We start from the raw sequence: 41,690 nt of genomic DNA on the forward strand, positions 1-41,690 counted from the left end.
TATATTACAAAATATTTAAAAGCAATAAAAATTAAAAATCTAATTAGCTTTCAATAAGCTGATGTACAAATTATTTTTATAATGGAGGAAACTTTAATGGATGAAACTTTATTAATGCTTCCGGGTCCAACAACAGTGCACCCTAGAGTGCTTGCTGCAATGTCTAACGCTGTTGTTAACCATAGAGGAGCCAAATATGGAGAAATTTTAACAGAAACAAATAAATTAATGTCTGATGTTTTCCAAACCTCTAATGACTCATACTTAGTAACAGGATCTGGAACTGCAGTAATGGAAGCGGGCGTAAGCAATACTGTTGCTTCCGGTGAAAAAATACTCAATGTTGTAGGGGGAAAATTCGGTGAACGTTTCATGAAAATAGCCAACACTCATGGAATCGACACTAAAGAGTTAGCAGTAGAGTGGGGAACCGCTGTAACTCCTGAAGCTATTAAAGAAGCTTTGGATGCTGATGAAGATATTAAAGCAGTAACTGTAGTTCACAATGAAACCTCTACCGGAGTAGCTGCACCTATTGAGGAAATTGGTAAAGTAATGAAAAATTATGATGCGCTATATATCGTAGATACAGTATCTTCCCTTGGCGGAGATTATGTTGATGTGGAAAAGTTCGGAATCGACGTTTGCGTAACCGGTTCTCAGAAATGTATTGCAGCACCGCCGGGAATGGGCGCAATTACTTTAAGCGACGATGCATGGGCTGCTGCAGATAAAATCGACTCACCTACTTTCTACCTTGATATGAAAGCTGCAAGAAAAAGTGGAGATAAAGTGCCGCCTCAAACTCCTTATACTCCTTCAGTATCCTTAACTTATGCAATGAACGAAGCTTTGAAAATGATTGTTGAAGAAGGTCTTGAAGCAAGAGTTGCACGCCACCACAAAGCTGCTGAAGCAAGTGTGGCTGCTGTTAAAGCATTAGGTTTAGATTTATTTGCTGATGAGGCCGTCTCCTCTGCAACCGTAACTGCCGTTAAAATTCCAGAAGGAATTACCGACAGCGAATTTAGAGGAACTGTTCGTGACAAGTACGGTGTTGAATTGGCCGGAGGACAGGACCACCTGAAAGGAAATGTTTTCAGAATCGGACACATGGGAAATATTTCATACAAAGAGCTGACCCAGACTTTTGCAGCTATCGGTATGACTTTAAAAGGTTTAGGTGCAATTGAAGACGCAGGTGCCGGTGTGGCATCCATTGCAGAATCATACTTATGATTCTGTTTTTATATTTTTTTAAACTGAATTTTTAGTAATATATTTTTTACATCTTCTTTTGTTATAAGTGATAAGTTACACTTGAAATGCACCTCTTCAGACATCACCTTAAAAACTTATAAGTGAAAAGTTACACTTGAAATGGATGTCTCTAATTTTTGGACAGTATAAGTTATAAGTGAAAAGTTACACTTGAAATTTATGTCTTTAAAATAAAAAAAGTATTACAGAACATGCAGTCTTGATCTCAACATTTAATAAGCATAGCCATCACAGCATTTGAGGTAATGGAAAAATCAATGCTGAAAAATTACACCTGCCGATTTCTATGAAAATTGAAAAATATTTTAAATATTAAAAAACAAAGTTAAACCATTATTAGGATGTGAAAATATGTCTGAAAATATCAAAACAACTGTAGAAGAATTACGCAAACTTATTAATGTAGACAATGTAATCGGCGAACCTATCGAAACCGAAGATAAAGTCCTCATTCCAGTAATGAGAATGGGAGTAGGATTTGGAGTTGGAGAAAAGATAATAGGAAGTGAAGGCGGTGCTGCAGGTGCAGGTGCTGGTGTCGAACCGATTTCAATGGTGCTGATTCCTAAAAAAGGAACTGACAGCGAAGGTGTCCGCGTACTTAACTTAAGCAAAGGAAGTGACACAAACAAGGCATTGTCCGATTTCAGCTTGCTTGTAAGTGACTTGATTAAAAAATATGTGGATTCAAAAGAGGAAAATAACTACGACGAATCAGAATATATTGAACCAGAATTTTCCACAACCGACGATAAAGAAGAATAAACATGTCAGACATCCTATTGATGATTATTTTTATAATCATCCTCTTCATCATCATACTGCTTTTTATTGGAGTTAAGATAGCTATAATTTACGATAAGACAGGCAGTAACTTTAAGGGATGTTTAGACATATACGTTTTAAGAAAAATCAAAGTTTATTCAACCAGATTTCCATCATCCGAGAAAAAAGAAGACGAAGAAGAGAAAGGCGAAACCGAAATACTCGAACTGGCCAAACCCTGTTTTGAAGATTTTAAAATATTTTTAAAATCCTTTGTAAAATGCATCCGTGTGGAAAAGCTTGAAAACCATCTTGTTTTTGGTCTTGACTCCTACGTCGAGACTGCAAAATATATTGGCTACATCTGGGGATTGCTTGTAATTGTAAATGAAGCTCATGAAAATGCCATGCTGAGTGCTGAACCATCATTTAATGGAAGCGTTTTTGATTTAAACGGAGACAACGAACTTGAGATAAATCTCCTGAAATTGATTCCGCCAACTTTAAGACTGATGTCTAAAAAAGAGGTTCAAGCGTTGATTAGAGGTGTTATACATGGATAAACATGTCAGGGACTTTATTTGCGATAAGGCAGACATCTGCATAACATCAGAATATAGTTTTCGCGACATCTGCGGATTTACATTTGCATTTAAAACCGAAATTGTCCATATAAAAAACCGGATCAGCTCTGCATCAGCCGCTCCTGTTGGAATTATCTATAAAGAGAATAACGAATTTTATTTAGCCCCTCTTGCTAAAAAAGTAAACGTTAGCGAAGTCATCATGCATTATGTTAAATACCACATGGATTGAATATTAGTTTAACCTCGTTAAATTGCCTTAAAATCATTTATAAAAGTTTATATAATCTTAAATTCAATACAAACATGATTAACTTTAATTTAAAGTTTATGCATAAATTGAAAATCGGATTGTTTTGCAATATAATTTTAACTAGTAAAAAAATATTTACCAGTATTTATAAATAACTAGTAAAAAAATATTTATAAATATAATCCACATACCAGCAAATGTCAGAGGTGAAAAAAATGAATGATGCATTAGCAATCCACATCCAAAATCAAGTTTTAATAAGGCCAGGCAAATTAAATGAAGATTTGAAATACAACAATAAAACATTTCGCCACAGACAAGATTACTATGAAATAATCAGATATGTTGATGACTATCTAAACGGGAAAACCAACAACAGATACTTAGTTTTACCAGGAATAAGAGGTGTTGGAAAATCCACAATACTATATCAGATATATGAATATCTCCTAAAAGAAAAAAATATCAGCCAGACAAATATCATATACATAACAGGAGATAACCTGAAAAGAATGTCAAACAGCCCAATTATGGACGGAATAACAACATATCTCGACATATTTCACAATGCAACAATCGAAACTGTAGGAGAACCAGTATTTTTATTAATTGATGAAGCGCAGTATGATAAGGATTGGTCAAATACAGGAAAAATCATCTTTGATTCGACAAAAAACATATTTATGATTTTTAGCGGCTCATCAGCATTAGAACTTTCCTACAATGCAGATTCTGCAAGAAGATTATTAAAAATCCCTGTTCTGCCTCTAAATTATTCCCAGCATTTGAAATTAAAATATGATTATTTTAAAAACGATATTTCAAAATCCATTACTGACTTAATTTTTGAGAAGAAAATCCCTGAGGACAATCTGGAAAGCAAAATTCTCAAAATCTATTCTAACTTAAAGGATTATGACATTAAAGAATGGGAAAATTTCATACAGTATGGAGGATTTCCATCATCATTCAATCAGAAACAGCACGAAATAACAAAAACAGTTACAGACATCATAGAAAGAGTAATAACAGTAGATTTAGAAAATATCAAAGGAATAAATGGGCAAACAGAATACCTTGCATTCCAGCTGTTATATTTCTTTGCTCTTCAAAATCCCGGTGAAATCTCAAAAGGATCAATGGCCAACCACCTTGATTCAAATAAAATGACAATAAACAAGATTTTGGAACTGCTTGAAAAAACACAGCTGATTTTCCATGTCGAACCCTTTACTTCATCTGCTAAAAGAACTACAAAATCCCATAAATATTACTTTGCAACATCCAGCCTGAAGCATATACTGTCTGCAAATCTCGGCAACGCAAATCTCGAAGCAAAAGAAGCATACATGGGCAAATTACTTGAAAACTTTGTTGCTTCAAGTTTTTTTAATCTTAAAAACAGAAGCGATGTGATGTATAACATATATTACGACACAAATAAGAAAAATGTTGATTTTTTAATTCAGAAAGGATTAAACACGCCGATTCCGATTGAAGTGAGTTTTGGAAAAAAAGACAAAAGCCAGATTAAAACTGCAATGAGAAAGTACAAATCAGACTACGGCATAATCATCTCAAATACAACAAAAAACATTTTAAAGGAAGACAATATTATTTATCTGCCTCCCCAAACATTTTCATTCATGTGACTGGTCAGGAAGTGGAATGTTTTCACTTAAAACAACAACCTCAACAACAAGAGGTCCTGTCAGTTCCTTTTCAAGAATCAATTCCAAATCCTCCAGATTATCCGCTCTTGCAGCATCAATCCCATAGCTTGAAGCCAGTTTTACAAAATCGGGATTGTTTAATTTGACCTGGAAGGGATCCATATCATAGAAATCCTCTTCCCACTGCCTGATAATTCCATATTCTGAATTGTTTAGAATAAAGACAATAACGTCCAAGTTGTTTTCCTTTAGGGTAGAGAGTTCCTGAAGATTCATCTGGAAATCCCCGTCTCCGTTAATCACTATTATTTTCTCGCCGGTTGCAACAGCAGCTCCAACCGCTGCCGGAAGCCCGTATCCCATCGGAGCCATGGCCCCTGAGAAAAGCAGCTGTCCAGGTTTTAGGGATCTTTTAAGAAGTGTTGTCCATGTAGTGTGTGAACCTGCGTCGGAAACTATTATGTTGTTTTTGAATTTATCTAAAATTCTTTTAATGGCTGCCTGAGGCTTTAAATCATCGTCCAGCCCTTCAATTTCAATTTCATTGCTGATTTTTAAAATTTCTCCAAGCCAATCGGCTTTTTTAAATGTGATTTCTGCCAGAAAGTCTTCAACTTTTCCATGAATCGGAACATCCCCTATTAAAACATCCTTATTAATGTTTACATGAATCAAATTCTCGGGAATCTGAGGCAGAGTCCTCTCTGATGCCTTTATACCTAATCCGATTATGCAGTCGGCATTTTCAAATGCGTATTTTGCTCTCGGTGTTGAACGTATGCCCACCATGCCCAGATTCAGCTCATCACTTTCAGGGATGATTCCTTTTGCGTGAAATGTTGTAGCAACCGGAATCCGATATTTCCGGGCAATCCTTACAACAGCTTTCCTTTGAGTGATTGCACCGGCCCCCAGAATGAATAAAGGTTTTTCAGAGGTGCTTATGAGCTCCTGTGCCATGGAGATATTTGACAGGTCATCCTCACACAGATAACACAGCTCAAAGTCATCAAAGTCCTCTTCAAGCAACACGTCCTTTGACAGGTTAATGTGAATCGGGCCTTTTGGAAATGTTTTAAGTTCATAGATTGCTGCCCTTAAAACATACATCGCCTCGGTTCCGTTTAACGGATTGTATGACGCTGCAGTTATGTTTTTAAATATATCAACCTGAGGAGTGGTTTGAAAATAATCCGTGTTTCTGTACTTTAACTCATTGTCTCCGGTTATCACCAGAAGAGGAATGTTGTCCTTATAGGCTGTGGCCAGTGCCATTGTAAAGTTTAGGGCCCCTGGAGATGCGGTTGCAACGCATACCCCGATTTTTCCGCTTGACCGGAAGTATCCGTCAGCCGCATGGGCCGCCGCCTGTTCGTGTCTTGTCAGAATATGGTTGATACCTGAAGCAGACAGCGCCCTGTAAAGAGGCATTATCTGCTCGCCAGGTATGCCGAAAATGTCCTTAATGCCTTCCTCTTCAAGTATTTTGACAAATTTGTCTGCCACGTTCATTTTTCCTCCTCCTGATACGACCCGCTGTATTCGCCGGAGCCTTCAACCGGGAACACAACAGCCTGAGCTATTCTGTCTCCTGATTTGATTTTATATTCAAAGTCTCCGTGATTATAAATCATAAACATCAGCGTTCCGTAAAAGCCGGGGTCCCCAACAGCGGTTTGAACAGATACAAAAGACCGCAGAAGGGTTGACCTTGGAAGATAAAGCATCGCATATCCTTTGGGAATCTTGATTTTTCTTTTAATACTTGCAAGATAAGCAGTGTGGGGCTTTAAGGTGTAGACATCACCTTCCATTTCTTTGATTTCAGGAAGATTTTTTTCATTGCCGATAAGGGAACCTTCACTTTCCTGAGTGTATATCCTGTCCAATTCCAAATCGATACCGGAAGGCTGCGCCAAATCAGCAAAGTCCGGAAACAACTTAACAAGTTCTTTTTCACCAAGCATCATATCAAATCCTTTTGATAATCTATTTATATCCAATACTTAATATAGTTTAAATGGTGATAGAATGCCTGTAATCAATATTTCAGGAAACAAAGGAATAAGCGTCGAAAAGAAAAGAGAAATGGTTAAAAAAGTATCTGAAGTTGTAGCTGAAGCATACGGTCTTCCAATAGAAACAATAACCGTTCTGGTTCAGGGTTATGAGTTTGAAGACATCGGCTCCGGAGGCCAGTTGCTAAGCGATAGAAAATAAGCATTAAACAAAGGGGAGACCTAATGACCAAACTCCCCTTTATTAAGTTCAAACCAAAAAAGAACTGTGTATCTAACTTAATAAATACACAAATAATATTATAATATTGCATAATATTTATAAATTTGTTTTTGAGTAGACCTCCCCTGTTTTTTTAATCAGCTTAAGTTTCATCAATTCCTCCAGAGTCCTTGAAATCTTTCTGTCGAAATTTTTGGAATTGAATCTGATTAATGATTTTTTAATATCCTCAAAGGAAGTGCCCTCATCTATCGAATTTAAAACCGAATGCTGAAATGGAGTCAAGTTAAAGACAAGCTGGTTTAAAATAGATTCATCTTCCCTTATGTTTTCAAAAGACCAGTTTTTATCTTTAGTTTTAACCTGAAAGCGCTCTTCAAGTTCGGGAATCCTATCTTTCAGCCGGTCGAGGTGTGGGCAGTTTGAAAGACCGTACTTGTGCTTGGAAATTTCTGCTAAAAACTCTTCATAGACTTTTTTAAGGTCAATTTCATCTTTTGAGGTGAAATTTTTTAGGACATATACCTTATCATCGATTACAGAAACGACATTATATGAATCTGTTTCATCATCAAACTCTACCTGCCCGAATTCATTGACATTCCAGCTGTGGTCCAGAAGAAAATTTCTAACAAATCTGGCATCCTCAAAGTTGTAGTACTCTCCGAAGATATAATCGTCACCGGCAATCTGCTTTTTGATGACGAATGTGTCAAAGACCTTTGAAATGTTAAGGCCATATGTGGAGTTGTTGGGATTTCTTCTAAAGTCCCTTATAAGCTTTTCAACAGTTGAATTGTCCGGCGGAGTTTTATATCTTCCAAGAATATGCAGTTTCTCATCAATCACTGCCAAAACCATGTATTCGCCATCTTTTTTAATAGTTCGGGGAATAATATTCAAATCCCAGTTATGTTTTATCAGCAGATCCCTTATGAAAACGGCATCATCCACATCGGATATTTTGGCATATATTCTGGAGTTCTTGACAATGTTAAAAGAGTTTTTGTTTTCCCTCAGGTACTTCCTATCCATAATGATATATATGTTTTGAAAAATTTATAAAAATTATGGATAAGATGTGTTTTCACCGCTGATACACCTGACATCAAACCCTCCTTAGAGGTGGATTTCAAGTGTAACAATGCCTGATTGGTGATTTTTGTGAAAAATAACAAAATAAGGATTTAAAATAAATATAAACATCACTCATGCATGATGAATATCCGTTTATAAAAATAAGAACAGTGATTTTTTAAAATTTGGAAAGTGGCGAAAATCCCGACTTACTCACAATGAAAATTTTTACAATAACTTTTTGCAAGGTTTTCAATTTAATTTGTTTGGCCGGTTGTTTGTTGTTTGTTTTTTAAAGCTACGATGCTTAATCGTTTTTAAAAAGCATCTGCTGGTGACTTGATTTATTGGAATTTGGAGGTTATTGAAATTTGAGCTGAAAATATCCTACATCGATGTTAATGGGCATTCATGCTTAAAGCCTGATTGAAAGTGATGATGAAATTATGGAATTTAGATTAAAATCCATAAGGTGCTGATAATCGGCCAAATTTCATTTAGACTGTAAAACCTGAGCAGATGTAAAAGTTAGTAAAAATCAAGTGAAAAATTTGGATTTTGAAGATTCAATTGAAATTATTGTAAAAAAATCTGCTTCGAGAAAATGATGCATTATGAACTGTTTTAAAAAATACCCCTTAAAACTGAGAATTACTGTGATGCTGGCCAAACGGAATTTTGAATTTTAAGTTTACAGGCAAAAGTCGATGTGCAGGAAAATAGGTAATATGTATTTTACAATCTGTCAATCATTTACAAAATAACTGTAAAGTTCATCCTTAACTTCAGTGCCGATTTTAAACTTGAAATTAACAATTGGTTGTTTTTTGCCTTCAATTTCACGGTAAAGTTGTTTGCAATCCAGTGGCGTTAACTTGCCCACATAATAAAATTCAATTCCCTCATCATTGCTTTTCTGAATAAACAACTCAACATCCAGCCCGTTGTAATTAACAAGAGGTTCGAGTTCTGAGCTTGAAACTTTCCGGTTATTTCGGCTCATCCAACTAAAAAGTTCTTTTGATATGAACTGGTCTTCGTAGTTAATGGTTTGTGAAATATCCTCTTTTTTATTATAAGTTACAAAAATAGGGCAGGTACCATATTTAATCTTATATCCGCCAACATTTTGAGCATTCATGAACCTTTCCCAGTTCATAATCCTTAAAACATCCTCTCTTGAGTATTTCTCATATAACCTAAATGGATTCTTATCAAAATAGTCCTGCTCATACTTAAAGAACGCATATTTAACCGCATCTTCAAAGTGATTTGAGTAGACGGGATTTGTTAAAACACCTTTAAAATAGGTGGAAATCTCAAATTTATAATCCTTATTGTTTTTTAAATCATTATAGACTTCTTTATTAAATTTAAAGAAAATATTTTCAAAGTCAATTATTTCTTCTTTGGAAATGAAACTACTGACAGTGTTTGCCTGATAGTCATCGCTAGTTTCTTTTCTGTAAAAATTCATACTCAAATAGTTAATAGCGCTTTTTATTGATTTGAATTGATTTTCAAGACCGTATTTTTCATTTAAAATCCTTTCAATCTGATTGACTGTGAAATATTTGTTATATTTAAGACAATTTAAAATGACCAGCTCATGAGGCCTGATTCCTTTAACTAATTTTTTAGAGATTAGCTTTAAGGAAGCAGATTCCTCATCCGTTAATATACTTTTATAATCATCATCCACATAATCCAGGAAGCTGTGGTATGAATCAAATCTGTTGTGATTTAAGATAATTTCAGGGTTGAACTCACCTGCAATAGCAAAATCATATAATGAAGGAATACGACCCAATTTGTATTTTAAATTATTGTATTTTTCCTTAAAAATACTTATTTTTGAAAATGAAGAATTATTAATCGATTCATATATGCGTTTTCTTGAAATCTCATCGAAGTTGATTGAAGAAGCACCCGGAATAATCTTGTTTCCCTCCATCAGATACTTCCTGATTTTATCCTTATCATATGACCTGTCGCCTGAAAGCGCAATCGGAATCATGAAATTATTCCTATAATTTCCAATAAAATCAAGAATAACAACATATTCTTTGTTTTGGTATTTCCTAAGACCTCTTCCAAGTTGCTGGATAAAAATAATCGGAGACTCAGTTGGCCTGACCAATAATACCTGGTTGATTTCTGGAATGTCAACTCCCTCATTGAAAATATCAACTGTAAAAATATACTCCAACTTATCTGGATTTTCATCATTGGTTAATCTGTCAATGGCTTCAAGTCTTTTTTCCTGTGAATCGTCACCGGTTAAAACAATTGATTTATAACCTCTTTTGTTGAATTCCTCTGACAACAATTCAGCTTCACGTTTTCTGGAACAAAAAACCAATGCCTTTCGCCTATCTCCGGAATATCCGTAAAAGTCAGATTTTTCAATCAGATAATCTACACGCTTATCTGAAGCCAGCAAATTAAAATCTCCAAAATCATCATTAATCTCGCCGTCTTCAAAAACAACATCACTGATACCAAAATAATGGAAAGGACAGAGCAGATCCTCTTCCAAGGCTTCCTGAAGTCTGATCTCATGAGCAATGTTATTGTCAAACAAATCATAAATATTAAAACCGTCGCTACGTTCCGGTGAGGCAGTCATTCCAAGCCAGAATTCAGGTTCGAAATACCTGAAAATCTTTTGATAACTTAAAGCACCTGCCTTGTGAACCTCATCGATGATGATATAATCAAAGTGATCTTTTTCATATTTCATGTAAACATCGTCTTTTGACATTGTCTGAATTGTTGAGAAAAGATAGTTTGAGTCATAATCTTTGGAATTGCCTGAAAGCAATCCGAAGTTTTCATGGTCTTTAAAAACATTTTTATAAGCATCAATGGACTGTTTTGCAATTTGTTCCCTGTGAACTAAAAATAAGAATCTCTTAGGTTTAAAATCATTTACTGCAAAAGCAGAAGCATAGGTCTTACCTGTACCTGTTGCAGATACAAGAATTGCCTTATCCTCACCTTGCTTTATAAGGTTTCTTAAGTTTTCAATAAACTGCTCCTGCATAATATTGGGAGTTAAAGTGATATTTTTTTGTTTAATTTCAGCTGAAATTTTCCTCAAATCAGTGAAACGCTTGTTGTCATTGTAGATTTTTTCATATTTCGGAAGAACATCATTTAACTGGTCGGCTTCCTGCCATAAAGTAAAAAATTCCTTTTTGATTTCCGATAACATTTCACCTTCTTTTAGAGAGGTAAATTCAACATTCCATTCTTTGTTGATTGTAAGTGCATTCATTGTTAAGTTAGAACTTCCAACAATGCCTTTGTAAATGTCATTTTTCTTAAAAATATAACCTTTAGTGTGAAAACCTTCCTTTTCATGACTGTAAAGCTTGACTTCAATATTTTCAAAATCCTGAAGCTTTCTTAAAGCCTTTGGCTCTGTAAAATTCAGATAGTCAGTCGTTAGGATTTTACCTTTTATATTTTTTGCCTCTAAAGTTTTAAATTCTTCTAAAAGAGGAGTAAGGCCTCCCAATGTGATAAAGGCTGATGAAATAATAAACTCATCACAATTATGAAGTTCATCACGAATGGAATTAATAACCTTAGTTTCCCTGTTGTTGCAGAGTAATTTTGGTCTGAAATCTAAGCTAGAGTCAGTCTTTTCATCAATAAAAGCAGTTTTTGCTCCGTTTAAAATTTCATCCATGTTCATGAAATCTACTCGTTTTCAAGATGTTTAATTAAATCCTTTAATTTGTCTATTTGAAGTTGAAATTCTTCTTCTCTCGGAGTTCCTTTAACTTTTTGGAGTTTGCTTTCCAACTCTTCCTTTTTTTCTAATGCCAATTTCAATCTTTTATCAGCCATGTTAATCATCCATGTTTTCCTTTAAATAATCAATTATTTGAACATCAGCAGGAATCCAATTAAGACCGTCCAATTCTTGTCTGGAAATCCACTTTGCATCATTATGCTCAAGGAGTTTTGGAGTTCCCTCATCAATAATAGCTTCATAACAGCTCATTTTAAGATAAAAAGTAGGATATTGATATTCCAAATCCAGAGCGAATTTAGTGGGTTTGATTGTACAGTCAAGTTCTTCTTTAATTTCCCTTACAAGAGCTTCCTCTTTAGTTTCATCAGACTCTATTTTTCCGCCCGGAAACTCCCACATATCAATAAACTCACCATAGCCCCTTTTAGTAGCCAGTATTTTGTTGTCTTTTTTAATGATGGCTGCAACGACATTTAAAGTTTTCATGAGTTTTCTCCTTTGAGTTTATATTTGGCAGCTTACGTTATAAATGTTATTTTAAAATATGAGAAATGAATAAACCAATGTTTTGTTTTAAGTTATGTTTTTATGAAACTATACCAAATTAACCTATTGCAGTATGAGCAAATATATACATCCTAAAGTAAAAATTGAGATTATAAATTAATAAAAAAAGAGAAGTTTTAATAATTTCGTACTAAAATCTCATTAATCATTGATAAATATACATTGGAAGAAATTATAGCAAACCTACCTAACGAAGCATATACTAGAAAAGAATTAGAAATTATTAAAAAAATCATCAATGATATACAAAGTAAAGAAATAATCAGTTATGAATGTTTTTAAAAAAAAAAAAGTAAAGTAGAAGTTATTTTTCAGCTAGTGTCCAATAACATCTTTTTGGAGAGACGATTGTTTCGTCCTTCTTTAATTCTTTCATGATTTTATCCACTTCTTTTTTCTCAACGCCGGAGATTTCACTAACCTTTGTTGCGTTTAAAGGGTCTTCGGAATTTCTGAATGCTTCGATTACTTTGTCTTTATCACTCATTTTTTCACCTGTCAATATTTCAAGAACACTTAATTCCTTATTAGCATATTGGTTGAAGGAGTATAAAAATAGTTACCTTAAAAATAAAAAAAATGAAGATTAAAGGTTAGAGTACAAACCCGTCAATCACATCTTCATCATTTGAAATAACCATTGCAAGTTTACCGTCCTTGACATATGCGAAAGTATGGACGTCATCATCTTCCACCATATAGTATCCTTCAACGCCGTTGATGGTTTTGGCATTTCCTCCAAGCTCTGAAAGAGTACTCTCATTTATCTTATGTTCCCCATAGTTTGCAACAAAAAGAGTGACAATGTCATCGTCTTCGATGAATGCTTTAGAGTTTATCACATAGTTAACTGCACCGGAACTGTCTGACTGGTTAATCTTTTCCCCGTCAGGATCTTCTTCAAAACCGCTAGGAACTGTGAAGTTAACGCCGTCTACTGTTACAATTTTATCTTCTTGTGTTAAAACACCGCCGGCAATAGCCAGTACTGCAATAACAGCCACTATAGCAATTACTATACCAATTATTTTTTTATCCAAAATAATACCCTCCTTTTAATATGGTTATTATTATGTAAGTTTAAACAAATAAGTTTATTGAAATATTTCCCTTAAGTTAAAATACAAGTTTAATCTAATATTATGTTTATCTAAAAGAAATGTGATATTATGAGTGAATATTTTAAATTTGAAAACAGCACCAGAGACATTCCTTTTTATAAGCATAATCCAAGACTTTCAAAGACCGCCTGGATTGTACTGCTGTTAAGCATTCCGCTGGCCATGCTGGTTGCAGGGATTTCTATCGAGTATTCGGAATTCTCATCAGAAGTGCTGTTTTGTTTGGTCATGCTGATACCATTGCTTTATTATTGCAAATGGGATTATTCCCTAATATTCAGCAGACTGACAAGAAGCGACATTAAGCTGGCAGTTTTTCTTTGTATCGGCTATCTGATTTATGCCCTTGCTGTTGGGGAAGTTTTAGATTTTGTTATCGGCATGCCCTCCAGTACAGGCAGTTCTCTTAGCGTGACTCTGGAAACCTTTGCAGGACTGATATTTTCAATGATGGCTGAGGAAGTGCTTAAGTTCATACCTCTGATGTTTTTTATGAGGCTCATTTACAAATTCAGCGAAAACCGCAAACTGTCCATAGTCATATCTTCAGCAGTCATTATGATATGTTTCGGACTGCTGCATTATACTCCCGGTGATCCGGTAATTTATGTGCTTTTGATTCAGGGATTTGGAACCATATTTGAGCTATATGGGTATTTTAAAACAAAAAACCTCTTTGTTCCTTATCTGAGCCATCTTTTTACCGACGGGATTATTTTCCTGATGGCGCTTTTGTGAGGTGATAAAATGGAGAGAGACAAAAGATTAAATGGTGTGCTTTCATTTATAATTCCCGGATTGGGCCAGGCATTAAATGGAGACAGGAATAAAGCTTTGAAATTCTTTATTGCAATGATAATCATTCACGTGCTGATATACTACTTTGCAAATAATATTTTTGGAAGCGGAATTTCAACACTTTACCATTTATATGCAGGTTATGATGCATATAAAAATTACTGAGTTTTGTATATAGATACAGCACCTTCAATTGCTGAAGGTCCTCCACCATCATCACCAAATAAAAACTACCTGCAATAATATTAACAGAATCCTTTTAAGATACCAAAATAATCATGGTTTTAATCAATTAAATTAAAAAGAAATGGGGAGGATGAAATCAGTCCTCGGCAGGTTCAATTTTGGTTAAAACAAATGCCGCAACCAAAACCGAAACGACAATTACCAGATCAATTATTATCTCGAATGCCGCAGCACTCATAAACAGCTGGATGATTCCGACAACCCACATGAAAGCCAGGACACACGGGAGAAGATATCTGATTATGAATGCCCAGATACGGCCGACCTTAAAGGTTGAGTTTTCATTTAAGACATGTATGAAACGGTCCACCCCATAAATCCAACCGAATATAATACACTGAATGCCTATAAGCAGCAAAATTCCGAATTCATTTACAAAAGCGTCAATAATTCCAACCAGATAGCTGCTGATTCCTGTTGTTAAGATCAATGAGAATACGCATCCTATAACAGACAGCACTGTAGTGGTTTTCTTACGTGACCATCCCAGTTTTGCTGAAGTTGAACTTAGCATCGGTTCGAAAAATCCCAATGCGGAAGTGATTCCTGCAAAGAGAATGGCCAGAAACAGCATTGGAGCAAGAATGCGGCCGACAATACCCATAATGTTAAATATCATAGGAAAAACGATGAACACCAAACCTGTACCTTCACTAATCAATTCGACAATTGGAGTTCCGTTTGTAACGGACATGTAACCTAAACTGGCAAATATTCCAAATGCTGTGCAAACTTCAAAAATAGAATTGGATGCAACAACAATCAGAACATTATCTGTCAGTTTGGAGTTTTCAGGCAGATAACTTGCATATGTAATGGCAATAGCCTGACCCATACTTAATGAGAAGATAATCTGTGCAAATGCAGCAAGCCAGATGTTTACATTCAAAAGCATTGTCCAGTTGGGATTTAGAAGCGTATCGATTCCTACAGCAGCCCCCGGAAGAGTTAATGAATAAACAATAATAATCGCCATTATAACGAACAGGGAAGGAATAAGTATTTTAGAAACGGTACCTATACCCTTGTCAACGTCCCTGTGAGAAATAAACCACAATACAATCCACAGCAGCAAAACGCAAACTGTTGTTGGAACAAGCAGGAAACTGGCGTTGGCCAGATTTGAACTTCCGCCAACAGTATTTACAAAGTAAGCTGCAGTATCGGTTCCCCAGTTAAAGGTGAAACTGCTAAGAAGGTAAACCAGATCCCAGCTCAGTATAACCATGTAATAAATCGTTACAATAAATACCAGCAAAATCAGAACCCAAGCTATAATCTCAAACTCAGATTTGATTTTTCGCATAATTCTGGAAAAGGATTCCTTAAATGAGAATCCCACGCCATACTCTAAAATTAAAAATGGAATCCCCATAACAGCTATTGCAATAAGGTAAGGAATGAAAAATGATCCTCCGCCATTAGAATAAAGAACATAACTGAAACGCCAGATATTACCGAGACCAACAGCCGCCCCAATCATTGCAAAAATAAAAGACAAATTCGAATCCCATTGCGGTTGTTCAGACATAATATATAATTATACAAAATACTATATAATAAACTTTTTACAAAATTAAGTTGTGATGAACGTATTTGACAAATTTATAATGGGGGAAACATCAGCCATAAACTGGTGTTTTGAAAATCGGCACTTTGTTAAAAGACTTCAGGACAACGGAATATCAAGACAGTATGTTGTCGATTGCCTTATGGAAGAGGAACCCATAAGATGGGAACATGTTGAAGGAAACACATATGCAGTAGTCTATAGCGCACCATTAAACAAGAATTACAAGGAAATCCGCATCCTAATGGCCTGTAGTGGAAATTCAATCGACCTTGTAACAATAATGCGAAATAACGAAACAACAACCCAACGCCAGAAAAGACAATACCAAAGCGATGAGCAGAAAAACATAGAGAAAAAGAGGCTGAAGGCACTGTCTAAAAGAAAATGGTAAAAAGAATTTACCGTCTGATTTCAAACATGATTAAAGTTAATACTGTTCATTAACCCGTACCTGAAGAGCATCACACCACATGCTCCGCCCATGGCCGCCGCATCAGCATCATTCATTAGATCAGCAGAGGACAGCTTAACCGGATTTGAATCTGACTTATATGTCTGAATTCCAGCCCATATTTCAGCATGAACCGATTTTTTAATAAATGTATGGGTTGTTTTTTGAATCCATGAAGTTCCGGCATTATAATTGCCTTTATAAATCATCGGAACAATAACATCCAGATATTTGCTCATGGTTTCAAAATCCTGACCGTAATATTTCTTCATCGAATAGGGTTCGGGCATTACTGCAGCAGACACAACCAAATCCGGATTTATTAAATGAATTGCTTCAGAAGCCGTTTTTGTAAAGTGATTGACTGCCTTTACCCCGTTGGAATATTTGTATGCGTTTCCGGGATATCTTATATAGTCGAAATGGATTCCCCCAACGCCAGTCATATTTGCATATTTTTTGGCAAGACCGACTTTTGAGTTAATTAAATCATAATTAATCTTGCCGTTTTTAACCGGATTAACCCATTTCCGTTGTAGAATACCTGCATCCAAATGTGAACCTTGATTTTATGGCTATTTGCTTTTGAGATAAATTTTTCAACATAGTCCCTGCCGTAATTGTCAACGGCCTTTGAGTTAAGGAAAATGTGTTTTGTTCCAAGCTTTTGAAGGGAATTGAAATTTACCTTAGCCATATCACTTCCCCACAGCCAGATTCCATTGTTTCTAGCCTGAACAGGTTTTATTTTAATGGTGAAATCTTTTGAAGCTTTTTTATAGTAAGAAGTCGGAGCTGAATAAAGAGATAATTTATAAACTCCCTTATTCAGGTTTAGATCCAATGCAGCAATTCCCTTAGAATCAGTATAACAGACATGCTTTTTCTTATTTAATGTGAATATCACCTTACTGTTTTTAAGAGCATCCCCTCTTGCATCCACCAGTTTTATCTTAAATGGAGCAGGAGTTTTATGCCTGTAAATTAATGAATTGGCCTTGATGATTTTTTTAGGCATTCCCTTAACTACGTAAACCTTGGATTTGCCCTGGCATTTATTGATATTTTTTTCACCCCAATAGACGAATTTAATGGCGTAAGTGCCTTTTCTAAGACCAATATCAAGGCCCGCCACCCCTTTTGAGTCGGTTTTTCTAACATAGGACACGCCATGGATTGTGAATTTTACATTGCGGTTAGCCAGAGGAATTCCGTCAACACTCAGCGTTACCTTATATCTGTTTTTGACTCCAACATATGCCTTGTAAGTTGAATATTTGAATTTGGAAGCCTTGGTTGTAATTATGATAATTTTGGATGAGGATTTAACTGGATTAAATCCTGTTTCATTAAATATGCAGCTGACGGTATATGAGGCTTTTGCAAAATTCAATGCAAGTGCCGCGTTGCCTTTATAATCTGTTTTTGACTTGATTATTTTGCTGCCCACCTTAAAATAAACTGCTTTGTTTGGCAGGGCAGTTTTATTCTCATCTTTTAAATTAACAACAAACTTAGAACCCTTGAAATAATTTTTATTGGCGTTCTTAGAAAATGAAGCGTTCTTAAAAGGCAAATCATCAATTGAACTTTCATTGACCTCATCTGATGGCGAAACGTCCGCATCAGTACCGTTTGTTTGAGTTTCGTTACCTGCACTGACACAGGACATTGTCAAAAGGACGGTTAAAAAAATTAAGATAAAAGTCAGCCATTTAAGATTGGATTTCATCTGAAATTTCACCCTGTTCATCTTCACTAAACAACTGATTCAGCATCCATCCTGCATCATATTCCATGATATCGTCATATCCCTGACCCATACCTAAAAACATGATAGGTTTTTTGATTACATAACCAATTGAAAGTGAAGCTCCCCCTTTACTGTCTGCATCAGCCTTAGTCAGGATTACCCCGTCAATATCAATAGCTTCGTTGAATTTTTTAGACTGCTCTGTTGCGTCATTGCCTGTTAGCGCATCTCCAACAAATATTACAAGATCAGGTTTGGAAACTCTTTTAATTTTCTTCATCTCATCCATAAGATTTGTGTTGGTTTGCATTCTGCCGGCAGTATCAATCAAAACCAGTTCTTTTTTCTGTGCACGTGCATGTTCAACAGCATCAAATGCAACTGCTGCAGGATCTGAACCCTTCTGGTGTTTAATGATTTTAACGCCTACATTATCTGCATGATGAGTTACCTGTTCGATAGCACCTGCCCTGAATGTATCTGAAGCAGCTATAACAGGAGTGTAACCTTTTTTCAAGTAATAATTAGCCAACTTGCCTATGGTTGTTGTTTTGCCTGTACCGTTAATTCCGACAAACATCACAACAAGCGGTTCGCCCTGAGCTTTTTTCTCCTCAATCATTTCAGTCATGGATTTGCCCGGAATGTCAATAATATCAGATACAGCATTTTTTAAAGCAAGATAAGTGAATTCGGTAATATCATTGCTTCTTTTAATCTTTTTGCCGACGAGATTTTCTTTAACGCTTTCAACAACCTCAGTTGCAACCTCCATTGCAACATCCCCCTGCAGAAGTTCCATCTCAAGGTCAAACAGAATGTCTTCAACGTGTTTTTTCTGAATGGTTTTTTCACGAATAAAAGAAAACACTCCTCCGGTAGCTTCACCGTCAGCGGAAATATCTTCTTTATTTTCCTTGTTTCTATTCCAAAAACGAGACTTTTCCTCTTTATCATCCTCTTCCGGAGTTTCTTCATCGTCTTTTGATGATTTTCTGAATTTAGATAAAAAACCGGATTTTTTCTCTTTATCATCGTCTTCACCAGAGGTTTCCTCGGCTGCTTCAGGCTCTTTTTCATCAAAAGTTTTCGCGGCTTCAGGAAGCAGACTAGATTCATCCTCTTCTGCTTCTTCTTTTCTGCCAAAAGAGAAGAATGAAAATCTTTTACCGGACTCTTCCTGAACATTATTTTCCTGCTGTCCTTCTTCAATCAGTTCTTCTTCAAGTTTTTCACTTGTACGTGAAAATTTCTTTTTTAATGATTCAAACAAAAATAACCCAACCTTTTTTTAGTTAGTTAAAAATTTAATTATTATTATATATATTTTTCATAATATTTAAAAAAAGAGTTAAAACAATAGAAATTATAAAAAAAATTAAAAACAAATAAAAACGAAAAAATTGTAAAGTATTATACTTATTGAACAATATTTCCTTGAGCTGCAGCTGCAATCTGCTCAGCTTGAGCCTGAAGTGTACCGACCATGTCAGTACATTGCTGTAAGTTAGCCAACATATTGTCTAAGCTATCTTTCAAATCTTCTTTTTGCCCTTTAAGAATTTCGCGAGCGCCGTCAGCATCTTTTTTAACAGCAAGGCCTGCTCCAATACTTACAATAATTTCATCAGTACTTTTAAGTTCTCCTTTAATGAATGAACCAGCACCAACAGGAACGAAAGCTTCAACAGATTCTTTACCTTCGAGATCGTCTAATGTATTGGATAATGCATCGACTTCAGTCATGGAAGCCTGAAGCAATTCAATTTGCTGTTGAATTAAGTCAGCTTGTTGCCTGTATACATTTATTTCATTAAGAAGATTGTTTAATCTTTGTTGATCTTCCATAGTAACACCTTCAAAGTGTCTATAAAATTTCTTTTACAATAGGGTCAACAACATCTTCAGGAGCAATTTCTGTGATCTCTTTAATAGAAATTTGATTCCTGTTAATACCATGTTTACTTCCGAAGCGTTCGTAGATTTTCTCTTCTATGTCAGCTTCACAAGTAGCTTTAAATTCTTTTACAAATTTATGATATTCATCGCCCATTACAAAAGTACCTTTAACTCTGTAAATTTTTGTTATCATATAAAATCCCTCAAGATACATTAATTAAAAATCATCATCTAAAAAGCCTAATGCTTCTTCAACTCTAGCCATTTCAGGACCGGTACTATCCTTAGCAACAATTGCACCATTGGAGTTCGCAATGGAACAAGCACCAACTAAAGAAATACCTCTTCCAACAGTACCAATATCCCCTTCTACACCAAATACTTCTTGAGCAAAATTAATTTCAGATTTGACAGCCTGGGAACTTATTAAAAATCCTTTATTTGTAACCTGGATTAATGAACCGATAATGTCGCTTCCAACCATGGAGGTGGATTCCACATTTACATCCAAAGTCTCTTCAATAACGTGAATAGCTTCTTTAGATAAAAATGGACTTACAATAGCTCCCTTATCATTTGCCGCAACAATATTGCCCAATGCGGTGTACTGGCCGGGAACAGTAGCAACATTAATACCTAACTCCTTAAACTGTTCAATCTCTCTATCTAAAACATGTGGTGAAACAACCATTCCGTTTGAATTAGCTACAGCTAAAGATCCGATAAGGCTACATCCAGAAATAGAGGATTTAACAACATCAACATCTAATGTTTCCTTAATAACATCAATCTTTTCGTCTAAAAGATTATAAGGAACAATAGCTAAATCATCAGTTGCTAAAATAAACACACCAATATTTGGATTTCCAACGATATCTACTCTTTTTAACATATTGTTACCTCACATTACTCAATAGCATGGTAGTCAACAAAGCTATTCTGCCAAAGTAGCTGTTACAATACCATCATCATCTTTAACTGCTTTTACAGTAATTTTAGAAGGTATTTTTTGAATACCTCTTGCCCAAATAGCATGATTGATAGATTCATCAATTTTTACTTCTTCAGCTTTCATGTGTTTAGTTAAGAAATTTTTGACTTCTCTGATAGCTCTAGGAGCTCTGATAGTCCTTTTAATTTCTTTAACATTTCTAAGTGGAATTGTGTAAACTCTTTCCATAATAACCCCTCATTATAATTTAAGATTGTTTCTTCTCCAATGTCTAGGTTTTGGTCTGTATCTAAGTTTACGGTTAGTTTTAGCATAAGCCCAGATTGGAATTCTCCTATTTTGTTTATTTGCTTTTGCCATTCTTAATTTTTTAGCTAATGGTTTATTTCTACTCATTTTCTCACCTGTAATACATAAAATAATTATTTTTTATATCCGATAACACGAGTTTGATAATGTTGCGGGAATATGTCTAATGAATTTCCTCCCTTCTCATCAATCAGAGTTCTAATCTCAACTTCAAAGTCAGAACTATTGTCCTTATTTGACTTTTCATGAGAAATCTCAAATAGACCGGAAGTAATCAGTTTAACAGATTTGTGTCCAAAACTGTCCAGATTAATGTATTGAACATTTTTTCTGTCTTCAAGACTTCTTATCTGATTAATGTTTAATTTTGGAGTCCTGTCATCCCTTCTTGTCCCGTCTGCAATAATATCGAAATCATCTGCCAGTTTTTCAACCGTTTGAGCATGAATAAACTTTATTCCGTCATTTGGAAATCCGTCATCCATAATCATGTTGCATGCTTTATCCAAAATGTCATAATCCATTTTTAAGACATTGTGTTTAAAACCTAATGCTTTAGCAGATTTTTCCGCTGGAATGTATGAATCGTAAACGCCGAAATTGGCAGTGCATAACTCCACCTCAAGACCCAATCTTTCAAGCATTACTGCTACAAAAGAGGAATCCTTACCTCCGCTATACAATACTCCAGCTTTCATTAATATTATTTCCTTGTAATTTTAATTTCTCTTTTCTGACCAGCTATTTGTCTTAAAAGAACTTTAAGTTGCTCATCAGTGACTTTTCCTCTTAAACTTCCGGCCTGAGCGGATTGAATCAATTGAAGTTCAATTTGATTAACAAGTTCAGGCTTGGTTAATTTAAGATTGGACAACCTGTTACGGGCTTCAACAGTCATAATTTGAGCTATCATCTGTTTCTTTTGAGCTTCAAATTTTTCTTGTGCTTCTTGCTGTTGTGCCTGAGCCATAGCTTCTTGTTGAGCCTGATTCTGCATAGCAGCCTGTTGAGCCTGTAATTCTGCCATTCTTTTTTGACGAATTTCATCTAAATCAGTCATACCAAACTCTCCAAATATAATTAGTATTTTTCAAGATCAGGAATATCTTTAATGATTTCAGCAGAAATTTTATCTAAGAATGATCTTCCTGCTGGAGTAACAACTCTTCCACCTTCAACTTTTTCAACAAATCCTGCATCCTCTAATTGGTGTAAAGCGGTTCTGACAATAGATCCACTACCTTTTTTAAATACTTCAGGACGCACACCACGGTCTTTTTTACCACCGTAGAAAGTTCTTAAACTCATAACACCCACAGGACCATCCATGTAAACTCTTCTGATAATGGAAGCAGTCCTTACAAACCACCAATCTGCATTTTCCGGTTTTCTTTCTTTGTGAACACCGGTTTTAACAAAATTGGACCATGCAGGGGAATTGATCTTATCATTATTTTTAAATTCATCTGCGACTTTTTTAATTAATAAATCTGCAGGTACATCAAATACAGTAGTCATATTAATTCTCCAATATTTTATTAAATAATGTAGCTTAATCCACTGTAAATTTAAGACCTAAAAAATAGGGCCCGTAACTCTAAATTTATAATGTTTAAGGCTTTTTTTTATAAATCACAGCGACATGTCCTCTAACATCAATTAACTTTGATTTGGTTTGAGCGACAATATCCTCTATGTATTTATCTTTATCTCTAGCGATATTTTTTGCAAATTTAAGTTTAACAATCTCATTAGCTTTAAGTTGGCGCTTAATTTCTTCGATAACATTTTCATTAAGCCCGTTTTTACCAATGTTAATTGTCATAGCGGAAAGAGCTCTATTCATCATTTCTTTTTTTGATTGACTCATATTTAGCTCTCCTATTATTTTTCTTTTCCTTTCGATAAGGAATTTTCATTACATGACCGCATTCACCACAAAAAATGTTAACTTCAGAGTTAACTAGCCGGACGGTGCAATTGCGACCAAGTGAGAGGAAACTCTTACAATTCCTACAATACCTTCTTCTCCATTTCTCGGGAATTTTAGTATTGTATTTGGTAGACAATTTCAAAGCAAGTTCTACATAGCGATTAGATCTTTCAGGATGGGTGATGAATTCCATCTCGGCACGATTAAAAAGAATATCCATTCTTTCTTTCGCTATATCAATCATCCACTTTGGTCTTTTTCCTCTGCTCAAAATATCCTCCCTTTTTTAGTAGGACATAATATTCATGATTGGATTAAAATGATTTGCGCAATTTAAAACAAAAACCATAGTTAAAAATAGTAACCTTAGGTTAAGTATGAATATTAAGAATAAATATGTTTATCACTATTTATAAAGGTTATGTATATTTTCAATTTTTAATTTTAAAAATGATTTTTAAAAAAAAATAGATGGATTAGCTAAATCCATATATTCTCCGTATTCCTTTAATTTTATCAAAATCAGAATCCGCAGTGACTATTTTAGTAATTCCATGCTTTTGCATTGAAATCAATAGTGCAATCGGCGAAATTAATGCTGAAATTATAAAATCTCTGTAATTCAATAGCTTTTCTATAGTCTTCAGCAGACAGATAGTCAAAAACATCCATATCCAATAATTCATGAATTATTTCATCAAAATCGCCATAAAAATTATTTACTTTTAAACTATTTAACACTTCAACTAAAACAGTGATGTTGGTTGCTTTTGTTTCGTTGACCAAAAATGGTTTAATGTTTTTTGAAGATTCATTATATGAATCTCTTTTAATTATTAAACCATTAATATAATTTGTATCCAGAAAAATCATTTAAATCCCCTTGTGGTGTTTGAATTTAAAATTAATCCCCGGCTTCTTCGCCAATACGAATTAAATTATCCAAAATATCATCCCCTTCAGGTTTATCATGGTCCAACATATTCCATATCTTCTCATAATCAATCTCATCAGGAACGTCCTCAATTTTTTGCAGATTAACCCAAAGAGCATCATTAACTACATCCTCAACAGTTCTGCCGGTCAGCTTAACAACAATATTAACCTTTTCCATCACCTTGTCTTCTAAATTCACCATAGTCATAATATCAGCTCCATATTAAACAATGAAATTTAACCTAATCAAACGTTGCCGTAATTTTAATCGAAATCTTCAGTTTATCATAATCTCATTATCGCTCCAAATTATTTTAAACAGTAACTAGCCAGTAATGTTGATATAATATCTAACCTCGATAGCATATAAATATTTTCAAACTACACAAAAGCATAGCCCATTATTTTAAAAAACAGTAAAAATTAGAATGAATTAATAAAATTGAAGCCATTTAATTAAATTGTTTTAAGACGAAAAAATTGATATGAAAAGATTAAGAGTTTGAAATTAACCAGTCCATAAAATCAATTTCACCAGCCGGAAAAACAATTTCGCCATCAATTACATCAGAAATTATACTGACAGCCTTTTCAAGTGATAAATTGCCTACATCAATCTCGGAAATCTTGTCTTCGTATTCGCCATATGCTTCAGCAGTGCAAACGCCCATTGCTTCAGCTTCCAGGTTTTCACGAATTTTAGACTCAGAATAATTACGGGATTCAAGTCTAGGACGTAAAATCTCAGGATGAACCCTTAAAACAATTACCTTATCAGCACCAGAGCATAAATGACTCAGATGGCCTTCAAAAATAATCAACTCATCGCTTTTAGAAATAATCTCCGAGACTTTCCCATCAAGTGCATCTACATCGATGATTTTATAACCTTTTTCATTGTCAATACCTAAAACACAATCATTTTCAATGGCTAGATCATTAATCTTAATCAGTTTGCAGTTTAATTTATCAGCCAATAATTCACTGATGGTTGTTTTACCAGTACATGGAGTACCAGTTATAAAAATAGCTTTACTCATAATATCAAAAAAGAGAAGAATTATTTTTTAAGAATAATTCTCAATACGTCTTCATCCTCAAGTACATGATCAGGACCTACTTTCTGGCCGGGGAATTTAACGGAAGTTCCCCAAATCTTGGCATGACGGAAATTCCTTACAAATTCACGGTGAAGTTTGCCGCATGCATCAAGAACAGTAGAACCTTTTTTAATGACCAGCGGATCTTCCATATCTGCTTTCCTGCCCTGAGGCTTTAGATAAACTCTGACAAGGTTAAGATTATCAAATATTATGTCTTTTAATTCATCAATATTAGTTTTTTTGTCAGCAGAAATCGGAACGAATTCTGGAATGTACTTTTTAAGCTCTTCAATGTATGAATCGTCAACTAAATCCACCTTATTGAGTAAAATCAACATTGGAACATAGGATTTATTTCTATCCAAAACATCAATAAATTGGTCCATTGTTACATCATCACGGAAAAGGATATCCGCATTATGCATACCATACTCATTAATAATTGACCTGATTGTTTTTTCATCCAAATGAGTAAGCGGACATGTTGAAGAGATTTTGACTCCGCCAAGTTTTTTTCTCTTAACAGTAACATCAGGAGGCTGTTCGTTTGGTCTGATACCGATACTTCTCAATTCATTTAAAATAACTTTCAAATGTTGAGGATTTAAAGTGTCTAAAACTACCAAAATCAAATCGGCAGTTCTAGCAACGGATAAGATTTCTTTTCCCCTTCCTTTACCGCTACTTGCTCCGGTAATGATTCCAGGAATATCGAAAACCTGGATTTTTGCATTTTTATGTTCCATAACTCCCGGAACAATGTCCAATGTTGTGAATTGATAAGCTCCAACTTTACTTTCAGCATTTGTAATTTCATTTAAAAGAGTGGATTTTCCAACAGACGGAAATCCTACAAGCACAACAGTGGCATCTCCAGTTTTCTTAACATGAAAACCCTGACCTTTATGGCCTCCGCTGCTTCTTTGTAAAGATTCCTCTTTTAATTTAGATAATTTAGCTTTAAGCTTACCTATATGATGTGAAGTAGCTTTATTATATGGTGTCTTTTGTATCTCTTCTTCAATATCTTTTATTTTCTCCTCAATCCCCATTAAATCACCATATTAAATAATAAAAAAGAAAGATTAGGAAAATCCTAATCTTATAAAACTAGCTAAGATTCGGCAGCTGTTTTATTAAAGTTTACTTTAAACAACATTACTCCGCTATCTGCGTGAACATTTTCAAATATGTCCTGGCCAGCTCCACCTAAAAGGAACAACCTAGTAAACATTGAATCCCTCAATTCATTGTTCATTAAGATTGGTGTGTACTGATTTTTATCACCAATCAGCATAAGTGTGTAGTTGGCATCCTTGACATTTCCAACAGATTCGTTTTTCACAACATATCCGTCTTCAATAACAATCAGGTGTGAAATGTTGAGCGGATTGTATGGAGTGTCGTTTACCATAATCTGTTTACCGCTATCACTGTATAATGCTTCAGTATATGCAGTAGTTGAGTTGTTGCCGGAACCTCTTGTAATTACCGCATTTATATTCATGCCCTGATCATCAAGTAATGATATCTTGCCGGATGAGCCCGGTTTAACTGTTACCTGCTGGTCAGGAATATAATAGTTATAATTTTCAGAACTTTGGTTTTTAAAGTTCCATGCACCGAAGTAAGACCACCAGCCGGCTTTTTGAAGCATATCCGCAGATGCGACAAATATTACTGGACGCGGATTTTTAGGGTGAGTATATTGAACCACTTCTTTTGCCTGAGCACCGGTTAAGTGATATTTGGTTTTTAATGTTTTTTGAGCATCACCTGCGGTTTTCGGCAGAATATCAATTAAAATATCAGTTGATTTACCTGAATCTCCAGTGATATTCATTAATAAATCAAGCGCACTGCTGCCTGTTGTATCAAGCATCCTAAATATCCCTGCAGACAATTCCAGATTATCGGTAGTCATCGCCTTACCCAGCCAGAATGCACGGTCCCCTGACTGTGAACCTCCATCGAATGTTACTTGTCTGTCAGCAGCAATCTCAAAGAGGTAACCGAAGTCCCACCAGGATGTGATTACGGTATCTTCAGGCTGAGTTTCATTAATCCAGGTCATTGAATTCCACATAGGATCGCTTGTACCTGGAACAACAGTATTGGAAGTCAAAAAAGCACCGCAAACACATGGAGTTGCAAGAGCAACTACAATAGCTATTACTGCAATAGTTTTCTTAATTGGAACTTCACTTCCAGTAGTTGCCTTTGGTTTAAGTCCGTAAATTGATGCTGCACCTGCAGCAATAATGATAACAAACAGTGCGATTCCCATAATAGTATTGATTGTAGCCAGCGGAACTGCAGCAAATATAGCTGCAACAGATATGATTGCAAGCAATATCCTATCATCATTAATTCTGTTTTTAATATATCCTTTTGCAATATCTATGAAAATACCGGTCAAAAGTGCAAATGGCAATACTAAAGTAGTAATGAACCTTGAACCTTTTGTAACGGCAAGTGCTGTTAATACTGCCCATACGACAAATAAAGTGCCGTAAAGGACAGTCAGTTTTTTATCATACAAAACATCGGATACTGATTCCAAATTAATTTTAGTTAAATCGAATTTTAATTTGCGGCTGTCATCAAGTTTTTTAGCTGAAGATATTCTGTCGGCTTTAGGAGGTTTGGTTGTAGCAGTTGATTCTGCAGAAAAACCTCTGAGTCTGAACATGTTTTTTACAAACAGGTACAATACAGTCAAACCTGCAAATAAAACAGCAATACCACCAATACCGTTTACGGCACCTGCAGTATTAGCTAAAAACATTGAATTCAAACCGCTTCCAAGCATGGATGGAATTTGCAGTTCTGCAACAGAAACGAGAACGTTAGGAAAACCGCCAACAACTCTAGATGCAGATTGCAGGGAAAGTAAATTAAGTAAACTTCCGAATAATCCAAGTACTCCGTCAACGCCTTTGAAAATTGCAAGACCAATAAAACCGATAACTCCTAAAATTACAATTGATTTCAATCCGTTTTGATGGATGAACCATTGGAATTTGCTCGGATAGTCATTTTGGTCATCTTCACCCATATTTAAGTAATAACTGACGATTAAGTAAACAATTGAGAATATTCCCATAAGACCTATGTAAAATATGTAACCGGTCCATGACTGGGAGAATAAACCAATGGATAAAATTGATAAAACTGCAAATAAAACTTTGTAAAGAATATTTTTCGCCCGTATACTCTCTATAAAGAAGAATATAAAGAATAATGAGAATATGTAGTAGAACATATCTGTATCGAAAAATCCTGGGAATGTGTGTGCAAAGTAGTTTGGAGCAAGCACAATAAGTAATGTTGCAACAATCGCACCGAACTCATCAGTCAATCTTCTTGAGAAGATATATGCAGGAATTACAGCTAATGTAGATACAATAGCTCCAGCCCAGAACGCTATTTCCTTAACTGAGTAATCTCCAAAGAATTTGTTGGCTACATCATGTAAGAATGATGTTACATATACAATACCCAGCTCATAGTCAATCTCATTACCGGTAGGAGCATACCTATGCATATCCCACTCACTACCGTTTATTATTTCATCACCTACATGGCCATGATCAATATAGTCTTCAGTCAGCCTTAAGTTATAATATGAATCCATTTCACTGAAATAAGGAAGCCCTGAAGAATCAACATAAACATCTTTAGCATCGTCAGAAATAATATTTAAATCTGCCGCAGGCATTTTAAGTGCAAAAACGACTGCCATCAAGATAAAAATAATTAAAACTGATTTAACTATTGTCATTTTTGTTTCTTTATTCATTGAAACCCTCATTTTTATTTTTTAGATAATTGTTTCAAAATTAAAACAATATAATTAATATAATAATTGCTAAATTGCAAATAAAAATATTGAATATAATTAGAAAATATTTTTATTAGATTATAACTTTATTTTTTAACATTATTAAGTATTTTGCATATCAAAAAATTTACAAAATTGTCAAATATTTAAAAAATTGTTGAAAAATGAATAAGACGGCCTTAAAAATATCCAAAAGAGTTATCAAAAACCATTTAAAATATACACTTGATAAAAAATAAAATATGTTTAAAAAAATTATTTTAGCCTGTTTTCAAGCTCATCAACAGAACATGTGAATCTGCATTTTGGAAATCCTTTACATCCGATAAATTCACCATAACGGCCGGAACGTTTTAAAAGTGGTTTTCCGCACTGAGGACATTCCCCAACTTCTTCAGGAACATATTCTTTAGTTTTTTTATCTTTCCCACAATCAGAATCCAGGCATGCGCGCTGGCGAGGCTTTCCAAATGAGATTATAGGAAGTCCACATTTTTCACAGGTTTTTTTAAGGAAATTAGTTCCCCTTGGAATGGAATAAATTGTAGTGCAATCCGGATAATTAGAACATCCGACAAAAGAGCTTTTGGTTTTTGGAGAATATCTCTTTACAAGATTGCCTCCGCAGTTAGGACATGTGCCGACAATGTTGCTTTCCTGATAGGCATCATACAATTTGGAACCTATTTCATTTGAATTTTTAGTAATGTCATCTAGAATAACCTTAACTTCCCTCTCACCTTCGCTTATAATTTCGCCACGGGTAGAGCTGTTATTGCTAATTCCCTCAAGTTTATTTTCCAAATCCCTGGTAAGCTCTTCAGAAGTCAGATTATTACAATATGTGCTTAAGGTATCAATCATGTTTTCTCCCAACTGATTTACCTCTATTTGCTGAGTGCCGTTAATGTATTTGCGGTCATAAAGTTTGTCGATAATATCCGCACGGGTCGCCTTGGTACCGAGCTCTCTTTTTTCAAGCTCTTTGATAAGGGATGCCTGATTATACCTTGCAGGAGGTTTGGTTTCTTTTTCATCGGAAAACAGCTCTAGAACTTTAATTAAATCCCCCTGTTTAATATCCGGAAATGATTCATCATCGATTTTTCTGAATGGATAATGTTCCATCCATCCTTTATGAGTAACCCTTCTGCGCTTAAAGCGGAACATTTCACCTTCAATATCCAATGTGGTTCCCATAGTTTCGAATTTAGCCGCTTCAAAAAATACTGAAATGAACCTATAGACAATAAGCTCATAAATCTTTTTCTCATCCTTAGACAAACCCTGAGGCAAAATTCCTGTTGGATGAATTGCAGGGTGAGCCGCATCATCCTTTTTACCGTTGTTAGGTTTCAGTTTGGATGGAAGTTGATCAATGTGTTTTTTAAACGCAGAGTCATTGCTTAACTGATCAAAAATGGATTTGAAGTCTAAGCTGTCAGGTAATTTTTGTGAAGAGGTGCGGGGATAAGAAGTGTATCCGGAAGTATAGAGGTTTTGAGCAATTGTTTGTGTCTTTTTAGGTGAGAATCCAAAGACGTTATATGCTTCAGATTGAAGTCCTCCCAGGTTAAAAGGAACTGGAGGTTTTGTTGTGGAATTGGAGATATTAATCTTATAAACTGCAGCATCTTTTCCTTGGCATTTGTCCATTATCTCTTCAGCCCTTTTCTTATCAAATATTTTGCCGTCAACATGATTGGCTTCAATATCTCCTTCAATAATGGCTTTGATTAACCAATAAGGTTCAGAAACAAATTCTTTAATCTCTTTTTCCCTTTCAACTAAAATTGATAAAGTAGGTGTTTGAACACGGCCGGCAGATAACTTTAAAAATCTATGTTTAGCGCTGCTAACAGATTTCATTAATGCTTTGGAAATGTTAACTCCGAAATAGTAATCAAGGACATGTCTTGCAATACCTGTGTCTACCTGACTCATATCCAACTCAATTCTATTGTCATAAGCTTCAAGCAGGTCCTTTTTAGTCAAAGTGGAAAATTTCATACGGGAAATCTTAGCCAGATCATTTTGTCCGCAGGCATACTTTAATGCATTATAACCGATTAAAGTTCCTTCAGTATCATAATCACAAGCATGAATATATGAATCTGCGCCTTTTCCAAGTTTTTTAATAGCCCTTACATAATCTTTAGTAAATCCGCTGCCTTTTTTATTAACCTCATAAGCGGGAGCCCAGTGAAGATCGAAATAGACCTTGTCTTTAGGATTATCGGGAGTAAGTGAATAAAGGTGGCCAACAGCAGATACAACAGTTATGTATTTTGAATCCTTTTTAAGTTCCCAGTATTTCACTTTTTTATTATATACCTTCTTTTTAGCACTTGGCGAAAGCGCCTTTGCAATCTTTTCCGCAGATGTTGGTTTCTCACATACTATTACTTCATGCATTCTATACTACCCTCTCACTAAAAAACATACTGAATATAATATAAATAAATATGTTATATAAAAATATTTTGAAAAAAAAGTTGCAGTTAAAATTTAAAAAAAAAGTTATAATTCTTCGTTGTAAAATCTGTAAAAATCAGCACAGAAATCACAAATCGGGTATTTGCCATTGCGGTAATATGCAAGGTCTGCCTTATTCATGTCAAATTCTTTACCACAAATAAAACATGTTTCGATTTTTTCTTCTGTCATAGTAAAACCATTGAAAATAAAAAAAGAAATAGGTTAGAAAGCTTAACCTATATTGTATTTTTGTAAGAGTAAAATCTCTTCAGTAGAGACTTTTCCACCTTGTTTGAATTTAGCAAAGATTTCTTCAGCTCTTTCTTTTTCTTCGCGGTTTTTATTAAATCCGCCAGACTGTTTGTTATCAGATTTTCTCTTTTTAGGTCTGCTGGAACCTAATTTTTTGTTGATAACATGAATATCGCTTAAGATTGCTTTGAATTCTTCATGTTTAGCGGAAGCGTTTTTACGTGCTTCGATGAATTTTTTGTGAGCTTCATCAGCTGCGGTTCTGATATCATCAGTTTTTCTGAAGTAGATAAGCATTTCTTCATGAGCCGCTTGAGCCTGTTCAGATAAAGCGATAACTTTTTCGTGTTCTTCCTCAGATACTTTTTTAAGTTCGTGAGCTTCGTCTTTAACTGATTCATCTTCATGAATTTTCATTAACTCTTTTCTGAGATCGTTTGCATTTTTAACAAGCTGATTTTCTTTTTTAATGTCTAAAACGCGAGTTTCAATGATTTTATCAATCTTTTTGATTTCATTTTCTATTTTGATTTTATCACGTTTACCGGAAGACCATTCTAAACTTTTAATTTTGTTGTTAGCATCATTACGTGCTTTTTTAGCAGCTTCAACAGCTTTGTTAATTTCATTACGTTCATTTCTGAACTCAATAGCTTTGTTTAAGTTTTCTTTTAAAGATGCATTTAATTCATCTCTAATTTTACGTTGTTCTTTAGCTATTTTGTTGAAATTTTCCCTTTCTTCAGCAACTTTGGAGATTTCAGCTTCTTTTTCATCTTTTTGTTTTCTTACACCAGCAATAGTGTCGGCAAGAACAAAATCAGATTTAGGGACAGCTTTTTCTTTTTTATCTTCAGCTTCGTTTTCTACAGTTTCAGTTTCAGCATCAGTGGTTAATTGATTAAGGATTTCATCTAAGACTTTGCATAAGTCTTTTTCTTCTATTACAACATCAGCAATTTCTTTTACAGAATCTTTTGCATTGAATGCAATTCCGCAACCTGCTGACTCGATCATGGAAATGTCGTTAGCGCCATCTCCAACAGCAATTACTTCATCAAAAGTAATGCCTGCTTTTTCAACGTGGTCTTTTAATACGTCTAATTTAGAACCGGATACTAAAGGACCAGTCACTTCACCAGTTAATTTACCATCTTCGACTGTGAAACTGTTGGTATAAACGGTTTCAACTCCGATTTTATCTTTAATTTTGTCAGCCACTACATCAAAACTACCACTAATGATAGCTACATCTACATCTTTTTCTTTTAAAGCTTTGATGGTTTCGCTAGCTCCAGACATTAACGGAAGTTCGTCAGCAACTTTTTCGATATCTTCAATAGAAGTACCTTCAAGAAGTTGAACTCTATCTTTAATAGAAGTTTCAAAGTCAATTTCCCCTTGCATAGCTTTTTCAGTAATTGCAGCTATGTCTTCTTCAACATTTGCTATCTTTCCTATCTCATCTATCGCTTCACCATCAATAATAACGTTATCTAAGTCAAATACTACAAGTTTAATCAATAATACCACCAATTATATTAAATCTAGCTCACTTAATCTATCGTAAGCTCTTTCGACACCTAATTTGGCGTCGCTTTTAGTTTTAGCTCCGGTACATACAACTTTACCTGAGCCGAATAATAATAAAACCACTTTAGGGTCAGACAATCTGTATACCAAACCCGGAAATTGTTCAGGTTCATATTCAGTATCTTCAAGTTCTAAAGCAACGGCTTCTAAATTTAATGTGGATTCTAAGTTTGCAGAAGCCACAATATTTTGAATTTTAATTTCAAATTCGTGAGGAATCTCAGTATCGATAGTCCTCATTAAATCTACAGTTTTCTTGATTGCTAATTTAGAATCATCTATAGATTTTGCTCCAGTACACACAAGCTTACCAGAGCTAAATATTAATGCTGCTGTTTTAGGATCTTTAAGTTTAAAAACTAATCCCGGAAACTGTTCACGATTAAAATTAACCCCTTCTAAAGCTTGGGACACTTCAGTAAGAACAATGTCTTTACCAATGCTTGCAGAAGCAACAATGTTTTCAATTTTTATTTCAACATCGGTCAATTTAAAACCTCCTTAATTATTAAAAGTAGAATAGTAAAATTTAAGAAAGAAAAAAATAGTTAAATTTTTACTAATAAAATATATAAATTAAATAGTATATAAAGGTATGTTTATTTAAAGGATATGGGAAAAATCTGAAATAAAAATGAAAATAATAATTTTTCAAAATAAGCAGATGAACTTTACCCTATTTAATAACAATACTTAAACAGCCACTGAAAAATAAGAAAGACAATACATAAAAAGTTATTTGTAAAAGAGCCGATATTTATATAGAATTTGAAAATGTTGCCATTCAGATGACATCATGAATTTTTTCATGAAAAGAGATAAACTATATTATTTATATAACAAAGGGGATAACATGATTGAAGTTGAAGTTAAAGCTAAAATCGATGATTTTAGCCTGATGGAAAAAAAATTAGGCGAAATTGGTGCGGCAAAAACTAAAAAAGAATTTCAGGAAGACATTTACTTTAACAGTCCTGTTGTAGACTTTGCCAAAACTGACGAAGCGCTAAGAATTAGAACAACAAAGGAAAATGATGACGTCAATATTTTTATAACATACAAGGGGCCGAAAATTGACAGCAAATCAAAAACCAGGAAAGAAATTGAAATGAGTATAGAAGAATCTCAGAAATGCACAGACATATTTGAAGCAGTGGGTTTTAGAAAAGTCAGAACCGTTAGAAAAAACAGACAATATTACTCTTATAAAAACTTTGAAATATCACTTGACGATATTGAAGGTCTTGATCCCTATATGGAAATAGAAATTGCTCTGGAAGATGGAGAAGATTATTCAAATGCTCAAAAATCCATTTTTGAATTGTTTGAAAAATTAGGCATTAGAGATGGCTTTGAGAGAACATCATATTTGGAACTTTTAGAAAACTTAAATAATAATAACTAACTAATATTATTAATTATATTATATTTTACAACATTACAAGATGTGATTATATTGCAATATTTTATTAGCCATTATAACAAAGAATATGAGTTGAAATTCCCTGAAGACTTGCTAATCTATGATACAACATTAAGGGACGGAGAACAAACTCCCGGCGTCTGTTTTAATTTTGATGAAAAATTAGAAATAGCCAGAAAGCTTGATCAGTTTAAAATTCACCAAATTGAAGCAGGATTTCCAATAGTTTCTGAAAAAGAAAAAGAGACCGTAAAGGCAATAGCCAATGAAGGGCTTGATGCCACAATCCTTGCTTTAACAAGAACCAAAAAAGAGGATATTGATGTGGCTCTTGATTGTGATGTGGGAGGAATCATCACATTTGTGGGAACCTCCGATATTCATTTAGACCACAAGATGCACATTACCCGCCAGGATGCAATTAAATTATGTGAAACTGCAGTGGACTATGCTAAGGACCACGGATTATACGTTGCATTCTCAGCAGAAGACGCTACAAGAACAGATATTGATTTTTTAAAAAGGATTTATTCAAAGGCTCAGGAATGCGGAGCTGACAGAGTCCATATTGCAGATACAACAGGTGCGATTACTCCTCAAGGAATTGACTATCTTGTAAGGGAACTTGTAAAAGATTTGGATGTCAATCTTGCGCTTCACTGCCACAACGACTTCGGTCTTGCTGTTATCAACTCCATTACAGGTATTTTAGCAGGTGCAAAAGGTATTTCAACAACCGTTAACGGTATTGGAGAAAGGGCAGGAAACGCCTCTTTAGAAGAATTAATCATGGCTCTGAAAATTCTCTACGGCAAAGATTATGGATTCAAAACCAAATATATTAAAGAACTGTCCGATATCGTATCAAAATCAAGCGGACTTCCTATTCCAAGCAACAAGCCGGTTGTTGGAAACAATGTCTTCAGACACGAATCAGGAATACACGTTGATGCGGTTATTGAAGAGCCTTTATGTTATGAACCATATGTTCCTGAATTGGTTGGTCAAAAAAGGCAGCTTGTTTTAGGTAAACACTCTGGATGCAGAGCCGTCAGGGCAAAATTAAATGAATGTGAACTTGAAGTTAGTGATGAAGAGCTTATTGAAATCGTAAGGCAAGTTAAAAAATCCAGAGAAGAGGGAAAATACATTAACGATACAGTATTCAAAGAAATTATTAAAAAAATCAACAAAAAGGAATAGATTAAGATGAATATTACTGAGAAAATATTGTCTGCAAAAGCAGGACATGAAGTTATTCCAGGAGAAATCATTGAAATTCCGGTTGACCTTGCAATGTCACATGACGGAACTTCCCCGCCGGCTATTAAGACCTTTGAAAAAATAGCCGATAAAGTATGGGATTCTGAAAAAATTGCAATCATATTTGATCACAACATCCCCGCCAATACAATCGGTTCTGCGGAATTTCAGAAAGTTTGCCGCGATTTTATTAAAACACAGAATATTACAAAAAACTTTATTCACGGCGAAGGAATATGCCATCAGGTTGTTCCTGAAATGGGACTTGTGGAGCCTGGCAAGGTAATTGTTGGTGCCGATTCACATACATGTACCTACGGTGCTTTTGGAGCATTTTCAACAGGTATGGGTGCAACTGACCTTGCAATGGTTTGGGCAACCGGCAAAACATGGTTTATGGTTCCTGAAGCCATTAAAATGGAAGTGACCGGAGAATCAAATCCATATATTGCACCAAAAGACATCATTTTAAACATCATAGGAGAAATTGGAATAGCAGGCGCAACCTATAAGACAGCCGAGTTTTGTGGAGATGTTATAGAAAACATGGGCGTTGAAGGAAGGGCAACCATGTGTAACATGGCTATTGAAATGGGTGCTAAAAACGGAATTATGGAGCCAAATCGTGATGTCATTGATTACATTTGCAAAAGAACCGGCAAAAACGAATCTCAGTTAAATATCGTTAAATCAGATGATGATGCAGAATATTCCAAGGAAATGCATTTTGACATAAGCGATATGGAACCTCAAATTGCATGTCCAAATGACGTGGACAATGTCTGCGATATTTCAAAAATTGAAGGAACCCACATAGACCAGTGCCTTATAGGGTCATGTACCAACGGCAGACTTTCTGATTTAAAGGAAGCTCACGAAATATTGGATGGTCAAAAAATTAGTGATTCAGTAAGATTGATTATTCTTCCAGCATCAAGAGAAATTTACAAACAGGCAATGCAGTTAGGATATATGGACACATTCATAGATGCCGGAGCAATTATCTGCAATCCTGGATGCGGCCCTTGTCTTGGAGGACATATGGGAGTGCTGTCCGAAGGAGAATCCTGCATTTCAACAACCAACAGAAACTTTAAAGGCAGAATGGGAGACCCTAAATCCTCAGTATATCTATCCAATTCAAAAGTAGTAGCTGCATCTGCAATTACAGGAGTTATTACTAATCCAAAAGATTTATAGTGATTTAAAATGCAAATGTCTAAAAACGAAGCCAACAGAGACCTTATTGAAAAAATAAAACAGGCCGAAGAAGAATATGGTGAAACTTTTTCAAATACGCAAAAAATCCTGCTAACAACTGACGGATCAATTACAGCTATTTTAGATGTATTATATGGAAAAATTACACTAACAACACTTGACCAGCATTTTGAAACAGCAGATAAAAGCCATGCAAAACTGGTTAATGTAAGTGAGGGAGAACAGATTAATTACCGCGAGGTTATAATGCATAAGGACGGCAGACCCTTAATTTATGCAATCTCACACATTCCATTATCAAGATGTGATGAGAATATCTGTGCCGATTTAGTTAGAGCAGACATACCGATTGGCAGAATTCTGAAAAATTACAATATCGAATCCAGAAGGGAAATCAACAACATCTTCATTGAAAAACCAAACGAAACTTTAAAGGAACTGTTTAAAACAGATGAAGACATGCTTGCAAGAGACTATGTCATAATCAACAATGACGAAATATTGATGTGGATTAAAGAAGTATTTCCAATCAGCTATTTTAAAGAGATATAGGTTGTTAAAATGGGCGTGAAACTGAAGGACATAATTGAACCGGAATCAATTAATTTCAAAGATTTGGAAGGAAGAACAATTTCCATTGATGCATTCAACACCCTTTTCCAATTCTTATCAACCATAAGGCAAAGGGACGGAAGGCCTTTATGTGACGAAAACGGAAATGTCACATCCCATCTAAGCGGAATATTATATAGAAACTCTTCAATGATTGAAAAAGGAATAAAACCAATTTATATATTCGATGGAAAAGCTCCGGAACTTAAAAGTGAAACACAGGCAAAAAGAAGAGAAATCAGAGACGAAGCAGAACGGACCTATAAAGAGGCTCTGGCTAAAGGAGATGAGGAAAAAGCCCGCAAATTTGCTATGAGATCCTCCAAACTATCACCAGAAATACTTGAATCCTCCAAAAAATTATTAACATTAATGGGAATCCCCTATATTGAAGCCAAAGGTGAAGGTGAAGCACAGGCAGCATACCTTGTAGCTAATGGTGATGCATATGCAGTTGCATCACAGGATTACGATTGCCTTTTATTTGGAGCCAAAAGAGTTGTAAGAAACCTTGCCGTCAATTCAAATCTCGGCAATCTAGAATATTATGATTTAAATAGGGTTTTAAGAGAATTAGACATAACAAGAGAAGAATTAATCGATATGGGAATATTAATTGGAACCGATTTTTGTGAAGGTCTTAAGGGCATAGGGGCTAAAACTGCTCTTAAGTTGGCCCATAAGGGACAATTAAAGGAAAAAATAGCCGAACTTCAAAAGGAATCAGACCATGATTTAGATGAGGTTCGTGAAATCTTTCTTAATCATAACGTGAATACCGACTATAAGATTAAATGGCAAAAGCCTGAAAAAGACAAAATCATCGAATTTTTATGTTATGAACATGGCTTTTCAGAAGACCGCGTATCCAAAGCCTCAGACAAACTTAAAAATCTAACATCCTCACAGAAAAGTCTCGATGCGTGGTTCTAAACTAATTTAAGTCATAAATGACTTCCATTAGCTATTTTTTTAAAGACAAATATATCTGCATTATATGCATTTATTTCCAGGTCAGCACTTCCATTTCAACATCATACCCCTCAAAATAATGATGTTGGACATTGTTGCAGTTTTTTAAGAGATATATGAAGTTCTTATTCGCTTTAAACATTTTCAATAATTTATTGTAATCAGCGTAATCTTTAGAGCCTCCCCTATAGGGATTTGGAGGTATGTGCCAAATCAGGTTATTGTCTTCATCAAAATACTGCAACGGATTTTCCATCTCCCCATAGTAATCCATGTCCAATATTCCCTTAATTTGAACTTTTCTATTGAACTTATGAGTAACATAGAAAACAATTATGATATTATTTAAAAATCCCATATTCTCCTCCGAAACTCTTTTTATGTAAATTTATATTTAGTTAGCAAAGTATATAAACAATCTAATAAGGAGGAAAATCTTTACCGAATACTTTTTGGGCATATTCCATAGCCAAATGAACCTGCTCGGAATACCTTATCATCATTTTCCTTTCAAAGTCCTGTCTTGATGATGATTTCAAGATTAATTTAAGCAATTCTTCATAAGTTTCAATAGCCCTCGCCATATTAAAATCATATCTTCCGGCAATTTCCGGATTTAACTTTTCAAAGCATGGAAATTCCAATGTTTTACATACCGTTTCGGCTGAAAAATAAGTCATTCTAATCAGCGGCGAAACAGATGAAACCAGCACATGATTTCCCAATTTTATAAGGGGAGGAATGCCTGTTTTTTCATATCTCTCTATTGAAATTAGTTTATTATAATTTTTAAGATCATAACAATGGAGTTCAGTATAAAAATCCGGCTTTAAATCTCTAATTAATTCCAAAACCTTTTTGCCGATTTTAGTTGAGTAAAATTCCTTTTTAATGGTTGATACATAAGGCGTTTTATCAAAGTTATAAAAATAGAACTGGCCACATGATAAATCTTCATCTTTAATTCTTTTAATGAATTTCAGAGATGTTTTACCTTCATTCCCATGAAGCCCGCCAATAAACAGCTTTACCGGCCCTTCACCATTGTCAATGTATTGAAAATAAGACATAAAAAAGAAGTTGAAGGAATTATGTTCCTTCCTGCCAATTTGACATGTAATCTTTTTGTTTATCAGTTAATGAGTCGATTTCAATATCCATAGCTTTCAATTTCATTGTAGCTACATTATAATCGATTTCATCAGGTGCTTTGGTTACTCCTACCTCTAAATCATTTTCCATAATGTGTTTTGCAGATAATGCCTGTACAGCAAAACTCATATCCATTATCTCAGCAGGATGTCCCTGTCCGCGAGCTGCAGACAAGTTTACTAAACGGCCGTCAGCCAGCAAGTAAATCTTGCGGCCATCATTAGTTGTGAACTCTTCTATGCTTTCACGCACTTCGGCAACGTTGGTTGAAATAGCTTCCAGATCAGGCCTGTTAATTTCCACATTAAAGTGGCCTGAATTTGCAAGCATGCATCCGTCTTTCATGTACTTGAAGTCATCGCCGCTGATAATATCTGCATTACCTGTTACGGTAACGATTAAGTCTGATACCTTAACTGCTTCACGGATAGTCATTACACGGTATCCGTCCATTCTTGCTTCAAGTGCTCTGATCGGATCGATTTCAGTTACAATTACATCCGCTCCAAGACCCGCTGCCCTTAAAGCCAATCCGCGACCGCACCAACCATATCCGCATATGGTTACGGTTTTACCTGCTATTAACATATTGGTTGTTCCCATAATTGCATCAAAACTTGATTGTCCTGTCCCATAACGATTGTCAAATAAATATTTGGTGTATGCGTCATTTACTGCAATTACCGGGAATTTCAATGCGCTGTCAGCGTGCATTGCCTGTAATCTGTGAACACCAGTAGTGGTTTCTTCACAAGCCCCTTTAATATGGGACAACAGTTCTTTTCTTTCATTGTGAAGCACCATAATCATGTCTGCTCCATCGTCGATGATTATATCCGGTTTGTGGTCAAGAACCATGTTAATGGTTTGGTAATACTCTTCATCGTCCTGTTCTCTCCAACCATAAACGTTTAGTCCCAAATCAGCCGCACCTGCAACTGCATCATCATGTGTGGATAGAGGATTGCATCCTGTCATTGCAACTTCAGCTCCACCTGCCATTAAAGTCAGACCTAAATTGATGGTTTTAGGTTCCAAATGCAAGCATGAACCGATTGTAATTCCTTTGAAAGGTTGGGTTTCCATATATTCTTGTTTAATGTGTTCTAAAACAGGCATGTGTTTTTGAACCCATTCAATCTTTCTAATACCTTCAGGTGCTAAAGACATATCTCTAACTTTACTCATAAACATTACTCCTAATAAGCATAATACAATTAATTATTATATATTTCATGTCTTTTTAAATTATCCTATTCTTTATAAAAGTTTACCAAAAAAGATTAAAAAAACAAAACTTTAAATATAATGATAAAGTAAAGTATTATTGTTAGATGCCGGGGTGGCTCAGCTGGTTAGAGCGCACGGCTCATAGGGTAATAATGCAGTGCTCTGACATATTCCTGGGATACCGTGAGATCGCGGGTTCGAATCCCGCCCCCGGCATCCTAATCCCAGGAATTTACCATCTAACTTATTTTTTAAAATATTTATTTTCAAATAATAATAATTTTATACTTCTTTTTACCATATAATCAATTGTTAAAGGCACTTTCAAGAACTTAAGTGATTTTTAGTAAATCGCATTATTCTCATCCC

49 protein-coding genes and 1 tRNA gene are annotated in these 41,690 nt (G+C 34.9%); 15 read left to right on the plus strand and 35 right to left on the minus strand.

What is annotated here, in order from left to right; all coding sequences use genetic code 11:
* Positions 1-96 precede the first annotated feature (96 nt).
* The 5 genes from Q4Q16_RS03420 (at position 97) to Q4Q16_RS03440 (ending at position 4,535) form a co-directional block, all read left to right on the plus strand.
* Entirely contained in the window at positions 97-1,239 is a 1,143-nt protein-coding gene (locus Q4Q16_RS03420; protein ID WP_303346299.1) for an alanine--glyoxylate aminotransferase family protein, read from the plus strand.
* A gap of 393 nt (positions 1,240-1,632) precedes the next feature.
* Positions 1,633-2,046 carry a GerW family sporulation protein gene (locus Q4Q16_RS03425; RefSeq protein ID WP_303346301.1) on the plus strand — a complete coding sequence of 138 codons (414 nt, stop codon included), beginning with the start codon at positions 1,633-1,635 and terminating at the stop codon, positions 2,044-2,046.
* Between the two features lie 2 nt (positions 2,047-2,048).
* Entirely contained in the window at positions 2,049-2,609 is a 561-nt protein-coding gene (locus Q4Q16_RS03430; RefSeq protein ID WP_303346303.1) for a DUF2953 domain-containing protein, read from the plus strand.
* Complete coding sequence (locus Q4Q16_RS03435; protein ID WP_303346304.1) at positions 2,602-2,862, plus strand: hypothetical protein; 261 nt, start codon at positions 2,602-2,604, stop codon at positions 2,860-2,862. The genes Q4Q16_RS03430 and Q4Q16_RS03435 overlap by 8 nt, the downstream gene beginning before the upstream one ends.
* A 236-nt stretch (positions 2,863-3,098) precedes the next feature.
* On the plus strand, positions 3,099-4,535 hold the full coding sequence (locus Q4Q16_RS03440; RefSeq protein WP_303346306.1) for an ATP-binding protein: 1,437 nt from the start codon (positions 3,099-3,101) through the stop codon (positions 4,533-4,535).
* Here Q4Q16_RS03440 and Q4Q16_RS03445 read toward each other — a convergent pair.
* Together Q4Q16_RS03445 and Q4Q16_RS03450 are read right to left on the minus strand one after the other, a co-directional pair.
* On the minus strand, positions 4,524-6,068 hold the full coding sequence (locus tag Q4Q16_RS03445; protein ID WP_303346308.1) for a thiamine pyrophosphate-binding protein: 1,545 nt from the start codon (positions 6,066-6,068) through the stop codon (positions 4,524-4,526). The two genes, Q4Q16_RS03440 and Q4Q16_RS03445, sit on opposite strands and share 12 nt — an antisense overlap.
* Positions 6,065-6,523 (minus strand): deoxyuridine 5'-triphosphate nucleotidohydrolase, encoded by a 459-nt coding sequence (locus tag Q4Q16_RS03450; RefSeq protein ID WP_303346366.1) that lies wholly within the window; start codon positions 6,521-6,523, stop codon positions 6,065-6,067. The genes Q4Q16_RS03445 and Q4Q16_RS03450 overlap by 4 nt, the downstream gene beginning before the upstream one ends.
* Positions 6,524-6,587: 64 nt before the next feature.
* On the opposite strand from Q4Q16_RS03450, the gene dmpI reads away from it, so the two are divergent.
* The gene (gene dmpI / locus Q4Q16_RS03455; RefSeq protein WP_303346310.1) at positions 6,588-6,776 is read left to right on the plus strand and encodes a 4-oxalocrotonate tautomerase DmpI; all 189 of its coding nucleotides are present in this window, start codon (positions 6,588-6,590) and stop codon (positions 6,774-6,776) included.
* Between the two features lie 117 nt (positions 6,777-6,893).
* On the opposite strand, the gene Q4Q16_RS03460 is transcribed toward dmpI, so the two are convergent.
* The 7 genes from Q4Q16_RS03460 to Q4Q16_RS03490 form a co-directional block, all read right to left on the minus strand.
* Positions 6,894-7,832, minus strand: a complete 939-nt coding sequence (locus Q4Q16_RS03460) for a hypothetical protein (protein ID WP_303346311.1) — start codon at positions 7,830-7,832, stop codon at positions 6,894-6,896.
* Between the two features lie 787 nt (positions 7,833-8,619).
* A complete protein-coding gene (locus Q4Q16_RS03465) occupies positions 8,620-11,577 on the minus strand; it encodes a DEAD/DEAH box helicase (protein ID WP_303346313.1) in 2,958 nt (985 codons plus the stop codon).
* Between the two features lie 5 nt (positions 11,578-11,582).
* A complete protein-coding gene (locus Q4Q16_RS03470; RefSeq protein WP_303346315.1) occupies positions 11,583-11,732 on the minus strand; it encodes a hypothetical protein in 150 nt (49 codons plus the stop codon).
* Position 11,733: 1 nt separating this feature from the next.
* Positions 11,734-12,126, minus strand: a complete 393-nt coding sequence (locus Q4Q16_RS03475) for a (deoxy)nucleoside triphosphate pyrophosphohydrolase (protein WP_303346317.1) — start codon at positions 12,124-12,126, stop codon at positions 11,734-11,736.
* Between the two features lie 385 nt (positions 12,127-12,511).
* Positions 12,512-12,694: a MarR family transcriptional regulator gene (locus Q4Q16_RS03480; protein WP_303346319.1), complete on the minus strand. Its 183-nt coding sequence runs from the start codon at positions 12,692-12,694 to the stop codon at positions 12,512-12,514.
* 106 nt (positions 12,695-12,800) lie between these two features.
* Positions 12,801-13,247: a hypothetical protein gene (locus Q4Q16_RS03485; RefSeq protein WP_303346321.1), complete on the minus strand. Its 447-nt coding sequence runs from the start codon at positions 13,245-13,247 to the stop codon at positions 12,801-12,803.
* 176 nt (positions 13,248-13,423) lie between these two features.
* Entirely contained in the window at positions 13,424-13,558 is a 135-nt protein-coding gene (locus Q4Q16_RS03490; protein ID WP_303346323.1) for a hypothetical protein, read from the minus strand.
* Between Q4Q16_RS03490 and Q4Q16_RS03495 the strand changes: the two genes are divergently transcribed.
* Both Q4Q16_RS03495 and Q4Q16_RS03500 read left to right on the plus strand, forming a co-directional pair.
* On the plus strand, positions 13,551-14,066 hold the full coding sequence (locus tag Q4Q16_RS03495; protein WP_303346325.1) for a CPBP family glutamic-type intramembrane protease: 516 nt from the start codon (positions 13,551-13,553) through the stop codon (positions 14,064-14,066). The genes Q4Q16_RS03490 and Q4Q16_RS03495 overlap by 8 nt on opposite strands.
* Before the next feature lie 9 nt (positions 14,067-14,075).
* Entirely contained in the window at positions 14,076-14,291 is a 216-nt protein-coding gene (locus Q4Q16_RS03500; RefSeq protein WP_303346327.1) for a hypothetical protein, read from the plus strand.
* Between the two features lie 157 nt (positions 14,292-14,448).
* Here Q4Q16_RS03500 and Q4Q16_RS03505 read toward each other — a convergent pair whose 3' ends face one another.
* On the minus strand, positions 14,449-15,903 hold the full coding sequence (locus Q4Q16_RS03505) for a sodium-dependent transporter (protein WP_303346329.1): 1,455 nt from the start codon (positions 15,901-15,903) through the stop codon (positions 14,449-14,451).
* Between the two features lie 55 nt (positions 15,904-15,958).
* Here Q4Q16_RS03505 and Q4Q16_RS03510 point away from each other — a divergent pair, with 55 nt between their 5' ends.
* Positions 15,959-16,336, plus strand: a complete 378-nt coding sequence (locus Q4Q16_RS03510; RefSeq protein WP_303346331.1) for a hypothetical protein — start codon at positions 15,959-15,961, stop codon at positions 16,334-16,336.
* A gap of 20 nt (positions 16,337-16,356) precedes the next feature.
* Here Q4Q16_RS03510 and Q4Q16_RS03515 read toward each other — a convergent pair whose 3' ends face one another.
* The 22 genes from Q4Q16_RS03515 to Q4Q16_RS03620 form a co-directional block, all read right to left on the minus strand.
* Positions 16,357-16,950: a putative glycoside hydrolase gene (locus Q4Q16_RS03515; RefSeq protein ID WP_303346333.1), complete on the minus strand. Its 594-nt coding sequence runs from the start codon at positions 16,948-16,950 to the stop codon at positions 16,357-16,359.
* Positions 16,881-18,128: a hypothetical protein gene (locus Q4Q16_RS03520; RefSeq protein ID WP_303346335.1), complete on the minus strand. Its 1,248-nt coding sequence runs from the start codon at positions 18,126-18,128 to the stop codon at positions 16,881-16,883. The genes Q4Q16_RS03515 and Q4Q16_RS03520 overlap by 70 nt, the downstream gene beginning before the upstream one ends.
* Positions 18,112-19,422, minus strand: coding sequence for a signal recognition particle-docking protein FtsY (gene ftsY, locus Q4Q16_RS03525; protein WP_303346337.1), 1,311 nt, complete (start codon positions 19,420-19,422; stop codon positions 18,112-18,114). Before ftsY ends, Q4Q16_RS03520 begins: the two co-directional genes overlap by 17 nt.
* Before the next feature lie 146 nt (positions 19,423-19,568).
* Positions 19,569-19,997 carry a prefoldin subunit alpha gene (pfdA, locus tag Q4Q16_RS03530; protein WP_303346339.1) on the minus strand — a complete coding sequence of 143 codons (429 nt, stop codon included), beginning with the start codon at positions 19,995-19,997 and terminating at the stop codon, positions 19,569-19,571.
* 19 nt (positions 19,998-20,016) lie between these two features.
* On the minus strand, positions 20,017-20,241 hold the full coding sequence (gene rpl18a, locus Q4Q16_RS03535) for a 50S ribosomal protein L18Ae (RefSeq protein WP_303346340.1): 225 nt from the start codon (positions 20,239-20,241) through the stop codon (positions 20,017-20,019).
* A gap of 24 nt (positions 20,242-20,265) precedes the next feature.
* The gene (locus Q4Q16_RS03540) at positions 20,266-20,940 is read right to left on the minus strand and encodes a translation initiation factor IF-6 (RefSeq protein ID WP_303346341.1); all 675 of its coding nucleotides are present in this window, start codon (positions 20,938-20,940) and stop codon (positions 20,266-20,268) included.
* 42 nt (positions 20,941-20,982) lie between these two features.
* Positions 20,983-21,228 carry a 50S ribosomal protein L31e gene (locus tag Q4Q16_RS03545; protein WP_303346342.1) on the minus strand — a complete coding sequence of 82 codons (246 nt, stop codon included), beginning with the start codon at positions 21,226-21,228 and terminating at the stop codon, positions 20,983-20,985.
* A 12-nt stretch (positions 21,229-21,240) separates the two neighbouring features.
* Entirely contained in the window at positions 21,241-21,396 is a 156-nt protein-coding gene (locus Q4Q16_RS03550) for a 50S ribosomal protein L39e (RefSeq protein ID WP_303346343.1), read from the minus strand.
* A gap of 26 nt (positions 21,397-21,422) precedes the next feature.
* Positions 21,423-22,007 carry a hypothetical protein gene (locus Q4Q16_RS03555; protein ID WP_303346344.1) on the minus strand — a complete coding sequence of 195 codons (585 nt, stop codon included), beginning with the start codon at positions 22,005-22,007 and terminating at the stop codon, positions 21,423-21,425.
* 5 nt (positions 22,008-22,012) lie between these two features.
* Positions 22,013-22,369: a DNA-binding protein gene (locus tag Q4Q16_RS03560; protein WP_303346345.1), complete on the minus strand. Its 357-nt coding sequence runs from the start codon at positions 22,367-22,369 to the stop codon at positions 22,013-22,015.
* Between the two features lie 20 nt (positions 22,370-22,389).
* Positions 22,390-22,827, minus strand: a complete 438-nt coding sequence (locus tag Q4Q16_RS03565; RefSeq protein ID WP_303346346.1) for a 30S ribosomal protein S19e — start codon at positions 22,825-22,827, stop codon at positions 22,390-22,392.
* A gap of 94 nt (positions 22,828-22,921) precedes the next feature.
* Positions 22,922-23,179, minus strand: a complete 258-nt coding sequence (locus Q4Q16_RS03570; protein ID WP_303346347.1) for a YhbY family RNA-binding protein — start codon at positions 23,177-23,179, stop codon at positions 22,922-22,924.
* Complete coding sequence (locus Q4Q16_RS03575; protein WP_303346348.1) at positions 23,148-23,513, minus strand: ribonuclease P protein component 4; 366 nt, start codon at positions 23,511-23,513, stop codon at positions 23,148-23,150. Before Q4Q16_RS03575 ends, Q4Q16_RS03570 begins: the two co-directional genes overlap by 32 nt.
* Before the next feature lie 272 nt (positions 23,514-23,785).
* Positions 23,786-24,115, minus strand: a complete 330-nt coding sequence (locus Q4Q16_RS03580; protein ID WP_303346349.1) for a PIN domain-containing protein — start codon at positions 24,113-24,115, stop codon at positions 23,786-23,788.
* 31 nt (positions 24,116-24,146) lie between these two features.
* Positions 24,147-24,386, minus strand: coding sequence for a hypothetical protein (locus tag Q4Q16_RS03585; protein WP_303346350.1), 240 nt, complete (start codon positions 24,384-24,386; stop codon positions 24,147-24,149).
* Positions 24,387-24,672: 286 nt separating this feature from the next.
* Positions 24,673-25,218, minus strand: a complete 546-nt coding sequence (locus Q4Q16_RS03590; protein WP_303346351.1) for an adenylate kinase family protein — start codon at positions 25,216-25,218, stop codon at positions 24,673-24,675.
* Positions 25,219-25,238: 20 nt separating this feature from the next.
* Positions 25,239-26,333: a GTP-binding protein gene (locus tag Q4Q16_RS03595; RefSeq protein ID WP_303346352.1), complete on the minus strand. Its 1,095-nt coding sequence runs from the start codon at positions 26,331-26,333 to the stop codon at positions 25,239-25,241.
* Positions 26,334-26,395: 62 nt separating this feature from the next.
* Entirely contained in the window at positions 26,396-29,083 is a 2,688-nt protein-coding gene (locus tag Q4Q16_RS03600) for an STT3 domain-containing protein (RefSeq protein ID WP_303346353.1), read from the minus strand.
* Positions 29,084-29,380: 297 nt separating this feature from the next.
* Entirely contained in the window at positions 29,381-31,540 is a 2,160-nt protein-coding gene (gene topA, locus Q4Q16_RS03605) for a DNA topoisomerase I (RefSeq protein ID WP_303346354.1), read from the minus strand.
* 105 nt (positions 31,541-31,645) lie between these two features.
* Positions 31,646-31,792 (minus strand): hypothetical protein, encoded by a 147-nt coding sequence (locus Q4Q16_RS03610; protein ID WP_303346355.1) that lies wholly within the window; start codon positions 31,790-31,792, stop codon positions 31,646-31,648.
* Between the two features lie 42 nt (positions 31,793-31,834).
* Positions 31,835-33,379 (minus strand): phosphoserine phosphatase SerB, encoded by a 1,545-nt coding sequence (gene serB / locus Q4Q16_RS03615; RefSeq protein WP_303346356.1) that lies wholly within the window; start codon positions 33,377-33,379, stop codon positions 31,835-31,837.
* Positions 33,380-33,391: 12 nt separating this feature from the next.
* Complete coding sequence (locus Q4Q16_RS03620) at positions 33,392-33,937, minus strand: TATA-box-binding protein (RefSeq protein ID WP_178788776.1); 546 nt, start codon at positions 33,935-33,937, stop codon at positions 33,392-33,394.
* 364 nt (positions 33,938-34,301) lie between these two features.
* Here Q4Q16_RS03620 and cyaB point away from each other — a divergent pair, with 364 nt between their 5' ends.
* The 5 genes from cyaB to fen are packed head-to-tail and all read left to right on the plus strand — an operon-like array spanning position 34,302 to position 38,900.
* The gene (gene cyaB / locus Q4Q16_RS03625; RefSeq protein WP_303346357.1) at positions 34,302-34,853 is read left to right on the plus strand and encodes a class IV adenylate cyclase; all 552 of its coding nucleotides are present in this window, start codon (positions 34,302-34,304) and stop codon (positions 34,851-34,853) included.
* 51 nt (positions 34,854-34,904) lie between these two features.
* On the plus strand, positions 34,905-36,074 hold the full coding sequence (locus tag Q4Q16_RS03630) for a homocitrate synthase family protein (RefSeq protein WP_303346358.1): 1,170 nt from the start codon (positions 34,905-34,907) through the stop codon (positions 36,072-36,074).
* Positions 36,075-36,080: 6 nt separating this feature from the next.
* The gene (hacA, locus tag Q4Q16_RS03635; RefSeq protein ID WP_303346359.1) at positions 36,081-37,334 is read left to right on the plus strand and encodes a homoaconitase large subunit; all 1,254 of its coding nucleotides are present in this window, start codon (positions 36,081-36,083) and stop codon (positions 37,332-37,334) included.
* A 9-nt stretch (positions 37,335-37,343) separates the two neighbouring features.
* Complete coding sequence (locus Q4Q16_RS03640; RefSeq protein WP_303346360.1) at positions 37,344-37,907, plus strand: chorismate lyase; 564 nt, start codon at positions 37,344-37,346, stop codon at positions 37,905-37,907.
* Positions 37,908-37,916: 9 nt separating this feature from the next.
* The gene (gene fen, locus Q4Q16_RS03645) at positions 37,917-38,900 is read left to right on the plus strand and encodes a flap endonuclease-1 (RefSeq protein WP_303346361.1); all 984 of its coding nucleotides are present in this window, start codon (positions 37,917-37,919) and stop codon (positions 38,898-38,900) included.
* 70 nt (positions 38,901-38,970) lie between these two features.
* Here fen and Q4Q16_RS03650 read toward each other — a convergent pair whose 3' ends face one another.
* From Q4Q16_RS03650 to Q4Q16_RS03660, 3 genes are all read right to left on the minus strand, one after another.
* Positions 38,971-39,297 carry a hypothetical protein gene (locus Q4Q16_RS03650; protein ID WP_303346362.1) on the minus strand — a complete coding sequence of 109 codons (327 nt, stop codon included), beginning with the start codon at positions 39,295-39,297 and terminating at the stop codon, positions 38,971-38,973.
* 61 nt (positions 39,298-39,358) lie between these two features.
* A complete protein-coding gene (locus tag Q4Q16_RS03655) occupies positions 39,359-40,009 on the minus strand; it encodes a DUF2119 domain-containing protein (protein ID WP_303346363.1) in 651 nt (216 codons plus the stop codon).
* 19 nt (positions 40,010-40,028) lie between these two features.
* On the minus strand, positions 40,029-41,279 hold the full coding sequence (locus Q4Q16_RS03660; protein WP_303346364.1) for an adenosylhomocysteinase: 1,251 nt from the start codon (positions 41,277-41,279) through the stop codon (positions 40,029-40,031).
* A gap of 148 nt (positions 41,280-41,427) precedes the next feature.
* On the opposite strand from Q4Q16_RS03660, the gene Q4Q16_RS03665 reads away from it, so the two are divergent.
* Positions 41,428-41,537, plus strand: a tRNA-Met gene (locus tag Q4Q16_RS03665).
* The last annotated feature ends 153 nt before the right edge of the window (positions 41,538-41,690 follow it).

The organism is Methanobrevibacter sp., from assembly GCF_030539875.1.
GTDB lineage: Archaea > Methanobacteriota > Methanobacteria > Methanobacteriales > Methanobacteriaceae > Methanocatella.

What these genes read in the sequence shown, in the direction of transcription:
- Q4Q16_RS03560 (WP_303346345.1), bottom strand. Translation starts at nt 22,369, where the DNA reads ATGACTGATTTAGATGAAATTCGTCAAAAAAGAATGGCAGAATTACAG.
- Q4Q16_RS03660 (WP_303346364.1), bottom strand. Translation starts at nt 41,279, where the DNA reads ATGAGTAAAGTTAGAGATATGTCTTTAGCACCTGAAGGTATTAGAAAG.
- Q4Q16_RS03540 (WP_303346341.1), bottom strand. Translation starts at nt 20,940, where the DNA reads ATGTTAAAAAGAGTAGATATCGTTGGAAATCCAAATATTGGTGTGTTT.
- Q4Q16_RS03640 (WP_303346360.1), top strand. Translation starts at nt 37,344, where the DNA reads ATGCAAATGTCTAAAAACGAAGCCAACAGAGACCTTATTGAAAAAATA.
- Q4Q16_RS03445 (WP_303346308.1), bottom strand. Translation starts at nt 6,068, where the DNA reads ATGAACGTGGCAGACAAATTTGTCAAAATACTTGAAGAGGAAGGCATT.
- Q4Q16_RS03510 (WP_303346331.1), top strand. Translation starts at nt 15,959, where the DNA reads ATGAACGTATTTGACAAATTTATAATGGGGGAAACATCAGCCATAAAC.
- pfdA (WP_303346339.1), bottom strand. Translation starts at nt 19,997, where the DNA reads ATGGAAGATCAACAAAGATTAAACAATCTTCTTAATGAAATAAATGTA.
- Q4Q16_RS03595 (WP_303346352.1), bottom strand. Translation starts at nt 26,333, where the DNA reads ATGGGGATTGAGGAGAAAATAAAAGATATTGAAGAAGAGATACAAAAG.
- Q4Q16_RS03430 (WP_303346303.1), top strand. Translation starts at nt 2,049, where the DNA reads ATGTCAGACATCCTATTGATGATTATTTTTATAATCATCCTCTTCATC.
- Q4Q16_RS03545 (WP_303346342.1), bottom strand. Translation starts at nt 21,228, where the DNA reads ATGGAAAGAGTTTACACAATTCCACTTAGAAATGTTAAAGAAATTAAA.
- Q4Q16_RS03550 (WP_303346343.1), bottom strand. Translation starts at nt 21,396, where the DNA reads ATGAGTAGAAATAAACCATTAGCTAAAAAATTAAGAATGGCAAAAGCA.
- Q4Q16_RS03505 (WP_303346329.1), bottom strand. Translation starts at nt 15,903, where the DNA reads ATGTCTGAACAACCGCAATGGGATTCGAATTTGTCTTTTATTTTTGCA.
- Q4Q16_RS03475 (WP_303346317.1), bottom strand. Translation starts at nt 12,126, where the DNA reads ATGAAAACTTTAAATGTCGTTGCAGCCATCATTAAAAAAGACAACAAA.
- dmpI (WP_303346310.1), top strand. Translation starts at nt 6,588, where the DNA reads ATGCCTGTAATCAATATTTCAGGAAACAAAGGAATAAGCGTCGAAAAG.
- Q4Q16_RS03565 (WP_303346346.1), bottom strand. Translation starts at nt 22,827, where the DNA reads ATGACTACTGTATTTGATGTACCTGCAGATTTATTAATTAAAAAAGTC.
- topA (WP_303346354.1), bottom strand. Translation starts at nt 31,540, where the DNA reads ATGCATGAAGTAATAGTATGTGAGAAACCAACATCTGCGGAAAAGATT.
- Q4Q16_RS03610 (WP_303346355.1), bottom strand. Translation starts at nt 31,792, where the DNA reads ATGACAGAAGAAAAAATCGAAACATGTTTTATTTGTGGTAAAGAATTT.
- Q4Q16_RS03500 (WP_303346327.1), top strand. Translation starts at nt 14,076, where the DNA reads ATGGAGAGAGACAAAAGATTAAATGGTGTGCTTTCATTTATAATTCCC.
- Q4Q16_RS03520 (WP_303346335.1), bottom strand. Translation starts at nt 18,128, where the DNA reads ATGAAATCCAATCTTAAATGGCTGACTTTTATCTTAATTTTTTTAACC.
- Q4Q16_RS03650 (WP_303346362.1), bottom strand. Translation starts at nt 39,297, where the DNA reads ATGGGATTTTTAAATAATATCATAATTGTTTTCTATGTTACTCATAAG.
- Q4Q16_RS03480 (WP_303346319.1), bottom strand. Translation starts at nt 12,694, where the DNA reads ATGAGTGATAAAGACAAAGTAATCGAAGCATTCAGAAATTCCGAAGAC.
- cyaB (WP_303346357.1), top strand. Translation starts at nt 34,302, where the DNA reads ATGATTGAAGTTGAAGTTAAAGCTAAAATCGATGATTTTAGCCTGATG.
- Q4Q16_RS03490 (WP_303346323.1), bottom strand. Translation starts at nt 13,558, where the DNA reads ATGACCAAACAAAACAGCACTTCTGATGAGAATTCCGAATACTCGATA.
- Q4Q16_RS03420 (WP_303346299.1), top strand. Translation starts at nt 97, where the DNA reads ATGGATGAAACTTTATTAATGCTTCCGGGTCCAACAACAGTGCACCCT.
- Q4Q16_RS03440 (WP_303346306.1), top strand. Translation starts at nt 3,099, where the DNA reads ATGAATGATGCATTAGCAATCCACATCCAAAATCAAGTTTTAATAAGG.
- Q4Q16_RS03465 (WP_303346313.1), bottom strand. Translation starts at nt 11,577, where the DNA reads ATGAACATGGATGAAATTTTAAACGGAGCAAAAACTGCTTTTATTGAT.
- Q4Q16_RS03460 (WP_303346311.1), bottom strand. Translation starts at nt 7,832, where the DNA reads ATGGATAGGAAGTACCTGAGGGAAAACAAAAACTCTTTTAACATTGTC.
- hacA (WP_303346359.1), top strand. Translation starts at nt 36,081, where the DNA reads ATGAATATTACTGAGAAAATATTGTCTGCAAAAGCAGGACATGAAGTT.
- Q4Q16_RS03425 (WP_303346301.1), top strand. Translation starts at nt 1,633, where the DNA reads ATGTCTGAAAATATCAAAACAACTGTAGAAGAATTACGCAAACTTATT.
- Q4Q16_RS03450 (WP_303346366.1), bottom strand. Translation starts at nt 6,523, where the DNA reads ATGCTTGGTGAAAAAGAACTTGTTAAGTTGTTTCCGGACTTTGCTGAT.
- fen (WP_303346361.1), top strand. Translation starts at nt 37,917, where the DNA reads ATGGGCGTGAAACTGAAGGACATAATTGAACCGGAATCAATTAATTTC.
- Q4Q16_RS03580 (WP_303346349.1), bottom strand. Translation starts at nt 24,115, where the DNA reads ATGATTTTTCTGGATACAAATTATATTAATGGTTTAATAATTAAAAGA.
- Q4Q16_RS03590 (WP_303346351.1), bottom strand. Translation starts at nt 25,218, where the DNA reads ATGAGTAAAGCTATTTTTATAACTGGTACTCCATGTACTGGTAAAACA.
- rpl18a (WP_303346340.1), bottom strand. Translation starts at nt 20,241, where the DNA reads ATGATAACAAAAATTTACAGAGTTAAAGGTACTTTTGTAATGGGCGAT.
- Q4Q16_RS03555 (WP_303346344.1), bottom strand. Translation starts at nt 22,007, where the DNA reads ATGAAAGCTGGAGTATTGTATAGCGGAGGTAAGGATTCCTCTTTTGTA.
- Q4Q16_RS03470 (WP_303346315.1), bottom strand. Translation starts at nt 11,732, where the DNA reads ATGGCTGATAAAAGATTGAAATTGGCATTAGAAAAAAAGGAAGAGTTG.
- Q4Q16_RS03585 (WP_303346350.1), bottom strand. Translation starts at nt 24,386, where the DNA reads ATGACTATGGTGAATTTAGAAGACAAGGTGATGGAAAAGGTTAATATT.
- Q4Q16_RS03655 (WP_303346363.1), bottom strand. Translation starts at nt 40,009, where the DNA reads ATGTCTTATTTTCAATACATTGACAATGGTGAAGGGCCGGTAAAGCTG.
- Q4Q16_RS03600 (WP_303346353.1), bottom strand. Translation starts at nt 29,083, where the DNA reads ATGAATAAAGAAACAAAAATGACAATAGTTAAATCAGTTTTAATTATT.
- Q4Q16_RS03570 (WP_303346347.1), bottom strand. Translation starts at nt 23,179, where the DNA reads ATGAGTCAATCAAAAAAAGAAATGATGAATAGAGCTCTTTCCGCTATG.
- Q4Q16_RS03435 (WP_303346304.1), top strand. Translation starts at nt 2,602, where the DNA reads ATGGATAAACATGTCAGGGACTTTATTTGCGATAAGGCAGACATCTGC.